This is a genomic window from Novosphingobium rhizovicinum, from assembly GCF_040813635.1.
Lineage (GTDB): Bacteria > Pseudomonadota > Alphaproteobacteria > Sphingomonadales > Sphingomonadaceae > Novosphingobium > Novosphingobium rhizovicinum.
Window position 1 is genome coordinate 56102 of the sequence record NZ_JBFNXR010000019.1, and the last position, 56194, is coordinate 112295.

Below are 56194 nucleotides of genomic sequence, written 5' to 3' on the forward strand. Positions count from 1 at the left end.
CAGCGCCACATCGTCCCTCGTGGGCGATTCGCCAGTGCCTTCAGCAATCGTTTCTACGTTTACCGAAGCAGGCAGGGTGGCCCAGGCAACGCCTCCAGCCAGCAACGCTGCAGCAGCGATACCGAGCCAAAGCTTGGTCAGGGAACCTTTGGCAATTGGCTGAAGCGGAACGCGGGTGATCTCGGTCATGTCTTCTTGGCCTCGTCAGCAAATCCGGTGCACAGATACGCGAAGGGCGCGGATCGGCCCGCGCCCTCATGGCTCAAGCAGGCAGAGCGTTCAAGCGACTAACCGCACCTAAGCCGCGATCAACCGCAAGGGCTCCGCCGCCCGAAAGGCAGCGTAAACCGCCCTACTTGACGCCGTCGCGCTCAAGCCGCTTGCGCTCCAGCTTGCGTGCGCGACGAACAGCAGCCGCCTTCTCACGTGCACGCTTCTCGGAGGGCTTCTCGTAGTGGCGACGCAGCTTCATCTCGCGGTACACGCCTTCGCGCTGGAGCTTCTTCTTAAGCGCGCGAAGAGCCTGATCAACATTGTTGTCGCGGACGAGAATCTGCATAAACCGACACACCTCAAAAAATACAAAAACGAGGCTGCCCCGCACCACCTTTCGACGGGACAACCTGCAAAGCCACAGAATACAAACGCAGCGGACGCCCCAAGGGATCCCACTGTAACGGCGCGCCCGCTACCAGAGACACCCCGGCTTGGCAAGCCGAAAGCCGGGCAGCGAGTACACGCCCACACTGTGTCTTGGGAATGATTTGGCTTGCGCGACGAGGCAGTCTATGGGCGCGGCGATGCCGATACCCTCCCAGCTTTCCTTTGTGAATGCCTCACTGCTCGTCGCGCTGGGCGGCGGAGTCGGCTGCTGGTTGCGCTTTCTCGTTGGACGGGCCTGGATCGCCGCTGCGGGGCCGGTGCGTGCAAGCGCATTTCCTTTCGCGACTCTCACCGTCAACGTCGTCGGCAGCATCGCCATGGGCCTGCTCGTCGGCTGGCTTGCACGCGCGAGCGGGCAGAGCGAAGCGACTCGCCTGCTTCTTGCCGTCGGCGTTCTGGGCGGCTTTACAACATTCTCCTCCTTCAGCCTCGAAGTCATATCGCTGTTCGAGCGGGGCCAGCCGGGTCTCGCCAGTTTTTACGCGATGGCATCGGTGGCTGCGGGACTAATTGGCCTTTGGCTTGGATTACTGCTGATGAGGAGCCCTGCATGAGCAGTGACAATGTACGCCAGTTCACCGTTGGCGCAGATGACGATGGGGTGAGACTGGACCGCTGGTTTAAGCGCCACCTTCCGCAAGTGGGGTTTGCCACGGTCTCTCGGTGGGCCCGAACGGGGCAGATCCGGGTTGATGGCAAGCGCGCCGATGTCGCCGACCGGCTGGTGGCCGGCCAGCTTCTGCGCGTCCCCCCTGGCGGCGAGCCGAAAGCGGGCGGGTCAGCGCCACGTCCACGGCGCCAGCTCACCGAAGAGGAGCTGGAGCTGGCCGACAGCATGGTGCTGACACAGGATCGCGCCGCTATTGTGCTCAACAAGCCTCCCGGCTTGGCCACGCAGGGCGGCAGCGGAACCACCAGGCATGTCGACGGCCTGCTCGACGCCTTCGCTCCGGAAGGACCGCGCCCTCGCCTTGTACATAGGTTGGACAAGGATACTTCAGGAGTGCTGCTAATCGCCCGCACGCCGGGTAGCGCGGCTTTCTTCTCCAGGCGATTCTCCGGCCGTTCGGCAAGAAAGATCTACTGGGCGCTCGTCGTCGGCGTGCCTTCGATCGACGATGGCATGATCGAGTTGCCTCTCGCCAAGCAGCCCGGCACCGGGGGCGAGAAGATGCACGTGGACGAAGCGGGCGGGCAATCTGCACGGACGCGGTACAGAGTCCTCGATCGCGCTGGTAACAGGGCCGCGTGGGTGGAGTTGCATCCCCTGACGGGCCGGACCCACCAGTTGCGCGTGCATATGGCTGCCATAGGCCATCCCATCGTGGGGGACGGCAAATATGGCGGCCAGGAAGCCTTCCTCAGCGGCTCGATCAGCCGCAAGATGCACTTGCACGCCCGGCGCCTGATCATCGATCACCCAGACGGCGCCCCGCTGGACGTCACCGCGCCTCTGCCTGAGCATTTCGCAATGGGCATGGAGCAGTTGGGCTTTAACGAGGCGGACGGTGCCGATCTGCCGGAACCGCCGCCGCAGGACACCCGCGAGGACAAGAAGCGGCTGGCCAAGGCCCATGCCAAGCAGGTCCGCAAGGAACGCCGGGGTGAGCGGCGCTCGCGCGGGGAGGGTTCGTCGTCCGGCTCACGGCCTGCCTCCCGCTCGGGCAAGCCAAGCGGGAAGACGGGGAGCAGACCCTCTACCAAGGCGAACACGTCTCGGGGGCCGGCCAGCTCAAAATCCGCTGCACGGCCAGGTCTTCGCAAGCCCAATGCAAAGCCGCAGCCTCCCAGAGGCCAGCCTCCAAGGGGGAAGCGTTGATGCGGACCCATCGCGCATGAAACTCGCCGTGTTCGACTGCGACGGCACGCTTGTGGACGGGCAGGCGAGCATTTGCGAGGCCATGGAGGCTGCATTCGCGGGGCAAGGGCTGACTGCGCCGGATAGACCGGCGATTCGGCGGGCCGTAGGCCTTTCCCTTCCACAAGCGATGCGCGTGCTCTTGCCCGATAGCGAAGAGAACGTGCATCTCGCCCTCACTGAAGGGTACAAGCACGCGTTCCGCACCGCGCGAAGCGACGGGCGCCTGTCGCAGCCGCTTTTCGAGGAGATCGAAACAGTCTTGCGCCAGCTGGCCGCTGCGGGTTGGACACTGGGCGTTGCGACCGGAATGTCGGCACGCGGGCTGTCGCACTGCCTGGCGGCGAATGCAGTCGACGATCTGTTCGTCACTCTCCAGACCGCAGACCACCATCCCTCCAAGCCGCACCCGGCCATGCTGGAAGCGGCGCTGTTCGAAGCAGGCGCGCGTCCGGAGGAAGCCGTGATGATCGGCGACACCGCCTACGACATGCAGATGGCCCGCGACGCCGGAGTGCGAGCCATTGGCGTCGACTGGGGATATCACCACCCTGACGAGCTTCGTGCAGCAGGTGCCGAGGTCGTCGTGGGAAGCCCGGCCGAACTGGCGCAAGTGCTCCTTACATGAACGAAGATCCGGCGCGGGCTCGCTTCTTCACGATTCAGGCAATACGCATCGCCGGCGTTGCATGCGTGGTGCTGGGCATGTTGATCGCGACGCGGCGCGCGTCGTTGTTCGGCTGGGGGCCGGTATGGTTCGGCTATCTGCTGATTGCCAACGGCCTCGTCGACGTCTTCGTCATCCCTACCCGTCTGGTACGGAAATGGAGAACTCCCAAGTGAAGCGCTTCTATAAGTCTGTCAGCGTCGCGCAGGATGATGGCGGCTGGCGCGTTCAGCTCGACGGGCGCGGGATCAAGACGGCGGGCGGCGCAGTGCAAAGCGTTCCTGCACGCAAGCTGGCAGACGCCTTGGCCGCAGAATGGGCGGCGCAAGGCGAGCAGATCGACCCTGCCTCTTTTCCCCTGCGTGACCTGACTGACTATGCGATCGACAGCATTGCCAGCGGGCGAGAAGATCCGGTGGAAGGACTGCTGCGTTATGCCGAGACAGATACTCTCTGCTACCGTGCCGATCCCGACGAGCCGCTGCATCGGCGGCAGATAGAAGTTTGGGAGCCCCTGCTCACGCAGGCAGAAGCGCGGTTCGATGTGCGATTCGTGCGGGCCTCGGGCATCGTACACAGGCCGCAGCCTGAAGCGACGCTGGAAACACTGCGCACGCAGCTCCAGGCGCTCGGCCCCTTTCACCTTGCCGCGATGCGCATGCTGGCAAGCCTCTCGGCCTCCCTCACCATTGCTCTGCTTGCCATCGAACCCGAGGCGGACATTCCTTCGCTATGGCATGCCGCCAATCTGGAAGAAGAATGGCAGGCTGAGCTTTGGGGCCGCGATGAAGAGGCCGAAGCGCGCCGCCAAGAGCGCTTCGACGCGTTCGCACTGGCGGCACGTTTCGTTGATCTGGTCCGCTCCGCCTGACCGTCTGCACGGCCCACGCTCCATTATCGACCGTTCTTCCGCACCGGACACACGCTTTCCGGTGCAGAGGGATGCTGGGTCGGTAGCTTGGCACGGCGGCTGCAAGCCACTGCTTTCGACTCCGAGGTTCAGGTCCGTTTCGGTCTCATGTGGAACCTCCACATGAACGCGCGTGTTGGCCTGATGGAACAACAGGGGTGCGGCTCTTGAGAGCATTTAGCCAGTTATTTTCAGGACTTGTGCCTTGGCAATGCAAGCTCCTCCTTGCCGCCCTATTCGGCGTGGCCGCAGTGGCCGCAGCGGCTTTGCTGTTCGACTCCCCCGTGCGGAGCGGCGGCCCCTTCGGCAGCTCGATACGTAGCCCGTTGGCCGTATTCGCCTCCCGCTCTCCGGGCAATCGTGCCGACGGAGCTCTGTTTCAGAGCAAGAGGCGGCTCGCACCGGCGCGGCACGCACAGCCTCAACGCCTGACCGTCATCCCGCGCGAGCGCGTGCTGTCCAACATTCGCAGGCGGCCAAGCGGTCCGCTGACGATCGCGCCCGCTGTTCCTCCGATTGCCGAGCAAGGGCTGCCTCTCGCCACTCCGCCTTTGCCGCCCATCGTTCCCGGACCGGCATTCCGCTCACCGGATAATCTGGGTGCTGGGCCTACACCATTCCTGCCCGGCGGCCCAATTTTTGGAGGACCGGTCGTCGACAGGCCTCCAGTTGACGGCGGCGGCCCGGGATCGGCTCCGCCAGCTGTGCCGGAGCCATCCACCTGGGTCCTGTTTGTAGCGAGCATCGGCTTCATCGGCATCGTACTTCGGCGGCGCCATCCGCGCCCTTCTTTAGCCGACGGCAGGGCCGGGTGACGGCGCAGCATTGAGGCGGGCTCCCGGTGCTCTTCACAATCCGCCGTATCTCGGTGCCAACTTTGCTGACCGCGGCTTTCGCTACCGCCATCTTCACATTCGAGCCAGCGGCTGCTCCCACGGATGATCGGCGCGCTGCGACGAGCCAGAATGGCATGCGCCTGCACTATCCGCCGCAACACCTTCCCATACTGACTCTGCCGAACGGCAACCGCCGGTCCATACGCAGCGTGCTCAACGTCACTCACGCCCAGCAGCACGGCGACTACGTCTGGAACGACACGGGTGTGCCGACTGGTCCGGTCTGGGTGCGTGCAGATCTCGCCCTTCAAACCTTGTCGGTGTTCCGCGGGGGTCACGAGATCGGCTCTGCGGTGATCCTCTACGGGGCTGATCGCAAGCCGACTCCTGAAGGCGTTTACCCGATCCTCGCAAAGGCGAAACACCACCGGTCCAATCTCTACGATGCCGACATGCCCTATATGCTGAGACTTACCGGGGACGGCATCGCCATACACGCAAGCAAGGTGCGTGCAGGCTCAGCAACCCATGGCTGCATCGGTGTACCGCTCGCGTTCGCGAAGAGGCTGTTCCGGGAGGTCGAACGCGGGGATCCGGTGGCGATTTTCGCTCCGTAGCCGCCGGCGGGAAGCACATCGCAGCGCAAAGTCTTACCGATGCATTTACCAAACTAGCAAACCGATCCGTGATTCCTAAGCGGCACAATGCTCCAGTCATTGCTGGAGCACGGAAGACGTGTCGCGGTTTACCAAGGTCCTGAGTTCGATAGCATTATTGGCAGGCGCTTCTGTCCTGCTCGGCGCGACGGACCTTCATGGCAATTTCGAAAGCAGAATGCTGGCTGCCCATAATCGCGAGCGCCAGCTTGTGGGTGTGGAACCGCTCGCGTGGGACCCGGCTCTTGCACGCTCGGCTCGCGATTGGGCTGACCACCTGAAGCGGACCGGCCGCTTTGAACATGCTCCTGAGCAGCCCTCAACCCCTGAAGGCGAGAACCTGTGGGCGGGCACGAAGGGATACTACTCGCTAGAGCAGATGGTCGATGGCTGGTCGCGGGAAAAACGCTATTTCAAGCTTGGCCTGTTCCCGTACAACAGCACGACAGGCCGCGTTGAAGATGTCGGGCACTACACACAGTTGATCTGGCGCAGAACGCGGCATGTAGGATGCGCCAGGATCACCGGTCCGGAAGAAGAACTGCTCGTGTGCCGCTACAGCGAAGCGGGAAACTATCTGGGTGAGAAGCCGTTCTGAACGGCCCGCGAGCCGTACCTTATTCGATCACCCAGCTTGCCACCTGATCCGCAACGTCGTTCGCCGCGCGCCCAATGGCTGCGGCGACTGGTGCAGGCTTGGGAGCCACCCCGGGGACGACCGCCTCAAAGCGCCGCGAAGTGATGGCACCGGCCCGCTCCTCACGCCGCATATCGATCCGAACAACCACGGATTGGCTCCGCGCGTCGTAACCCATGTCGAGCAGGCGGCTGGACAGAGTGGTCCGCCCCAGGACGTCGAAATCGCCTTCTTCGACCACGATGCGGTTCGTGCGGGCGCGCAGGGTTTCGGCAAGCAGGCGGCGAAACTGCCGCGCTGGCCGTTCTACCCAGCCAATGTCTTTCAGGTAAGCAATAGTCGCGGGGTCGACGCGAACGGGCACGCGCAGCATGTCCAGGCTGCGGTCGGCTTCCGGATCCAGCACGATGATCGCGTCCGCCATACTGCCGGAGGTCACCGGCCCGACCTGTTCGCGCGTATCCGCCGAGAGGCTGATGAGTTGATCCGGCGCCTTGCCGCCCAGATTGACGCAACCCGAGAGGCTCAAGGTGGCGATCGCGACCATGGTACCGAGGCGGATCTTAGACATCATGCGGCTGGCGTCCCTTGTATCGGCCGACTTCACGAACAGCGTCATGGCTCATAATCCGGCAGCTTCGGACCTTTGATCAGAGAGCCGGCTCCCTCCTGGTCGATTTTTTCGGTCACGTTGCGCAGCGCGCGCGTGGTCGCCCGCAAGTCACGAATGGCAGCCTCGGTCGCCGGAATGGTCGAGCTGGAAACCTGATCGAGTGCTGGCTGTGCGCTTTCCAGCGTTTTGTTGAGCTGCTCCATCGCCCCCTGGGCAGAAGCCAGGGTCTGGCGCAGCTGGACGGCCAGCGAGTTGCCTTCGCTGCCAAGCAGATCGTCCGCCTTGTGGGCCACGCCCTCGAAAGCGCGCAGCGTCAGGGTGGCTTGCGAAAGCGAGTTCTGCAGCTCGACCAGGGCGCCGCGGAACTCAGGCGTTGCGGCGGCAATGTCGCGCGTCATCTTGTTCGTGTTGGCCAGGATCCCGGTCAGCGAGCGACGGTTCTCTTCGTTCAGCAGCAGGTTGAGGTTTTCCGTCAGCGTGGCGAGCCGCTCCAGCAGCAGCGGCGCATTGGCCAGAATCTCGCCCAGCCCTCCCCGTTTGGTCGGGATGACGGGCACACCTTCTGGCCCCGGCTCCACGATCGGGGGAGCGCCTTTCACCGCGCCCTCTAGCTGAATGTCGGAAAGGCCGGTGAAGCTGCCCTGAATCGAGGCGGTGGTGCCCACCGTGATCGGCACTTTCTCGTCGACGCGAATGCGCACGCGGATGAAGCTGGGGTCCTGCGGCCACAGCTCGATCTGGCTGATCTGCCCGACGGGTACGCCTGCGTAGTCTACCCCGGACCCCTTCGCGAGCCCGTCGACGGACTGGCGGAAGAAAATGTCATACTCGTTCTGCGCACCCTGGTTCAGGCGCGCGATCCAGATGATGAACCCGGCCAGCAATGCGAGCAAAGCGAGGGTAATTGCACCGACCCAGACGTGGTTGGCCCTTGTCTCCATCGTCTCGTCCTATGCCCCCGGCTCTTGTGCTGCGCCAGCATTGTTTGGGGCGGCAGCCACTGCCGCCGGCTTCACTTGCCCCTGGTGACCCGCTCGGGCGGTTTCTGCGGCTCGGCCGCGCGGACCATTGAAGTACTCCTGGATCCACGGGTGATCGAGCGCCAGAAGTTCAGGGATCGTGCCGACAGCAATAACCTTCTTGTCTGCCAGCACCGCCACCCGGTCGCAAATCGCGTAAAGCGTATCCAGATCGTGCGTGATCAAAAAGACCGTAAGCCCCAGCGTCTCCTTGAGTTCCCGAGTCAGCTCATCGAACGCGGCCGCGCCGATCGGATCGAGCCCTGCAGTAGGCTCGTCGAGGAACAGCAGCTCAGGATCCAGCGCCAGAGCGCGGGCAAGACCCGCGCGCTTTCGCATTCCGCCGGAAAGCTCTGAGGGATATTTGAACGAAGCATCGTCAGGCAGTCCAGAGAGCCGAACCTTGAAGCGCGCCACCTCGCTCCGGAGCGATTCGCTCATGTTCGGGTAGAACTGCTTGAGCGGGACTTCCACGTTCTCCCCGACGGTCAGCGTCGAGAACAAAGCACCGCCCTGGAACAGCACGCCCCATCGCGAGCGGAGGTCAACCTCGTCTTCCTCCTGGTCCTCGCCCATCGAATGGCCCAGAACGCAGACGTCGCCCGCAGCAGGCTCCTGGAGCCCGATGATGGAGCGCATCAGCACCGACTTGCCCGTACCCGATCCGCCCACCACGCCCAGAATCTCTCCCTTGCGCACTTCGAGCGAGAGATCTTCGTGGATCACGTGATCGCCGAACGCGTTGCGCAGCCCCTTCACTACGATGGGGTACTGCGGGTCCGGGACAGTGCTCTGCGGCGAGGATGGCTCCTGGCTCATGCCCACCCGATCTCGGTGAAGAAGATCGCGAAGAAGGCGTCCAACACGATCACGGTGAAGATCGCAGTAACCACCGCCTGGGTCGTGCGCAGACCCACCTCCTCCGCACTGCCCTTCACCTGCATGCCCTGATAGCACCCGGCAAGGGAGACGATCAGAGCGAACACGGGCGCCTTGATGAGAGCGATCCACACGTCTGTGATCGGCACAACCTCCTGCGTTCGCTGCAGAAAGGTGAAGAACGGAATGTCGAGCGCGAAGTTCGAGATGAAGGCGCCCCCGATGATCGCGATCACCGCCGAGTAGAAGCCCAGCAGCGGCATCATCAGCACAGACGCGAAAACACGGGGAACGACCAGCGCTTCCATCGGCGAAACGCCGATCGTGCGCATGGCATCAACTTCCTCAGTCAGCTTCATGGTGCCGATCTGGGCCGCGAATGCAGAGCCGGATCGGCCTGCCACCATGATGGCGGTCATGAGAATGCCAAGCTCCCGCATCGAGAGCCGGCCCGTCAGGTTGATCGTGTAGATCTCCGCGCCGAACTGCGCGAGCTGTACCGCACCCTGCTGCGCAATGACGATGCCGATGAGGAAGCTCATCAGCCCGATGATCCACAGCGAGTTGATGCCGATATACTGCATGTGATGCACCATCGCCGTGCCGCGCAGGCGCGAGGGATGCCGCAGCACTGCCGCCATGCTGACGATCGTATCACCCAGAAAGTCGAGCATTCGAACGAAGCCCTCCCTCCAGGAAATGATAACGCCACCCACATCGCTGAATGTGCGGGTCATTATCCCCGGCGACTGCTCGATCTCCGCTTTTTCGCTTTCGAGCTCGCCAATGGCGGCGAAAAGGCGCCGCGTCTGGTCGCTCTGACCGACGATCTCCGCCTGGTGTTCCCGCGCGAAACGCTGGATCAGCCACGCGCCGGTCGTATCGATGTCGGAAACCCCGGACATGTCGATGCGCCGGAAGGTGCTGGCGTCCACTGCATCCAGCTTCGTATCGAGATTATCGAGCGAATGGATGCGCAAGGGGCCGCTCAGCGCCAGTGTGGGCACGCCGTCTTCCCGTGTCTCGGCAAGAGTAAAATCAGCCCGTTCCCGCATGCGCCCTCGTCATGGGGGATAATCCCCCGCGCGGCAAGGGGTTCCACGAGCGCGATAAAAGGCAACGAGGTGGCAAGCAGCCGTGCCCGCTTGCACGCGAACAGCCGCGCTGGCAAAGCGCGCGACATGACCGAGGATAGCGCAGCAACGATGCTCGACAAGACCTTTGATCCCGCAGCGATCGAGGCCAAGTGGTACCAGCACTGGGAGGGCAAGGGCCTGTTCCGCCCCGACCGCCCGGACGCGGCACCCTTTACCATCGTGAATCCGCCGCCGAACGTCACCGGCTCGCTCCATATCGGCCATGCGCTGGACAACACCCTGCAGGACGTGGTGATCCGCTATGAGCGCCTGCGCGGCAAGGACGCACTGTGGGTAGTCGGAACCGATCACGCCGGGATCGCGACGCAGATGGTCGTTGAGCGTCAGATGGAGGCTAAGGGCGACAAGCGCTCCAACTACACGCGCGAAGGCTTCATCGACAAGGTGTGGGAGTGGAAGGCAGAGAGCGGCGGCACGATCACCGGCCAGCTGCGGCGTCTCGGCTGTTCGATGGACTGGAGCCGCGAGCAGTTCACCATGGACCCGCATTTCACGCGCGCGGTTGTGAAGGTCTTCGTCGATCTCTACAATCAGGGCCTGATCTACCGCGACAAGCGACTGGTGAACTGGGACCCGCGGCTGAAGACCGCGATCTCCGACCTCGAGGTCGAAACGCGCGAGATCGACGGCAAGTTCTGGCACTTCAAGTACCCGCTCTCGGACGGCTCGGGCCACATCTCCGTTGCCACCACGCGCCCAGAGACAATGCTGGCCGACATGGCCGTGGCGGTGAATCCGAACGACGAGCGCTACAAGCATCTGCTGGAGCGCAAGGCAACGGTAACTCTGCCGATCACCGGACGTGAAATCCCCATCGTCGCCGATGAGCATGCCGACCCGGAGCTGGGCTCGGGTGCGGTGAAGATCACGCCGGGGCATGACTTCAACGACTTCGAAGTGGGCAAGCGCGCCGGGATCAAGGCGGCAGACATGCTCAACATGCTCGATGCCGAGGCCCATGTCTGCCAGACCGCCGACGCCTTGATCCCCGCCGAGCTGATCGGGCTTGACCGCTTCGATGCGCGCAAGCGCGTGGTCGAACTGGTGGACCAGGACGGCCTGCTCGAGAAGATCGAAGACCGCGTGATCCAGACACCCTACGGCGACCGCGGCGGCGTGGTCATCGAGCCGTGGCTGACGGATCAGTGGTACGTCGATGCGGAAACGCTCGCCAAGCCGCCGCTGGAGGCAGTGCGCTCCGGCGCGATCGAGATCGTGCCCAAAAGCTGGGAAAAGACCTTCTTCAACTGGATGGAAAACATCCAGCCGTGGTGCGTCTCACGCCAGCTGTGGTGGGGTCATCGCATTCCGGCGTGGTATGCCGACGATGGCTCCATCTTCGTCGCCGAGACAGAAGAGGAAGCCCGGGCGCAGGCTGGTAATAAGACACTGACCCGCGACGAGGACGTCCTCGACACCTGGTTCTCCAGCGCGCTCTGGCCCTTCGCCACGCTCGGGTGGCCGGACGCAGATGCCCCCCTGCTCGCCAAGCACTACCCCAACGACCTGCTGATCTCCGGCTTCGACATCCTGTTCTTCTGGGATGCGAGGATGGCGATGCAGGGCATTCATTTCATGAAGGAAGTGCCGTGGAAGCGGCTCTACCTGCATGGCCTGGTGCGCGCGGCGGACGGGCAGAAGATGTCCAAATCCAAGGGCAATGTGGTCGATCCACTCGGCCTGATCGATCAGTACGGGGCCGACGCGCTGCGCTTCTTCATGGCCGCCATGGAGAGTCAGGGCCGCGACGTGAAGATGGATGAAAAGCGCGTCGAGGGGTACCGCAACTTCGCCACGAAGCTGTGGAACGCGGCGCGTTTCTGCCAGTCCAACGGGATCACCGCGAGCACCTCGGTGGCCGCTCCCGCTGCCACGAGCGCCGTGAACCGCTGGATCATCGGCGAAGTCGTGGAGACTGTCGCCGCGCTCGACAAAGCCATGGCCGACTTGCGCTTCGACGCAGCGGCCAATGCGATCTATCACTTCGTCTGGAACCAGTTCTGTGACTGGTACATCGAACTGATCAAGGGCTCCTTCGATGACGAGACGAAAGCCGTGGCCGGCTGGGTGCTCGACCAGATCCTGGTCATGCTCCATCCGTTCATGCCCTTCGTGACGGAAGAACTCTGGTCGAAGATGGGCGAACGCCCCTACGAGCTGATCGTCGCCCAGTGGCCGCAGCCGAACCCGCAAGTTGATCGTCAGGCGAAGGCAGAGGTCGAGTGGCTGATCTCGCTGGTCGGCAACCTGCGTGCTGCAAAGGCGGAACTGGGCATCGCTCCGGGCGCCCGTCTCACCGCCTACATCGCTGAACCGTCAGACCAGACCAGCGCGATCATCAAACGCAACGGCGCCGCAATCGATCGCCTTGCCCGGCTCGATTCCATCCGCTTCGAGCCCGCACCTGCTGGCGCTGCCATGCAAGTCGGCGCAGGCGATGCCATGCTGGCGATCCCGCTCGAAGGCGTCATCGACATCGCCGCCGAGAAGGCCCGGCTGGAGAAGGCTCTCGCGGCTTCACAGAAGGAACGGGATTCTCTGGCCAAGCGGCTGCAAAACCCCGCCTTCGTCGAAAAGGCGAAGCCCGAAGCGGTTGAGAAGGCGCGTGCCGATCATGAGGCTCATTCGGCAGAAGCAGAGCGGCTGGCGGCGGCACTCAAGCGCCTGGGGTGAAACTCAGAACTTGGAATGCAGGCGGCCAGGCGACAAAAACCGTTTCCTACGCCGCCCGCATCTGCCATCTGCGCCAGCGTGATCCTTTGCGCCATCCTCTCTCGTAACGTTCCGCCGCGCGGCAGAAAGCAGGGGGTTGCCGTCCTTCTCCTGGACACCGGCAACTGCGGCAACCGAGCGGAGCAGCGGACGCGGTTGACAGTCTCATGCTGACGCTGGCTACCACCACGCCCGGCGAGCCGGAGATCTTTGCATCTCTTCAGGGCGAAGGGCCCTCTATCGGGCGGCCTTCCACCTTCCTGCGCCTCTCGCGCTGCAATCTGGCGTGTCAGTGGTGCGACACCGCGTACACCTGGCGGTTTACAGGCGATAACCGCCCGCACCGCGATGCGCTGACCTTCGAGCGGCAGGCCAATCAGATCGCCCTTGCCGAAGAGGATGTGGCCGCTCGCATCGCCGCCCTTCCTCCCGTCCGGCTGGTCATCACCGGCGGCGAACCGCTCCTTCAAGGCGCGGCACTCGCTCGCCTCTGTGCGTTGCTGCCGAACATGCATGTCGAGATAGAGACCAACGGTACTGTCGCGCCTCATCCTGCGCTGGACCCGCTGGTTCATCAGTACAATGTCAGTCCCAAGCTTGCGCACAGCGGCAATCCGGCTGAGCTTGCACTGCTTCCCGAGCGCCTGACAGGCTGGTCGGGAAACGCACGCGCCTTCTTCAAGTTCGTGGTAGCTACCGACGACGACCTGGCCGAAGTTCTGGGCCTGCAACAGCAATATGGAATGACGGGCGACCGCCTGTTCCTGATGGCGGAAGGCCGCTCCACCGCCGAGCTTCGTGCGCGACAGGCCTGGCTCGCAGATGCCTGTGTCAGCCACGGTCTGCGCTTCACGGATCGTTTGCACATCCACTTGTGGGGCGACACGAGAGGGACATGAACGAGGCGTCACCGATCCCTCTCGGCGAGAATGCGGCAGAGACCCAGCCGCTGCCCCAAACACCTCCGCCTCGGGCTCCGCGGGACATGCCCGAGACGCTGCGCGGAGACCTGACGCAAGGTCCGATCCTGCGCACCCTGCTGATGTTCTCCATCCCGATGCTGATCAGCAGCGTGCTGCAGACGCTCAACGGATCGATCAACGCAATCTGGGTTGGGCGCCTGCTCGGCGAGAGTGCTCTGGCCGCGACCGCGAACGCCAACATCATCATGTTCATGCTGTTCGCGCTCGTGATCGGCTTTGGCACGGCGACAACGGTGCGGGTCGGTCAGTTCTTCGGATCCCGCGACTTCGACACGGCACGGCAGAACTTCGGCACCGGTGTTGGCTTCTGCATCGTGCTCGGCATTGCCACTGCCGTGGTGGGCTGGCTGTTTGCTGCCGACATTCTCCGCCTGCTCGGGACGCCTGCGGCCAGTGCAGCCATGGCCCATGCCTACCTGCAGGTGGTCTTCATCACGATTCCCTTCGGCGTCGTTTCGATGATGGTCTCGATGGGGATGCGCGGCGCCGGTGATTCCAAGACACCGCTCTACGCGATGATCCTGACTGCTGCCGTGGATGTCGTCCTCAATCCGCTGCTCATCATGGGACTGGGACCGGTGCCGGCACTTGGCATCGCGGGATCGGCCATGGCGACGGCGTTCGCGAACATCGCGGGTCTCGGCTACCAGCTGTGGCGCATCTATTCGCAGGACCTGCCATTGCGTCTGCGCGGGGCGGAGTTCCGCTACCTCATCCCCGGCGGCGAAGCGCTCCGCTATGTGGTGACGAAGGGCATTCCGATGGGCGCGCAAATGCTGCTCGCCTCTTCAGCCGGACTTGTGATGATCGGTCTCGTGAATCGCGAGGGGTTGAACGCAGCCGCAGCGTACGGCGCCTCTCTGCAGCTTTGGAACTACCTGCAGATGCCGGCCTTCGCAGTGAGCTCGGCGGTCAGCGCCATGGTGGCGCAGGCAATCGGCGCAAACAAGCACAAGCGCGTCGGGGATGTCACCCGTGTCGGGCTCTACGCGACCGTCCTGATGTCGCTGGTTCTGGCCGCGCTGATCGTGCTTGCGGACAGGCCGCTGCTCGCCTTGTTCCTGGGCCCCGAAAGTCCGGCCATGCCAATCGCTCAGCACATCCAGCTCGTCTGCACCTGGTCGTTCGTCCTGATGTGCGTCAGCATGATCCTGTCAGGAACGATGCGCGCTTACGGCGTGGTCGTGGTGCCGATGGTGATCATGTTCGTGGCCCTCTACCCCGGACGCCTGGGCTTCTACGCTCTGGCCTATCCCTACATCGGCGGAGAAGCCGTCTGGTGGGCGTATCCTTTTGGCTCCGCCATTTCGGTGCTGCTGACCGTCCCTTATTATATGCGCGGCCGCTGGCGGCGGGGCCAAGCGGCGCCGCCACGGCAAGGTGCCCCGGCCGCCTGAAAGCAAGCAAGGGGCGATTAGCGCCCGGACCGCCAGCGCTGAACAACGCGATGAACCAGCGCCTCCTCTCCCTCGTTCTGGCACCACAGCGCGGCGAACGATGGATCGGACGACGCGGGGCGTTTAAATTCCTCCAGATCGTCGAAAGATACACGGACCGGGATCGAAACGCCCTCACCGCAGATCACGCACTCACGGTTGCGAAGGGCCGGTATGGCATCAAGGAAACCGCGCGCGCCTTCCGGCATGGCAGCACGGACAAACGCCTGATCTCGATCGTTGTTGAGGCGCATGGCGATGATCGTGCCGCACTGGGAGAGCACACCCTCTGCAAGATCGGACGGCCGCTGCGTGATGAGGCCCAGCGAAACGCCGTACTTGCGTCCCTCCTTGGCGATCCGCGAAAGGATGCGGCCCACCGAGGATCCGTCGGCGTTCCGCTCGTTCGGCACATACCTGTGCGCTTCTTCGCAAACGAGAAGAATGGGCTGCGTCCGCTCGTCGCGGGCCCACACGGCAAAGTCGAACACCAGCCGGCTAAGCACAGCGACGACGGTTGAGGTGATGTCCGAAGGCACGCCGGACACATCGATGATCGAGATCGGGCGGCCGTTGGAGGGGAAGCGGAACAGCTGGGCGACGAACTCAGCCATCGTGTCGCCCACCAGCATGCCGGAAAACATGAACTGGTAACGGGGATCCGCCCTGATCTCGTCGATCTTGTTCTTGATGCGCAGATAGCCCGCAGTGGTACGGCCCTTGTCGAGCTTGCCCATCTCAGCGTTGACGATCGCGGTCAGATCAGAAAGCAGGTACGGGATCGGGGCGTCGACTGTGACCTTCCCCAGCCCTTGCGAGAGACGATTGCGCGTGCGCGCCTCCAGCAGGCACTTGGCAAGGATCTCTGCATCTTCCTGCCGCTCATCGCCCCGCGCCGTCAGGAACACTTCGCAGTGCTCCTCGAAGTTCATGAGCCAGTAGGGCATCTGCATGTTGCTGACGTCCAGGGTGATGCCGTTGTTACGGAACGCTGCTCCGTACTCCCCGTGCGGGTCGATCATCACCACATGACCCTCCGGCGCCGCCTCACAGATCCGGTGAAGGATAAGAGCCGCTGCCGTTGACTTGCCTGTGCCGGTAGACCCGAGAAGCGCAAAGTGCTTGCCCAGCAACGCGTCGATGTAGAGGCCGGCCCGGATACCCTTCGTAGGAAAGACATCGCCGATCTGGATCGACGTTTGACCGGTGCCAGCGTAGACCTGCCGAAGATCATCGTCGGTGGCGGGATAGATCAGCGATCCGGGGATCGGATAGATCGTAACGCCTCGGCGGAAGGCACGAATGCCCCCAGTCTGCGGCTCCACGTTACCTTCGCCCAGGAAATCGATGACGGCGACGATCGCATCCGATGAGTTCGCGTCCTGCCTCTGGCTGCGAACCGTGGCCAGCAGCCAGGTATCTCCGGTGCGTATCTTAATCTGGGTTCCGACTTGGCCAGAAAGCGCCACCGACGGATCACTGTCGAGCGAGCATTCGGTAAGGCGGGGTACGTCGAGGACGATCTTCGAGCCCGCTCCGGCGATTTCGATCACCACGCCGATAGGCTCACGAGGATCACCGACACCGGAACCTCGTGCCGCAACATCGGAGATGTGGGCTGGCCGGGCACCTCCGAATTCAGCCATGTAAAATGTCATGTTCCGCTACCGAACGACCAAGAAAGTCCAATCCGTCTAGGTTGTTGGAGTTAACGCGCGCCTAAGCCGGCACAGCACATCGTCAGATGAGCGCGAAGAGCCTTCCCGCCAGCCACCCCATACCGACCGACACAAGGACGGCGAGCAGCCCATAGAACAAGCCATACTGCTCCGCGAAGTCGGCAATGGCGCGCTCAAGGCCGATCTTGCGCACCTCAACGGTGCTGCTTGCCGAAGCGACTACGCGACCGTCGGAAACGGCGAATGTCTCTGCAGTGTATACTCCGATGGGAACACTTGAAGGTAAGCCAATCCGGGCTTGGTAGAGGACCTGCTCGCTCACTTTGACTGAGCCCTCTTCCTGTCGGTAGAGGCCATTCTTCACGTTCAGGGCGACCAGCCCTTCCGAAAAGCGGGACTGCTCATCAGTTTCGATGGCTCCGATAGGCGAAAGCTGCAACCACTGCAGGCCCAGCTCATAGATTGCAGCGGTCTTGTCATCGACGATCTCGTCGATCGGTCGGGTCGACGCGATAGCGTAATAGGACGGCGCAGAACGGAATTCAGTGCTTTCGGCATTGATCCAGATGCCGGCGACCTTCTGCTTTTCGCGCACTACGATGGACTGTGTAGGCCCCTTCAGAACAACGATGATGTCGTATTCCTGTGCCGCACGGCTACCCTGCGGGTTGAGCACAGCGCCGAAAAGAAGCAACTCCGTTCCGGTAAAGCCCTGTCGCAGCAGCACTTCGTGCTGCGACACCTCAGGCACCAGAATCGGATCGCGCGCGGCGCCAAGGAAGAGCATCAGAAATAGGGCCAGCGCCGCTCTCACAGCGGCGCCACCGAGTAGATGTCCGCCGGCCTGAAGCCCAGCCCAACAGACATACGAAGCGCCACCAGAATGACGATCACCGCCAGCACCAGGCGCAGCTTCACCGGGCTGGCCTTCTGCGCAAACTGCGCCCCAATCTGCGCGCCTGTGACCGAACCGACCAGGAGCAGAGTAGCAAGCACGATGTCCACTGACTTCGTCGTGAGGGCATGCATCATGGTAGTGGCCATGGTCACGAACAGGATCTGGAACAGCGAAGTCCCAACCACTACGTTCGCACTCATGCCCAGGATGTAGAGCATCGCGGGGACGAGCACGAAACCGCCGCCGATCCCCATCAGCATCGTGAGAATCCCGGTGACGACCCCCAGCAGGAGTGGCGCCAGTGGCGAGATGTATAACCCGGACCTGTAAAACCGCCACCGCATCGGCAAACTGGCCACGAGCGGATGGTGCCGGCGCTTACGCGCGGGAAGCGGTGTCCCGCTTCTTTCAGCTCTGAGCGCCTGGATGCTCTCCCGGGCCATCAAGCCGCCGATGGAGCCCAGAAGGAGGACGTACAGTATGTTGATGACCGTATCGATCTGGCCCAGTTGGACGAGCACGTTGAACAGCACCGCGCCGATCGCTGTGCCCACCACGCCGCCTGCGACCATCACCGAACCGATTTGATAATCGACTCCGCCTCGCCTTGAGTGCGCAAAGGCTCCGGAAACGCTCGCCCCCGTCACCTGGCTGGCCGCCGAAGCTGCCGCGACCGTCGGCGGTATTCCATAGAAGATCATCAGCGGCGTCGTCAGGAATCCGCCGCCCACGCCAAACATGCCAGAGAGCACACCCGTGAGCGCACCAAGGCCCACGATGATCAACCCATTCACAGACAGGTTGGCTATCGGGAGGTAAACATCCATCGGCAAGCTTCGCTAGCTCACCCATGTGGCCGAGGAAAGCGCCAGAAGAAAAAGAGTGGATTATTAAAAGCCGGCGCCGACTGTCAGCGCCGGGCCCGATCCCGGTTCAGCATCCCCGGCAACCCGAAAGCGGTAATCCACTCCGATACGTCCGAACACCTGCGGCGCCAGCGGCATTGTCAGCACGGCAGCCGGCCCAGCATCCAGGCGAGCCGCGCCCTTCTGCGCACCGCCCCACGCTCCTGCGCCGACGCGCACCTCATAGCGACCAGCGCTGAAGACACGACGATCTACGCGCACCTGGCCGTCCGCGAAAGGCGTCGCATACCGACCGCCAACGTAACCGGCCTGACCATAGACCTCTGCCTGCAACCTGCCGGGCAAGGCAAGCGCCGGAAGCTCTGTCACCATCATAGCGGCCGGCTGCACTCTCCGAGAGCCCGCCTGATCGGTCAGGCGCCCCTCGACAGCGCCCACGATCGGAACACGGGTAAGCGGCCGGGCGGAGAGGCCAACGGCGAGCGATGTCTCGGTGCTTGCGCCAAGAGTTGATGTCGTCCGCAGATAGGCGGTGGGTCGGCGAGGATCTCGCGAACTGAGCCGGTAACGCAGTACGGCTCCTGCCTGGCTTGCCCCGTAAGTTGCGGGCAAGGCGCCATTGGGAAGCACAACACCGCCATCATCGCGCATCAGCGTCCAGGCATCGGCCGACCACCGGCTACGATCTAGAGTGAGCTTGCCCAGTCGGCCGCCGAGCAGAGCCGCGACTTCTCCGTATCTGCTGGAGCTTGGAATACGGCGTGACCCGCTCGGCAGGGCCGGGAGGGCTGCAGCGTACAAGCTGTCCTCGTTGCGGACAGGGGGCACGACGCCATCGGTCGGCAAGCCTGCAAAGAACCGCTCGTTGTCTGGAGACGGCTCCGCCAGGAGTGCTCGAGGATCTAGCCTCGTTGTTCGGGCGTCTACAAGGGTGCCGCGGGGCGCTCCGGCTGCACCGAGCCACTGCGAGCTGAGCCACCCCGGCGTATGGTACGCCATCTCCGGAACGTCAGGGTAGCCCGTTCCCGCATAAGATAGCGGACCAGGCGCTACAGAGTGCGCACCTCTCGCCGTTTGTGCGGCAGTCGCGGTTCCGACCGTGAGCACCACCTCCGGCAGGCTCACTCCTCCCCCTTCGCCGAGGCTTGTGATCCGCGCACCGGTCCAGCCTAGAAGCAGCGCCATCAGCACCACCAAAGGCTGTCCCCGTGCCCGCCGTCGACGTTCCTGGTTCATGAAGGCGCCCCTTGGGTTCGCAGCGTAGCAGGGTGGATGAGGTGTTCTGTCTTATCCCACACGACAGATGCGCCCCTGAGCGTCCTCACGTAGGCGAACAGGGCGCGGCGTCCGGCCATGATCGCGATAATGTTGGCAACAAAAATGCGCAGGACCGATCGAGCGCCTTCCCGCCAGCCATACTCACTCGTGGTGAAAGCGAAGCGCATAACCATCCGCCAGAACAGGCTGAACAGACACAGCATCAGCATCCAGCGCAGCGCTGGAGATGGTGGAGTCACAATGGTGCTCCACCCTCCGGCGCGTGAGGCAAGCAGCACTGCGGAAATGCATAGCCACAGATATGCTGAGGCAAAGACCAGCGCCATCAAAGGCCCCCGACGGTCGCGCAGCCGCATCCAGACGTCAGTCGGGCGACGTGACCAACCGAGCCGATCCCAACCCTGCAACGCAATGCCATGGATCCACCGCGTCTTCTGTCGCACGGCGGTCTCCAGCGTCGAAGGAAAATAGGCGCGGGTCGCGACAAGACTGCCGTCCGAGCCTCGCAGGCGCAGGAAGCGCGATCGCCCCCCATCATGCGAGAACAGCAGCCCGAGTTCATAATCCTCGGTCAGACACTCGGACGCAAACGGACCGTCTCCGCCCTCGCCTGCGCGTAGGCTTGCCAGCCATCCAAGACGTTCACGAGCAAAGCCACACCCCACTCCGGCGGCCGGGATCGGGACCTTTAACGCATCCCGGACGACGAGCGCTTTTGCGTGTGCCTCAGCAAACTCGTCCGAGTAGTGTCCTGCAATCCAGGGAGAGCGAGGCTGCGGCTCCCGCAATACCGGCAACTGCACGAACTCTGCGTGCGCCAGCCCGGCTTCGATCACGGCGATTTCGTCAGCATGCACCATATCTTCCGCGTCGTGCATGACGACGCCGCCAAAGCGAAACCCCTGCCGCTGCTCGTCTTCGCACATGGCACGATAGACGCGGTTCAGGCAGTCGGCCTTTGTGGTGGGACCCGGCCGATCATGGATAACAATGCGCAGCCTTGTGTCGCCACGCGCTGCATACATGGCAGCCGCGACCGTGCTTGGATCATTCCCGTAGCAGCCCACGTAGAGGCGCAGGTCCCGCTGCGGCCAGACACGCAGGGCATGGCCAACCATGTGCCCGATCACGGCCGCCTCTTTCCAGGCGGCCACGAAAACCGCGAGGGGCGCGCTTGGCTGGCCGCTGATTGCAGGTGAGATCCGTTGGGAGGGACGCACTCTGCGTACCAAACACAGGCCGAGCCAAATGGCGTCGACGAGCATTTCGTCCAGAGCCCCCAGAACGAACCAGAACACGGTGAAATAGAGCAGTTCCTGATGCAGGAACTGCAGCACCCCGAGCGAGACTGGAACAAGCTGTTCGGTCAATGATACGCACCCCCTGCGGTCCGTTACAGACCGGCGGGAGTGGGCGCCATTTACAATTCTGTAAGGAGAACTAACGCCTGTTAATCAACAAGTCGGGCGCCCGGCGCGTCTTTGACGTCACCAGGTCCCCTCGTTGGGCATGCTTGCCCAAGGTTCTTGAGCAGGCAGATGACCGTCCTGCAGAAGCTCCACCGAGATGCCATCGGGCGTACGGATGAAGGCCATGTGGCCGTCCCGAGGCGGACGGTTGATCGTCACGCCGGCATCCATAAGCCTCTGACAAGTCTCGTAAATGTTGTCCACGCGATATGCGAGATGGCCGAAGTTGCGCCCGCCGGTGTATTCCTGCGGGTCCCAGTTATGCGTCAATTCGACTTCTGCCACACCCTCCTGGCCCGGTGCGGCAAGGAAGATCAGGGTGAAGCGTCCTTGCTCATTGTCGAAGCGGCGGACTTCTTCCAGCCCGATAAGATTAAAAAAGCGGATCGTTGCCTCGGGATCGGTGACGCGGATCATGGTGTGTAGATAGCTGATCATGGATGTCTGCCTTGGTACGCCCGTACATGCGGGACTGCTCTGGCCCGCTCAAGTCTGTTACGCCGGGGAGCCTGTAAGCCGGGTTCTGTCTTGCCGACGGTATCCCATTCAGGACCGTATCGCCAAGGGCAGCCATTCCTCTTACGCGGTACATTGCTGCACCGCTCCAGCGACCAACCCGGGCTGCCTGGGTCCGAAACAAACCCGCCGATCTCCCAGCTTTCGCTGACGCCGGCCCGCAGCCCCTATTCGGTCTTGCTCCGGGTGGGGTTTGCCATGCCGCTTGCCGTTACCGGAAGCGCGGTGCGCTCTTGCCGCACCCTTTCACCCTTACCTAGTTCTCCGAAGAGCGTTCGGCGGTCTACTCTCTGTGGCACTTTCCCTAAGCTTCGGAGCCAAGGCCCCTCGCCCGGCGGGCGTTACCCGCCACCCTTGTTTCGTGGAGCCCGGACTTTCCTCGGCGTTGCAGATGCAACGACGCGGCTGCCCGGCTCCCCGACGCGCGGCTCACCTAGCACGACCGATGTCGCGGTCCAACAAAAGCTCAAACAGGATGCCGCCGATTTCGCCATCAATCTCGCCATCGATATACTCGGGGCGCCAGCGCCTTTGAAAAGCTGTCACAGCCGCCCTGCCGTCGGTGATATCGTAGCCGAACCTCTCCAGGGCGAGATAGAACGCGCCTGGATTGTCGTAAAACAGGTTCATCCTCGCCTTGGGCACTTCAAGAGCGAGGCCCAGTTGGCCCAGGCGCACCCAGTCGAAGTACTCGCCCGGGTCCTGTTTGCGCGCCGGCGCGACGTCCGAATGCCCAACGACGTTCGCGCGAGGGATGTCGTGCCGGTCAATAATATCAGCGAGCAACGGCAGCAGAGCGTCCATCTGCGGCTCCGGAAAGGGTCGGTAGCCGAATTCGTGTCCTGGATTGACAAGCTCGATCCCGATGCTGGCCGAGTTCACATCGGTGGTTCCGCTCCAATAGGACCTGCCTGCGTGCCAGGCGCGCTTCTCTTCCGGCACCAGATTGATGACGGTCCCATCCTCTTCGATAAGGTAATGCGCGGAGACCTGCGAGGAGGGATCACAAAGCCGCGCCAGTGCCTCTCCGCTGGTGCGCATGCCGGTGTAGTGCAGCACCACCATGGAAATGGGCAGCGCCCGATCGTTGCAGTTGGGTGATTGCACCACACGATTGACCAGCCAACGGTTCATCGTTCTGCCCCTCCCCGTCCTGCAGCCGGTACGGTATCCTGCGCGTCCTACGCCGTCTGCGGCAGCATCGCTCCAAGCACCAGCGCCTCGTCGCTCAAGACGAATTGCAGATGTCCGCCCACCGTCTCGGCAAGGGCAGCGAGCATCGCCGCCGGAGCGGTGCGGCTGGACAGCTCGGCAGAGGGCATGGCCCCTTCCAGTGCGCGCCCGATTTCGCGATCGAAAGCTATGCGCGGCCCTTCGGCACGCACTACGATCTCGCTGGCCCCTTCGCGCAACTCGGCCGCCAGCGACAGAGTGCCGCCGCGCGGCAGTGCCTCGATACCGATCAGGGCGAAGTTCAGAAGTGTCTTGATCGCGGTCTTGGGCATGGCTTCGCTGCCGAGTGCCCACTCGACGCTGATCCGCGGATTGTTGGCGATGAGAGCATCGACGAGCACACGCGCCTCATTCACCGGAACGAGCTCACCGAACCCGCCCGCAGCGCCGAACGCCAAACGGAAGAACTTCAGTTTGTCTGCCGATATGCGGGCGCTTTGCTCCAGAAGTTCGAAGCAGCGCTGCCGCATCTCCGGATCCTTCTCATCCGCAAGCAGCTCGAGTCCATTGCTCAAGGCGCCCACGGGACTCAGCATGTCGTGGCAGAGCCGCGAGCAAAGCAGGCTGGCAAGGTCGAGCGAGCTGGTCGTCATTGTCTCGTGCATCCGTCCTTCATTCGCCGCTCCGAGCAGTCCGGAGCGTCCGCGCGTCACTCGCCGATTGTCTGGCATTTCAGCCTAGCGTTCGACGACCTGACAGGAAAGCGAAGTAAAGCCATTCCCGCTATCGCGCCAGAAAGCAACCTCGTCGCCAGCAACGATGGCCCATATCCGCAAATCGCCGGTGGAATGTTCGCAGTCTGTGGCGGATGGCACCGGGTGGCCGGATGGGTGCGAGTGAAAGTAGCCGAGCACCTGCGGCCCGCCCGCCCGCGCGGCCTTGTGCGCTGCGAACAAAGCAAGGGGATCAATCTCAAACCGCGTTCGCGGCTCAGGGGAGACGTTCCGCGCGATCGCCACCGTTTTGATCCGCTGTCCGCTGCCGAGCAGCAGTCCGCAGCACTCGTCAGGTGCGGTTCTCGCGGCTTCCTTTCGCAGTGTGGCCATCACGCCACTTGTTACCTTGATGGTCATGCATAAATCGTATGCGTGAACGGGGGGAATGAAAACAAGATCGTCGGGGTCACGGGTCCGGAGACCGCGAGACTCGACAAGGCCCTTGCGGACGCGAGCGGCCTTTCTCGAGAACGCGTCAAAGCTCTGATGGCCGAGGGAATGGTGACGATTGGCGGCAAAGCCGCTCTTCAGCCTTCGCTCAAGATCGCACCTGGCACATCATTCACGATTTCGGTGCCCCAGGCGGCTCCAGCCGAGGCTGAGGCTCAGGAGATCCCCCTGACGGTGGTTCACGAGGATGATGATCTGATCGTTGTCGACAAGCCAGCGGGACTTGTCGTTCATCCGGCTGCGGGCAACTTGGATGGAACTCTCGTGAATGCGCTGCTCCACCACTGCCATGGCCAGCTTTCAGGTATCGGCGGCGTTGCCCGTCCAGGAATCGTACACCGGATCGACAAGGACACGTCAGGCCTTCTGGTGGTCGCGAAGAGCGATCGCGCGCATGAGGGGCTGGCACAGCAGTTCGCTGCGCACTCCATCGTAAGATCCTATCGCGCTGTCGTTTCAGGCATGCCGCGCCCGCGCGCCGGCCGCATCGAGGGTGCAATTGCCCGCTCGTCCGCAAACCGCAAGAAGATGGCAGTCGTGGCAGACGGACGCGGGAAGCACGCCGTAACCCATTACAACGTACTGGAAACCCTCAAGGCCGCGGCTTTGGTGGAGTGTCGCCTGGAGACGGGACGGACGCATCAGGTCCGCGTTCACATGTCGTCAATCGGGCATTCGCTATTAGGGGACCCAGCCTATGGACGCACACCATCCGCGCTGCGACCTCTCCTCGATCGGCTCGAATTCCACCGCCAGGCACTACATGCCGCGGAACTCGGTTTCGTCCACCCCGTTAAAGGAGAAACGGTCCACTTCGTCAGTGCCATACCAACGGACATGATGACACTGATCAAGGAATTGAGACACTGAAATCGGATATGTGTGCTATACTGAACATGTGGCCCCAAGCTAAGACGCCTACCTGGGTCTTTGACCGTGGGCCGACACAGAAAGGACGGAACACGTGAGTAAAAAGGAACGCAATCTTCCGGCCGTTCCCGCACTCGGGGGCGAGCAGAGCCTCAACCGCTATCTTTCCGAGATCAAGAAGTTCCCGGTGCTTGCGCCAGAGCAGGAATACATGCTCGCGAAGCGTTACAAGGAACATGAGGATCCCGAGGCGGCTGCGCAACTGGTGACCAGCCATCTTCGCCTCGTGGCGAAGATCGCGATGGGTTATCGCGGTTATGGCCTGCCCGTGTCCGAGCTGATCTCCGAGGGGAACATCGGCCTTATGCAGGGCGTCAAGAAATTCGAGCCCGACCGGGGCTTCCGCCTGGCCACATACGCGATGTGGTGGATCAAGGCCTCGATCCAGGAGTTCATCCTGCGCTCGTGGAGCCTGGTCAAGATGGGCACGACTGCCGCGCAGAAGAAGCTGTTCTTCAACTTGCGACGGATGAAGAAGAACCTCGACGCGTACGAGGACAGCGACCTGCACCCCGACGACGTCAAGTCGATCGCGACCACGCTTGGCGTGTCCGAGCAGGAAGTGGTCAACATGAACCGGCGGATGATGATGGGGGGCGACGCATCGCTCAACGTCTCGCTGCGTGAGGAAGGCGAAGGCCAGTGGATGGACATCCTGCAGGACGACAATCCGCTGCAGGATGAGATCGTTGCCAATGCCGAAGAGAAGACCGTGCGTCACGACCTGCTGGTCGAGGCGATGGACACGCTCAACGAGCGCGAGCGCGACATCCTGACCGAACGTCGCCTTACGGACGACCCGAAAACGCTCGAGGAATTGAGCCAGGTCTATCATGTCAGCCGCGAACGCGTGCGTCAGATCGAGGTTCGCGCCTTCGAAAAGCTGCAGAAAGCTGTGAACCGTATCGCGACCGATAAGCGGCTGCTCCCCGCAGTTGGCTGATCGAGCCGAAAGTCCCAGGACCATGGAGGGGCCGTCCGGAAGGGCGGCCCTTTCTTGTTGCGCCCGGAAGCGTTTCACAAAGCGAAGACGGTACGGGAACGTCAGGCACGCTGCTCGGTTGATTCCGAAACGTCGTCGAACACGCGTTCGGCACCTTTCGCAAACTCTTGCGTGGATACGATTATGCGCTTCAGCCCTGCCCTTTTTGCATGCACCCTCCTTGCCGCCTGCGGCAGCAACGAGGGGCCCACAGTGATCGACGGCAGCAGCCAGGAGGCTTACCAGGCAAGCCTCGCCGCAGCGAAGAAGGATGTAAGTCCGGCCGAGCGCCTCAAGCTTGAGGCCGCGATCCGTGAGCACCAGGCGCGCATGTTCGCCAAGGCCGACGATCGGCAGGAATATCAGCGGTTGGTCAGAGAAGGGATGGACGGCCTCACCGCACCCAGGATCGTCGCGCAGTTCGACAAGGACGTCGGTCGACTGAAGGGCGAAGCGGCCGATGCGGTGTTCGATGCCAAACGAGCGCTTGGAAAGCTGTGAACATCGATGTTTGTCGAAAAGCTATACGCCCCTCGCTCGGGGTAGATTTGCAAGCCGATCTGTCGATCGCCTGACCCGCTCGGGTACAAATTGAGGAAGGAAAGGAGCCGGCACTCGGCCGGCTCCTCTCTCATCAGAAGTGTGCGATCACACCGGCCATCGGCCGGATGCTATCGAAGTCGTACGTTTCTGCCTGCAGACGCAGACGGATGCCGCTGTTGGTGGTGATCCCGCCAAGACCGATATCCTTCGGCCCGACTTCCACGCCGACACCGTAGATCCAGTCCTTCTCGTCGGCGTAGGCGCGCTTGCCGTTCACCCACTGGTATCCAGCGGAAGCGAAGATCATGCCGCTGTCACCAGCGCGGGCACCCAGACGTCCGCGAACGCCGTATTCCCAGTCGATGTCGCCAAAGCCCTTCGTGGCGTTGCCTTCGACACCTGCAAAGACCGGGCCGAGCGGAACGTTTACGCCAGCGACGCCGCTGATGAGGCCGCCGTTCATCTCACCGCCACGCGGCGAACCGAACTCGCTGTCCCGGTCGAACTCGTGATAGCCGCCGAGTACGCCGACGTAGGGCTCAATGCCGAATGCGGGGGTGCCGTCAGGTGCCGTCTCCTGGGCAGCGGCGGCAGCCGGAACGCCCAATGCAATGGCCGCGGCGAGCAAAAACTTCTTCATCAAAATCTCCGAGGTATTCTGTCAGTTGCTGACCCTTGAGGCTGTCATAACAAAACAGCCCGGCCGAGAGTTTCGGCTCGGAGACCATTAATAAAAACTGTGGCACAACTGCATCACTTACGGCGGCTCGATGGAGCCCTACCCCGCTCGCGGAGCGGAAGGCCGGTTTGCGATCAGCTGCGTTCGCCAGTGACCTTGGCCGAGCCGAACATCCCCATCTTGCACTTGCCGGTGATGGCGTTGCCATCCACCTGCAGATCGTACTTTAGCGTGATCTTCATCGGCTGCTCCACTTTCACCTCAAACCTGGCGCGGCCATCCTCCCATGTGCCGCCCGCGAAATCCTGTCGGCCTTCAGGAGCCGAAAGGTAGCCCGAGAGTGCCTGCCCAGCGGTCTCGAAATGTGCCGTCATGGCCTGGGGGCCCATCGGTGTCTTGAGAACCATGTTCCATTCGCCATCGATGCCGGTGCTTGCCTGCTCCAGCGCTTCCGTGCCCCCGGGGAGCACCAAGGAGTCGGTCGGTGGAGGTTCTTGGAGGTGGGTATCCGGAGAAGCCGGATCTGCAGTGTATGCGTCGGTGGTGGCGGTGGCGGCCCGCTGTCTAGCAGTGCCGGAGACATCGCGCTGCTCGATCACGTCAAGGATGCGGGCGGGCGTTAGCGGAAGGACCAGTTCCTCGATCTCACCGAACGGGCTCAGCGCATCGGCGATGGCATTCACCAGCGTCGGCGGCCCGATGATAGCGCCACCTTCCCCTACGCCTCGCATGCCGCCAATCGTCTTCGAAGGCGTGTTGGCGTGGATGTACTCGAACACAGGGACGTCGGTGATCGCGGGCAGCAGGTAGTCCTTGAAAGTCGCAGCCGCTGGATTGCCTCTGGCGTCGTATGGCATGTCCTCCAGCAGCACCATCCCGATGGCCTGGGCAAGCCCGCCTGCAACCTGCCCTTCGACCACAGCCGGGTTGATCACGGTGCCGCAGTCCTCAGAGGCGATCCAGCGCAGAATTTTCACGAAGCCGGTGTCGGCGTCGACTTCAACCACACAGGCATGTGCTGCGCTGGTCATCGTCATAGGGGGAGGCTGGTAGCGGAACTGAACCTCCAGACCTGCTTCGAAATCAAGCGGCAGACGGTGCGGCTCGCCATAGGCGATGTTTGCAAGTTCGCCGATCGGGCGCGACATCTCGGGCGCACCGGCCACGTGCACCATGCCCTCTTCGATACTGACCGCATCTGCCGAGGCGTTATAAAGATGGGCCGCCAGCGCCTTCACCTTTTCTGCCAGCATCTCGGAAGCGCGAATAGCAGCTCCTCCGCCGATGACACCTTGGCGGCTGCCCGCAGCGCCCGGACCGAAGCCACCACGCGTGTTGTCGCCTTCATAGACGGTCACGTCCTCGTAGCGCACGCCCAGGCGATCCGCGATGCATTGCGCCATTGTGGTCGCCGTACCGTGCCCTTGCGAGTGCGTGGACATGGTTGCGGTGACTTTACCGGTTGGCTCGATCCGCACCTGAGCCAGTTCGCCCGTCATCGGCGCCATTGATCCCGCCGAGCCGGTGGGTTCGATGTAGGCAGCAATGCCGAGGCCCAGGTAGCGGCCCTGCTTGCGCGCCTCCGCCTGTTCGCGGCGGAAAGCCGGAATATCGAAATTGGCGACCAACTTCTCCAGACACTCGCCAGGCGTGATGTCGTCCACCGGGATGCCCATGCATGAAGTGGTCGGCTGGTCCGAAAGGTAGACGAGATTGCGCCGGCGGATTTCCACGGGATCGATGCCGATGCGCCGCGCCGCCTTGTCGAGCAGCGTCTCACGGATGAGAGACTCCATGGCCCAAGGGCCACGATAGGCGGCAAGGCCATTGGTGTTCGTATACCACCCCCGGCTAACGAAGCCGTAAGCCGGCATCTTGTATGCAGGCCAAAGGAACATGTGGACGGCGATGTTGTTGTCGGCGCCCTGCGGATAAGCGCCGTTGTTGCAGTCATAGACGCCATGGCTGGCCAGCATCCGCCCGTCGGCGCCGAAGCCTACCTGCAGCCGCATTTCCGCTTCGCGCGCCTGAGATGAGGCTGTCAGCGCCTCGTAGCGGTCCTCCGTCCACTTGAGCGGACGGCCGAACAGCATCGCCGCACAGATGACCGCGCATTCCTCCTTCCAGGGCGTGTTCTTCAGACCGAATGAGCCGCCTACGTCCTTGGCGATCACGCGGATTGCACCTTCGGGCAATCCAAGCGCAAGGCTGACCCACCGGGCGATATTATGAGGGCTCTGGCACGTGATGTAGAGCGTCAGCTCTTCCGGCCCCTCCCGGGTTGCCAGAATCGCACGGTTCTCCATCGGGGCCTGCGAGATCCGCTGGTGGATGACAGTCTGGCGGATGTTGTAGGCAGCGGCGCTCAGCGTTTCCGCAAGTTCATCCTCAGGTTCCTCATCTCCGATCTCAGCCGCGACGTTGCTGTCCGTGCCGGGATGGATCGGCTGCCCGGCCATGGCCTGCGCTATCGTGACAACCGGCTCGAGCTCTTCGTACTCAACGGTAATCAGCGCCGCGGCGTCTTCGGCGATCGCGCGCGTCTCCGCAATGACGAGCGCGACCGGATCGCCGACGTACTGCACGTACGTATCCGCTAGGGGCGTGACCGGCACCTCCGAGGGCGTGAAGAAGAAGCTCATCATCGTGATGGGCTGCCTCGCCAGATCCTTCGCGAGCATGACGGCGTGAACACCCGGGATCTCCTGGGCGGCACTGGTATCGATCGAGAGGATATTTCCCCGCGCCACCTGACTGCGCGCGAAAGCCACATGCAACGTGCCCGGCAGCAGCACATCGTCTGTGTACTGCCCGCGCCCCGTCAGCAGCCGCGCATCCTCCTTGCGGGGAACACGCTTCCCGATCCAACGGGTTGCACCAATGCCCGGAGCGCCTTCAGGGCGGACCGGAGTGTCGGCCTCGCTCATGCCGCCTCCCCTTCTGGCGTGATGTTTCCGGCGAGGACCTGCGCTGCCTTCCGAATGCCCTGATAGCCGGTGCAACGGCAGATATGGCCCGACATAGCGGCAATCAGTTGCTCTTCCGAAGGCTTGTCCCCACCGGAAGTCAGAGCAGCGAACGTCATGACCACACCCGGAGTGCAAAAGCCGCATTGCAGCCCATGAGCGTCACGCATCGCCTGCTGGACAGGATGGAGAGTGCCTTCGGGATCCGCCAGCCCCTCGACTGTCGTGACCTCGCAGCCGTCCGCCTGTACGGCGAGCATGAGGCAGGATCGAACTGCCCGTCCATCGACCACCACGGTGCAGGCACCGCAAACGCCGTGCTCACACCCAATGTGCACGCCGGTGTAACCAGCGTCCATCCGCAGGAAGTCACCAAGCGAAGTGCGCGCCTCGACAGTGCTGGACTGGCGACGACCGTTGACAGTTAACTGAATGGCGTGATCGCTCATGCGGGTTCCCTCAGAGCGAAAGCTTCGCTCAGCGTCTTTTTGAAGATCCGGCGCCCCACGGTGCGGCGGTACTCAGCGCTTGCATGATGGTCATCGAAAGGCGCTGTATCGGCGATGGCGGCATCCGCGAGCGCCTCCGAAGAGAGGCTGTCGAGTGGCTGGCCGATCAGAGCGCTCTCCAACTGGTGCATGGCGACGGGAGTGGGCCCCATTCCGAACCAAGCCAGTCCAGCGCGGACCACCCTGCCCTGCTCAACTACCGCGGCGCCCACCATGCCGACCAGGGCGAAGTCGCCGGGGCGCTGCGCAACTTCCCGAAACAGCACGTGATGCGCTTCCGGCCAGTCAGGATAGACGATCCCGGTGATCAGTTCGTCCGGCTCCAGCATGGTCATGTAAGGACCGATATAGAACTCTCGCGCAGGAACCCGGCGGCTGCCTCGAGCTGAGGCAATTTCGATGATCGCCCCCAGCGCGACTGCCGTGGCTGGCATCTCAGCCGCGGGCTCCCCCAATGCGATGGAGCCGCCAATGGTGCCGCGATTGCGTGTCTGATGATGGCCTACGTGGGCCAGCGCCCGGACAAGAGCGGGCAGCTGGGTGACGAGCACCTCGTCACCCAGCGCGTCCGCCTGCCGTGTCGCGGGCCCAATGCGCGTTCCATCTGCAGTCCGGCTAACGCCTGACAGACCTTCGACCTTGTTGATATCCACGAGAATGAACGGCTGGCTCATCCGCAGGTTGAGCAAGGGCATGAGCGTTTGGCCGCCTGCGATCACCGTGGCGCCACCCCCAGCCTCATCGAGGATCCGGCAGGCTTCCTCGATTGTCTTAGGTGCGACGTAATCGAACGGGGCCGGCTTCACGTGCGCCCTCCACGGCGCCCTGCCTCGTATCCTGCAGCCGCGGCAAGGATCACGAGGATCGAGACCATAAGCGCCACCACTCCATGATAGTAGTTGCGCCCCAGCATGAAGCCGGTGAGCACGGCCAGCACGAGCGCCACCACCCAACCCCATAGTGGCGCCGGGGCCGCTGGCTGAATGGGCGCATAGCCACCGCCGATGGGCGCTGCAGCAGTGCCGTTGATCGCCGCCTCGGACACCGGCATATCTACCCGGCCGGCATCCCCATTTCCGGGTGCCTGGGCCTTGTCGCTCGACGCACCCACCACCTCTCCGAACTTCGCGAAGAACTTGCCTGCCAGGTTCTTCGCAGTTGCGTCGATGATCGGTCCGCCCAATTGAGCCATCCGGCCACCAACCTCGGCATCCACCTCATAGGAGATCAAGGTGGCCCCGCCAGGAGCGTCTGACAGACGGACCTTGGCTCCCCCTTTTGCGGAGCCTGCGATCCCTGCATTGCCGGAGCCTGTAATCGTGTAGCCATTGGGCGGATCCAGGTCGGAAAGCTCCACCCGACCTTTAAAGCGCGCGCCGATGGGGCCGATCTTGACCTCTGCAACGGCGACGAAGCTGTTGTCGCCATCGCGTTCCAGACTTTGGCATCCCGGAATGCACTGCGCCAGCACCGCCGGATCGTTGAGCGCGTCCCAGACTTCGCGGCGCCCCGCAGCGATCGCCTGCTCGCCCGTCATACGCATCCAAACTTCTCCCCTTTCGCACGCGAGTTCGCGCGCATGCTTAACATGCCTGTCGTCCGGCACTCTGACGAGACTGCCACCCGGCGCACCGATCGTACGATCCAGTGTGGCTCATTTTTCGGCGTTTGCGAAGCCAAAATAAGACAATGGTCCGCCTTGCCGAAGGGCGGGAAGGCGCAAAGGAGGGGCATTGCTGTTCTGGCTCGGGTAACGCTAGGAAGGCGCATGCTGCGGATCATTGCGAAGGTTATCGTCTGGTTTCTGGTCATAAGCCTGGGGCTCACGCTGCTCTTCCGCTTCGTGCCTCCACCCGTGACGGTGACGATGCTGGCAGACGCCAACGGCATTACGAAGGATTGGACGCCACTCAGCAGGATCGACCGCAACATGGTCGCAGCCGTGATTGCCGCGGAAGACGGAAAATTCTGCACGCACGAGGGCTTCGATACCGAGGCAATCGAACAGGCAATGGCGCGCAATGCGCAGGGCGGACGAATTCGCGGCGGCTCCACCATCAGCCAGCAAACGGCCAAAAACGTGTTCCTATGGCAAGGGGAAGGTTGGAGCCGCTACCTTCGCAAGGGTCTGGAAGTCTGGTTCACCTTCCTGATCGAGACTCTCTGGGACAAGCGGCGCATCATAGAGGTTTACCTCAACGTCGCTGAGACCGGCATCGGAACGTACGGTGTGGAAGCGGGGGCGCAGCGGTATTACGGCAAATCGGCTGCGCGCCTGTCTCCGAACGAAGCCGCTCGCATGGCCGCCGCCTTGCCAAGCCCAAAGAAGCGGAGCGTCAAGAATCCCAGCGGTTTTACTCGTCGCTATGGCAACACGATCGCCGCTCGCCTGGGTGTGGTTAAGAGAAACGGCTACGACGCGTGCGTCTACGAGTAAATGTCAGGTCTGTCGGCAGGATCTGAAAGGGCCTCCGACAGGGCGTGCGGCGCCGTTTCAGAGCGGGTTGAGCTCAGCAACTGGTGGACGTGCCGTGCTCCACAGAACCCGTAAGGGTAGCCCCTCTGGCGCATGCAAAAAGGGAGGAGGCTTTCGCCTCCCCCCTCGTAGGTCATGCATTCTGACCGCTTCTGATCAGAAGCTGAACCGCGCACCGATGCGAATCGCGTAGAGCGACTGGTTGGCATAGATGGTGTCGCTCGGCGTCGCGTTCGGCAACGAATAGCGATACTGAGCGCAAGGCTGCGCCGTGTTCGCCGCGGCCGTGCCGGGCGTGCCGGTAGGGGTCGGCGCCGTCAAGCACGAGACCCGCGCCGCAACAGCATTGTACGGGAACTGGTACTCGCGGATCTGACCCCAGTTCTTGTTCAGCAGGTTCGTGAAGTTCTCAATATCCGCGAACAGCTGAATGCGTGAGCGCGACCAGCCCGGTACCGGGATCTCCTGCGCGACGTGCAGATCGATGCGCGTGAACCACCGCGAGTTGAATGCGTTACGCGGTGCGATCTGGCCACGATACTTCGCAAGACCCGACGATTCAAAGAATGCGTCCAACTGCGAAGCGGTGGCCGCTGAGTCATACGATACGCGTGGATCGTTGATGCCTGTCGGAACGTAGATCAGGTAGCGGCTCGTCGATCCAGTCGTGCCGAAGATCTGACTGCGGCGGCTGCTCGTATCCTGGAATGTGTAGCTGTACGGACGACCAATGCGCGTCTCACCGAACAAGGCGAAAGTCGTCTTGTAGTCGCCGAAGAAAGCATGATCGAACGTGAAGTCATACTTGAAGTTATGCCGAACTTCATCGTTCGACGTACCGTAGGCAGCACCGTTGGCCTCCAGAAAGGCACCGTTGGCATAGTTCGACCCTGCCGTCGACGAGGTTGCCGGCGTGGCATCCTTGATGTCCTGGTAGGTGTAGCTGGCCCCGACATTCAGACCAAAGTCGAAGTCCTTACGGACACGTGCAACGGCAACGTAGCTGCGGCCCTTCTTGGTGTTCGTCAGGATGATGTCATTGAACGTGTCGCTGAACGTGGTGAGCGACTGATAACGAACACGACCGTCCGGCGTGGTAAGCGCCGTTGGCACCGAGCGGGCATCGGTGAAATAGACTTGGTTGCGCACGGCCGAATAGAACAGATCGCCACCGAAGGTCCAGCCACGACCGATCTCGCTTTCGCCGAACGTCGGGGTCCAGTCTGCCGACAAGGTTGCACGCCATTGCGACGGGATCTTGAAGTTCGGATCCGTAGCATTGGTGCCCGATACCGACACACCGCCCACGAGCTGGTTGTTCACCGCTGTCGGGATCGTAGCGCCATTTACGTCGGTGAGCGCAGCCTGCGCCACATTTGCAGGTGCACCCACATATGTGCCGTCGTTCTGCTGCGTGATGTCGATCAGGTTCGAAAGAATACCCGTGTTCGAAAAGCTGTTCGACAGATAAACGTCCGGCGTACCGCCAGCGAAGATGCCCACGCCGCCCCGGATGTTGACGGTGCGAACCGGCTTGAAGTCGAACCCGAAGCGCGGCTGGAACACGCCACGGCCCGAAAGGAACGCGGTGTTCGGGTAGCCGATGCGGCTGAGGAAAGCAGGGTTAAGGGCCGGACGGCTGTCGCTTCCGTACAAGTCGTAGCGCGCACCGTAGCTGATCGAGAGCATATCGTTGATGCGCCAGTTGTCCTGCACACCAAACGTGTAGCTCATGTAGTTGAAGATACCGGAAGCATCATCGGGGTTCAGCGAAGGCACAGCGTTGATGTAGCCGAAGCGCTGGGCGTTACCGGCCTGGAAGTCCGCGATCGAATCGAAGTAGTAAGCGCCGCTTGTACCGGCCGCCGGGTTCGACGAGCTCAGGAACGCATTGAACACATCCACGTGCTGAATCTCGGTGAACACGCGCAGATCGTGATCGTTCATGGTCAGGCGAGCCTGCACCAATCCACCCCAAGTCTGGGTGTTGAGCGCATTCGTCTGGCGGGAAACGTCGGGTCCGAACGACACGCGCGCAGCACCGGGCGCGCAGTTCACCGATGCGCCTGCACCGGCCGCTCCAGGATTGTCGCGGTCCGAAGTAAGGGCAGTACAAACGCTCATCTGAGCGAAACCGCGGCCAAGCAGCGGATCCTGAATACGCTTGTAGTCCTTATAGAACCCGCGAATTTCAGTTGAGAACGTATCCGACCAGTCGGAGTTCAGCTGAGCCACGGCGGTCCACAGCTCGTTGCCTTGGATATAGGCGTTCGACGCGAGACCGAGCGCCGGAGAACTGGTGTTGGAACTGGTGTTGTTGATGTTGACGATCTCGTCCTTGGCGTAAGTGCCGGTGACCGACAGCCGCTGCGTATCCGAGATATTGAAGTCCAGCTTGCCAACCAGACGATCGTCCTTGTCGCCGTTGCTGTTGACGATGCCACCAGTGTCGTAGCCATACCGCGACTGGGCGATCGACGAAATCAGATCTATGTCAGACTGATTCAGGTTTGGAATAGCGGTACCGGCATTGTTCTGCGCCGAACCTTCAGGGATCGGACGAGCGGCGCGAATACGCTCACCGGCTATCATGAAGAACAGCTTGTCCTTGATGATCGGGCCGGACAATTCAGCACCGTAGTTCTCGATCTTGAAGTTCGGGAGGCTAACCCGACCGGTCGGCACGCCAGGGCCAGCCTTGGTGCGATCGCCTGTCAACTCATCCGACGAGTACGCGTAGAACCCGGTGCCTTGGAACGAGTTGGTGCCAGAGCGCAGAATGACGTTGACGATGCCGCCCTGGAAGTTGCCGTCTCGCACGTCGTACGGTGCAACGCGCGTCTGGAACTGACCGATGGAGTCGAGGGGGATCGGCGACCGGCGGCTTGGCAGACCATCGGGATTGAGGCCGAAGTTATCGGTGATCGGCACGCCATCAACCGTGAAGCGGTTGAAGCGCGCGTTCTGACCGGCAAAGGAGACGGCGCGGCCGCCACCAGGCGTATCGTCCAAGCGCGCAAAAGGATCGCGGCGCATGAGATCACGCACGTCGCGATTGATCGTCGCAATGTTAGCGATCTGCTCGGCGTCGAGGATTGTGGCAGGGCCGCGCGAGACGGAGCCCGCACCTTGGATCCGGCTGGCGGTCACAACGATCGCATTTGCGCCGGAGAGGTCCACCGGCAAGTTGTAGGTCTGGGCAACCACCGTCGAGACGTCAGTAACCTCAGCTTCCGGGAGACCCGGTGCAGTGACGCGCACGGTGTAGGGACCGCCAGGACGCAGGCCGCTCAGAAAGAAGCCGCCGGTCGCGCTGGTGGTTGCAGTGCTGCGCGCTCCGGTCGCGGTGTTCACGGCCTCTACGGTTGCTCCAGCAACTGGAGCTCCGTCGCTCGTGACGGTACCCGAAATGGCGGACGTGGTTTCCTGCGCCATCACAGGTGTGGCGAGAGCGCCCGTGAGCGACACCGCCGCAACGCTGGCGGCGAGCAGAACCCTTAAATGCATATACATTGTCCCCTGTCATGCCCGCCGATACCGATAGGCGGCACGTCATTTGGTAGAAGAGCAATCAGCTCCGATGTGGCCCCCAAAGCATCCTCAGCCCCACCGTTCCGGCATTGTCGCGAGCGTATAATCCATGTTCTGTGACCACATAGTGACACTTAACGCCGCCCTTACCCCGGCGAGTTCGAGCGACCTCTCGACCACGTAGTCCCACACCAGTGGTTGGCCGATTTCGTGTGGCGCTCCTTAGCCGAGCAAACGTGACAATGCATCGGGTGCTTGTTGTTTTCCGCTGCACCGCGGCAAAAATGTCACTGGCGCCAGGCACTTCATTCGCACTCGCAACATAGGCTCGCTGCGATGCTTGAAGTCGGGTGTGCCTGCGTGGCACACAGCGGCATGGGTTCGGGTCATCACAGCCATCACGGTCATCACCACCATCCGGTGCGCGGCAGCGGGAACATGGCGTTTGGCGTGGCTGTTGCTCTGAACCTGGCATTTGTCGTCGCGGAGACGGTCGCCGGACTGATCAGCGGATCCATAGCTTTGATTGCGGACGCCGGTCACAACCTTTCGGACGTCCTGTCGCTGCTGCTCGCCTGGGGAGCAAGTGCGCTGGCGAAGCGACCGCCGTCCGATCGCTTCACATACGGGATGAAGAGTTCCTCGATCCTCGCGGCCATTGCGAACGCAGCACTGCTGTGGGTCGCGATTGGAGCCATTCTGGTGGAGACGATCCGCCGGCTGGCCGATCCGGCTCCCGTCGCAAGTACCGCGATGATCGTGGTCGCCGCCACGGGCATACTGGTAAACGCCGCGTCTGCGCTTCTGTTTGCAGGCGGCCGTAAAGCCGACCTGAACCTGCGCGCGGCCTTCGTCCACCTCATGGCCGATGCAGCCGTTTCGGCAGCGGTGGTTGTGGCGGGAGTGCTGATTGCTTTCAGCGGCCTCGCCTGGATCGATCCGGTGACGTCGCTTCTGGTCACGGTTGTCATCGCATGGTCTGGATGGGGACTCATGCGTGACTCGCTCCGAATGGGGATGCTGGGTGTGCCCGAGGGCATCGACCTGGGCGAGGTGCGCCGCTTCCTGGAAGCTCTGCCGAACGTCGAGCACGTGCATGATCTGCACGTGTGGCCGATGAGCACAACAGAAACGGCACTCACCGCCCATCTCACCATGTCAGAAATGCCTGCTAATGACGCCTTCCTGCATGACCTCGCCCATGAACTTGAGCACAGGTTCAGAATTGGCCACCCGACCTTGCAGATTGAAAGAGGGCACCAAGTCTGCGCGCTACAACGCGACAGCGCGATCTAGGAAACGAACTCGTGCCGTGCGCCGAAAAAGTCACCCGGACGGATGGCGAATCCCGGGCTGACGCAGCCCTCCTGCGTTAGTCCAAGCTCAAGTTTCCGGTCGAAATGGTCTCGCGCCGCGCGCTCATCCGCGACTTTCCACACCAGCGCGTAGATGCCGTTTTGCTCAATCGCCAGAAAGGCGCCAAGCGGTCCCGTGCTTGTGTCATCCGGCTGTACGAATGCTACCTGCGTGTCCCCGACCCGCAGCAGGACGCGTCTGCCGGGTTGCGGCAGCGTGGTCCGCGCATCCTCAAGCAATTGCCCGTCGATCACCTCGGTGAAGAAATGCAGCACCGCTTCCATGTTACGCGTGACGCAGGCGATATGATCCAGGCCCGTGACCGTACAGGCATGGCCCGCAACGACAGCGGGGTTCCAGTTGCCGCGATCGTAAGGGTCGTTCGGCATCGGGAGTTCGCATACCTCTAGCAGCACACCCCCCGTCGACTCGGGCTTCACGAAGAAGAAGACTCCGTAGTCACCGGCAACGGTACAGCCAGCCTCCCGGAACGCCGCGCTGGCGGCCTTCCCGTCTGCGACCTTAAGCTCGAATGAGTGAAACGCCTGCCCGATCCTGGCTGTCATGCGGGCGAATGGCTTTGACAGATCGTCCGGATGGCGGGGTGCCATCGGTTCGACCATGTGATCGGTCACGTATAGCAGAGCTGCGTCCCGGTCCTCCGCCGGGAAGTAGTTTTCCGCAAACACGAGGCCGCCCAAGGCATCCTGATAGAGCAGGCGGCACTTGGTGATATCAGTCGTCGCGTGGATGGTGTGGATGATCCGCGAGACGCGGATGCGGCTGTCCGGCATGACACTCTCCCTGTTCATCGCAGGGTGCCGCCATAGCCTGCCACTTGCAAGATCCGAAACGCCGTCTTCCAAGGGGCTCGTCAGCGCGTGCCTCTCTGCCCGCAGCTTCGCGAGCAGAGAGGAATACGCAGTATCAGGCGGCGGCTTCGGCCTTATCGCCCTTATGAACGCGGATCGGCTCCTTGCGGCCCTCGACCACGTCCTTGTCGACGACCACTTCTGCGATGTTGCTCTCCGTCGGGAGGTCGAACATCGTGTCCAGCAGCATGCCTTCGACAATGGAACGAAGACCGCGAGCGCCGGTCTTCCGCTCGATTCCCTTCTGCGCAATCGCCTCAAGAGCCTCGTCCGTGAACGTCAGTTCCACGTCCTCAAGCTCGAACAGCTTGGCGTACTGCTTGACCAGTGCGTTCTTGGGCTCACGCAGGATCTTCACCAGAGCCACAACGTCGAGGTCCTCAAGCGTCGCGATCACCGGCAGACGGCCGACAAATTCAGGGATCAGACCAAACTTCAGAAGGTCCTCAGGCTCCGCCTTCTGGAGAAGCTCACCTACGCGGCGCTTGTCCGGGTCAGCAACGTGGGCTCCGAAACCGATCGAACGCTTCTGCAACCGGTCAGCGATGATCTTCTCAAGGCCGGCAAAGGCACCGCCGCAGATGAACAGGATGTTGGTCGTGTCCACTTGCAGGAATTCCTGCTGCGGATGCTTGCGACCGCCCTGCGGGGGAACCGACGCAGTGGTCCCTTCCATCAGCTTGAGCAGCGCCTGCTGCACACCCTCGCCCGAAACGTCCCGCGTGATCGACGGGTTCTCGGCCTTGCGGCTGATCTTATCGATCTCGTCGATGTAGACGATGCCGTGCTGTGCCTTCTCGACGTTGTAGTCGGAAGCCTGGAGCAGCTTGAGGATGATATTCTCAACGTCCTCACCGACGTAACCGGCTTCGGTCAGCGTCGTGGCGTCGGCCATCGTGAACGGCACGTCGAATGTCTTGGCCAGCGTCTGCGCGAGCAGCGTTTTGCCGCAACCTGTCGGCCCGACAAGCAGGATGTTCGACTTGGAAAGTTCCACGTCACCCGACTTGCCCGAGTGCTTCAGCCGCTTGTAATGGTTGTGCACCGCGACTGAGAGCACGCGCTTGGCACGCTCCTGACCGATAACATAATCGTTGAGAGTCTCGCAGATCTCCCGAGGCGACGGTACACCGCCGTCCTTCTTGCCCGCGATGCCAGCTTTGGTCTCCTCGCGGATGATGTCGTTGCACAGCTCGACACATTCATCACAGATGAAGACCGTCGGCCCGGCGATCAGCTTGCGCACCTCGTGCTGCGACTTGCCGCAGAAGCTGCAGTAAAGGGTGCTCTTGGCGTCAGATCCGCTCAATTTCGTCATTCTCGTTCTTGCTGCCCGGTTCGGGACGACTCGCCGACTCTACTCTGCAGTCGGCCCATATATCAATCCTAGCACGCGATCCTTGCGGCGAGGTGAAGGGCAATCCTGGGATCAACCCTTTGCCTCTTCAGCCTTTTCCGCATCGGGCCGGCTCTCGAACACCTTGTCGACAAGACCGAAGGCCAACGCCTCCTCTGCCTCAAGGAATGTATCGCGATCCATCGCCTTCTCGATCTCGTCCAGCGACTTGCCGGTGTACTTCACATAGAGATCGTTGAGGCGACGACGCATACGCAGGATCTCACGCGCCTGGATCTCGATATCCGACGCCATGCCCTGCGCTCCGCCGGAAGGCTGGTGCACCATGATACGCGCGTTGGGGAGCGCGATACGCATTCCCGGCTCACCCGCCGCGAGCAGGAAGCTGCCCATGGAGGCAGCCTGGCCGATGCACACGGTCGACACGCGAGGACGAATGTACTGCATGGTGTCGTGGATCGCCATCCCGGCGGTCACCACGCCACCAGGCGAATTGATGTACATCGAGATATCCTTCGAAGGATTCTCGCTCTCCAGGAACAGCAGCTGCGCCACAATCAGCGAGGCCATGTGATCCTCGATCGGCCCCGTGATGAACACGATGCGTTCGCGCAACAGGCGCGAATAGATGTCGAAGCTACGCTCGCCACGGCTGGTCTGCTCGACCACCATCGGCACGAGCGCGCCCGTTACAGGATCGGTAGTGAACTTACCCTGGGCGCCGGCTGCGCCGAACAAGTCGATCATGGAGGTCCTCTTCAATCTGGCAGGCCTATGTCGCGTGCCCGCCGCCGGAGTTCAAGGCGTGCTGAGGACTTTTCCGCCCTGCAGCTGCGATGAATGCGACGATATCAGTTGCGCAAGAAAGAAGCCTGCGCTTCCGCGCGCATTGCCGGCAGCATCTCGATCGCCGGCTTGGCGTACCAGTAGCCTTGCTGATAACGGACGCCCAACTCGCGCAGTGTCGCAGCTTCTTCCGCTGTTTCGATGCCTTCCGCGATAAGGAGGGTATCAAGCTCAGCGCACATCCCGACGAGCCCTCGCACGATGCTCTGGCGCCGGCGGTCGCGATCAATGTCGCGAATCAGAGCCATATCGAGCTTGATCTCATCAGGCACGAAGCGGGCAAACAGATCGAGGCCTGAATGCCCGGCACCGAAGTCGTCGATTGCGACCGCGAAGCCGATCCGCTTGTATGTCTCGATAATTCCCGCGACATGGTCGGGTGAGCCCATCTCCTCGTTCTCGGTGAACTCGAAGATCAGTCGATCCAGAGGCATTCCGACGCTTTGCGCAGTGGCCAGCGTCAACTGGATGCAGGCAAGCGGTGAATAGACTGCGTTGGGAAGGAAGTTGATGGAGAGGCGAGCGCCGCCTTTCATGAGGCCGGCCTGCATCGCGACTTCAATAGCCTTGACCCTGCACGCCTGATCGAAGGCATAGCGGTTCGCTTCGTTGACCTGGGCCAGGACCTGACCGGCACCCGAACCATCCACTCCCCGCACCAGCGCCTCGTATGCGAATGGCTCGCCCGTGAGAGTATCGACGATAGGCTGGAATGCCATCGTGAACGGGACTTCGAAGCTCTCGCCATCCCGGCAACCGCTACAGAGGCGCTCCATCTTCATACCGCCCTGTTAGAAGCGCACACCTAAGATATCATAAATGATACTCTATACCTCTCACCTTCAGGCGAGCACCGTCGTGTTTGCACAACGATGCTCGCCTGCTGGTTCCTAGTACATCAATCTTCCGTCTTCGCTGCGGCCTTCTTGGCAGAAGACTTCTTCGCAGGCTTGGCGTCAGCCGCATCCTCGTCGTCGGATTTCTTCTTTGCGGCCGCCTTCTTGGCAGGCTTGGCTTCGGCGCTTTCGTCGGCAGCCTTTGCCTTCTTCGCAGGAGCCTTCTTCGGCTCGTCGTCAGAAGTCGTCTCGCCTTCCTCGTCGCTCTTCTTGGCAGCCTTCTTAGCCGCGGCCTTCTTCGGCTTCGACTCTTTGGAGCCGTCGGAGTTACCGTCGGCATCTGCTTCGATGGCAGCCTGCAACTCTTCGCGGGTCACTTCACGCTCGGTGACTTCGGCCTTCTCGATGAGGAAGTCGACGACCTTGTCCTCATAAAGCGGGGCACGCAGCTGAGCGGCGGCCATAGGGTCGTTGCGAACATAGTCGACGAAGCGCTGGCGGTCTTCGGGACGATACTGCTGCGCTGCCTGCTGGAGAAGCATCTGCATCTCCTGGCCGGTCACCTCGACGCCGTTAGCCTGGCCGATTTCGGAAAGCAGCAAACCAAGCCGCACGCGGCGCTCGGCGATCTTGCGGTAATCGTCCTTCTCGGCCTCGATTTCCGCGCGCGCCGCTTCCGGGTCTTCCTCGTGGCCCGCTTCGTGCTGAAGCTGCTGCCAGATCTGCTCGAACTCTGCCTCGACCATGGTGGGCGGAACGTCGAAATCGTGACCAGCGGCAAGCTGATCAAGTAGCTGGCGCTTCATCTGCGTACGAGTAAGACCCGCAGTCTCCTGCTCCAGCTGCCCCTTCATCAGGTTGCGCAGCTGCTCCAGGCCTTCGAGCCCGAGCTGCTTGGCAAACTCGTCGTCCACTACGGTTTCGCCGGGCACCTTCACTTCATGCACGGTGATGTCGAAGGTCGCGTCCTTGCCCTTCAGGTTTTCCGCCGGATAGTCCGCCGGGAACGTCACGGTGATGGTGCGCTCCTCACCGGCCTTCGCGCCGATGAGCTGCTCCTCAAAGCCCGGAATCAAACGGCCGGAGCCGATCACGATCGCCTGCTGTTCGGCCTTGCCGCCCTCGAACTCAACACCATCGAGCTTGCCGACGAAATCGCAGATGACCTGGTCGCCATCTTCCGCAGCACGGCCCTCAGCGGCTTCGTAGCTCTTCTGCTGGCTTGCGATGCGGTTTACCGCTTCATCAACGGCATCTTCACTGACCGGCACGTTCAGCTTCTCAAGCTTCAGACCGTCCAGCGAAGGCGCCTCGATCTTGGGGAGCACCTCCAGGCTCACCGACAGTTCGGCGTCCTTGCCCTCTTCGTAGCCCTCGCCAAGCGAGACATCAGGCTGCATCGCCGGGCGCAACGCATGGTCAGCGACGAGCTTGTCCATCGCGTCGCGAATCGAATTCTGCAGCGCGTCCTGATGCAGCGCGGGACCATGCATCTTCTTGATGAGATTTGCGGGCACTTTGCCAGGGCGAAAGCCCGGCATGCGGACCTGCGGCGCCATGCGCTGAACCTCGCCCTCGACACGGGCGCTGATGTCCTTTGCAGGGATGGTCACCGTGTAGGCGCGCTTCAGCCCCTCATTGGTGGTTTCGACGATCTGCATGTCCTTGAAGCCTTCCTATGCGATACTCGTCGTCCGGCTTCCCCCTCCGACGGCGGAAACTGGTGCGGGCGAAGGGACTCGAACCCCCACATCTTGCGATACTGGAACCTAAATCCAGCGCGTCTACCAATTCCGCCACGCCCGCGAATGAAGCCTGAACGCCGGCCTGATGGCCGTGACCTGAAACTCAAGGGACGTGCCCTTATAATCCCAAGGCGCAAAGGGCAAGCGCTGCGGCACTCTGCAACCCTGACGTTGACGGAACGTTCCTCTAAATTGAGCCCTCCACGCCCGAGAAAGGAACTCCGATGGCCACGCAGCCCGGCGCCCCTCCGCCAGACATAGATCAGCCCATCAGCCCACCAGAAAGGCCGGGCGCCCCCTCTGAGCCCGGGCAGCCGGGCACCCCTCAGGCACCGGATGAACTACCCGCCGAAACGCCCGACTACGATAACCCCGACCCCGGCCCGGTGGAGGCACCGCCTCCACTCTGATCGGGTGATTCGGAGCGCAACTCAACGGCCAACCAGCGCCCGGAGCCGAAGCAGGACCGTCGCCCACACGGTATCCTGCGAACCGTGTGATGCAGATGCGGCTGCTGGCCGAAGCCCGGGGCATTCCAGGCACATGGCCTGCATTCCGCGCCCCGACAGAAGCGTCTCTGCTCGCGCCAAGACACCGGCCAACTGTTCGCGCTGACGTTGGGCGGCGAGCGCTACGATGTCGCCCCTACCGGAACTCGCGCCAAGTTGAGCGGGGCGGCTCATCTCCGCCAGCAGCGCATTCAGCGAGTTATCGCTGCGCCCGATGTGCTTTACATGCCACGCGCCGTTGCCGAGTTTGGCTTCACGCGCCGCGTAGGCAAGGGCTGCGTCGAGGTCGCCGAAGCCATCCACCAGCCCAAGCTCCCGCGCACGGGCGCCAGTCCAGACGCGCCCCTGCGCAACGGCGTCCACCTGCTGCGGGGTCATCTCACGAGCAGCACCGACGATGGCTAGGAACTTGGAGTAAACATCTTCGATGCCGAGCTGTACCATTTGCTCCAGTTCGGGCGTCAGTCCGCCCAGAAGATCCGGCTGCCCGGACAACGGCGTGGTCCGTACGCCAGCCGAGTTGACCCCGATCTCGGCAAGCGCGCGCTCAAACGTCGGCAGGATGCCGAAGACCCCGATCGAGCCGGTAATCGTTGCCGGATCGGCGAAGACATGCTGCGCTGGTGTTGAAACCCAATAACCGCCACTCGCCGCGAGGTTGGCCATGGAAGCCACGACGGGAATGCCTTTTTCGCGATAGCGCGCGATCGATCTTCTTATCCGCTCCGACGCAAGTACCGAGCCGCCGGGCGAATCGATACGGACCACCAGTGCCTTCAGATCGCTGTCCAGCGCATCGTCCAGAGCCTTGGCGATGCGATCGCCTCCGGCGGTACCCGGCCCTGCTTCTCCGTCCACAATGTCGCCGGCGACAGTAATGACGCCAATCGCCGCCCCCTGCCTGCTTTCAGGATTGGCAGCGAGGTATGTGGCCAGTTGAGTGCCGATCAGTTCGCCAGAGGATTTGTCGCCCCCTTTGGCACCCGAGAGCTGAGCCACGCGTGCGGCAAAGTCCGTGGGCGTACCGACGCGGTCAACCAGACCCGCGGCCTGTGAAGCCTTCGCAAAGTCCCCACCCGCGCCTCTGAGCCAATTGACGGGACTGGCCGCGACGACCGCGTAGTTGGCCTTGGGCCGCGCCTTCTGCACGTCGGCCTGCCAAGCAAGCCAGAGTCCGGCATAAAGCTCCGCCGAAGCCTCGATCGACTCAGGCGATGGGCCGGTGCGGGTAAAGGGCTCTACAAAGGTCTTGTAAGTGCCGACGCGGAAGACGTGCGTGTTCACCTTCAACTTGTCGAGCAGCGTCGCGAAATAGAGGTTGTGCCCGCCTGGACCGGTCACGAGCGCGCCGCCCATCGGGTTCACCCACGCCTCACTGGCATGGGCGGCAAGTTGCGTGCTGTCATCGACGTACGCGTCTGCATACGTGAGCACCGGCTTGCCAGCCGCCCGAACAGAATCCATCGCCGCACCGACGCTGCGCAAATGAACGAAACCGGCACCGGTAAACCGCGACAGATCCATCGCGACCAGCTTGATCTTGTCGTCGCGCGCAGCAAGTCGAAGCGCCCGCTCGACGTCCCTTGCGCGCACCTCCTGCGGCAAGGCAACGCTGCTGGTTTGCGCCAGCAACAGATCCACCGTGTCGAACTGCGCCGTCTCCTCGACGATCGCACCGTCGATCCGCATGATCAGCGCACCTTCCGCGACCGCTCCGGGTGCCGGGCGGAACGACAGCACGGCGTACAGAAAACCGAAGAACGTGAGCAGGAACAGGAGCGCCAGAGCGTCCTTGACCCCGACGAGCAACTTCCAGACCTTGCGGGCGAATTCCATTCAAACCTGCCTTTCCAGCATTCATTAGCCGGAGGCGCCGCTCCTTGAAAGGCGCGGCCGCCCCATCTCGTATCGGTTTCGGGGACAGAAAAGCACTGGGGCTTGAGCAGCGCGCGCAGCTTGCCTATGGCATCGTCTTCAATGACATCGCCAGCATTCACTTATCCGGCAGGCTCCGCGGCCTTCCCGCACCGTGGCCTCGTCGGCATAGCCGGCCTCGCTCCGCACGAGATCCTCTACTTGCTCGATGAAGCGGAGCAGTGGGTAGAGATGAACCGCCAAGCGCAGAAGCACCGCAACCTGCTCGCCGGGCTGACCATCATCAACGCCTTTTTCGAGAATTCGACTCGCACCCTGCTGAGTTTCGAAATTGCGGGGAAGCGGCTCGGCGCGGACGTCGTCAACATGGCGGTTGCAACCTCCAGCGTGAAGAAGGGTGAGACGCTGATCGACACTGCGATGACGCTGAACGCGATGCATGCCGATGCGATCGTGATTCGGCACAGCAGTTCCGGCGCAGTGCAGTTGATTGCCGACAAAGTCGATTGTCCGGTCCTCAATGCCGGGGACGGGCAGCACGAGCACCCGACGCAGGCTTTGCTCGACGCGCTGACGATCCGCCATGCCAAGCGCAATTTCAACGGTCTGGTCGTGGTTATCTGCGGTGATATCCTGCACAGCCGGGTCGCGCGCTCAAACATCCTGTGCCTCACTTCGCTGGGCGCTGAGGTCCGGGTCTGCGCGCCTCCGGCTCTGATGCCGGAAGCCATCGAAATGATGAATGTTGCGGTCTACCATGATTTCGACGCAGCGCTCAAAGGCGCCGATGTGGTGATGATGCTGCGCCTGCAGCTCGAGCGCATGCAGGGCCAATTCATCCCCTCGCCGCGAGAGTATCGCCACCTGTACGGACTGACACTGGAGCGGCTTGCAACGGCACAGGCCGATGCACTGGTCATGCACCCTGGTCCGATGAACCGGGGTATCGAGATCGACAGCAACGTCGCCGATCTTGTCGGTCGTTCGCAGATCACCACTCAGGTTGAAATGGGCGTCGCCCTGCGCATGGCGTGCCTGGATGTCCTGACGCGCCGAGCGCGCCGTGTGGAGGGTTGGGCATGAGCATTGCTACCCCGCTCTGCGTGCGGAACGGCCGCCTCGTTCTGCCGGACGGCGAGATCATCCCTGGTTCCGTGCGCTGCGAAGGCGACCGCATCGTTGCGGTTGGGCCCGAAGTCGGCCCACAGGAAGGGGACCGGGTCCATGACGCGGGTGGTCACCTCATCGCCCCCGGCCTTGTGGATTACGGCGTATTCGCGATCGACAAGCCAGCGTTTCACTTCGGCGGGATCACGCGTGCGGCGCTGATGCCCGACCAGAACCCGCCTCTCGATGTGTCAGCCCGCGTACGCTTCGCGGCACAGTCCGGTAAGCCCGACCTGTGGGTTCATCCTCTGGCCGCCGCTACGCGCGAACTCGAGGGGCAGTTGCTGGCCGAGATCGCCCTCATGCGCGAAGCGGGCGCAAGGGGCGTTGCAACGGGCCGGCGCTGGATAACCGATTCCGGCACCATGCTGCGACTGTGCCAGTACGCAGCGATGCTGGGCATGAAGGTGTGCACCCACGCGGAGGACGCGGGGCTGGTCGGCACCGCGGTTGCAACCGCAGGCGAGATGGCGACGCGGCTAGGCTTGCCGGCCGCTCCGGCCCAGGCTGAGGTGCTCGCCATATCGCGCGACCTCGCCATCGCCGAGATGGCTGGCGCCGCTATCCACTTCCGCACGGTGACGACTGCGGCCGGGCTTTCGCTTGTTCGCCAGGCGAAAGAGCTTGGACGCTCCGTTACCGCCGGAGTCACGCCTGCCTACTTCATGCTATCGGACCTTGCCGTTGCGGAGTTCCGCACGTTCGCTCACCTCTCGCCGCCACTCCGTTCAGAAGCGGATCGGAAGGCTGTGATCGCCGCAATCGCGGACGGCACGATAGACGTGATTTCTTCGGGGCACGATCCCCGCGGCCCGGAAGACAAGCGCCTGCCCTTTGCCGATTCGGCACCGGGCATGGCGGGTGCCGAGACCTTGCTTCCCCTTACGCTGACGCTGGTTCGAGACGGCGTCATCTCGATGAGTCGCGCCTTCGATCTGATCGCCGCCAACCCTGCGAAACTGTTGAACGTAGACGCGGGCCAGCTCAAGGCCGGTGCGGAAGCCGACATTGCGATCATTGATCCCGAACGGCCTTGGATCGTCGATTCGGAGAAGATGGCGGCGAGTGCCGGAAATACACCCTTCGATCGCCAGCCCGTGCAAGGCAGGGTGCTCGCGCTTTTCAAGGGTGGCGCGAAAGTCGGTTGATCCAAAAGGGTGCGCCTCCGCCGTGAGGCGGAGGCGCTGAGTGCTTCACATGGGGAGGTGAAGTTCGTTGATTGGATGATCCCTGGGGACTAACGGGTGGCCAAGCGCTCCTGAGCTGCTTTCAAGGGCGATGCGCCAGGAAGCTTGCGGCTGTCTACATACGCAAAGCAGCCCCTGCCCTGCCCCCGCACAGCCAGGCACTTCGCACGCGCTTCACCTGCTTCGAACCCGGCAGCGGCAACGCGCCAGAAGCGGCGGCCATTCACGACCGCCTCGGTGATGCGCAACGTGCGTTCTTTCAGGCTTGGATCCTTGCGGACGAACAGGTTCCAGGCACGGTGAGCACCCTCCTCGCTGGAGAACGAGCCAAGCTGGACTGCGTAATCGCCGGGAGTGCTCACGACGCTCGCCTTTTGGCTGTTGCGCTGAGTGGTTCCGGATGCAGACTTTTGAGCCACCGGCGTCGCTACCTGGCGCTTTGCGACCGATGCGATCGCGGCGCTTTGCACTACCGGCTGTGAAACGAAATGGGTGTCTGGCTCTACGACAGCAAGCGTGCTCGGCGCCGCGGCGACACGGTCATCAGCGGCAAGTTCCACTTCGGCAGGCACCTGAGAGGGGATGGCTCTCGAAGCGTTCGACATCGGAGGCAACTCGCGCGTTGCGGGGGTTTCTGCCGCTGCCAGAGCCGGAACCTGGCCTGCGCTGGAGAGTGCAAGCTGGACCGGCTGTCCCGGATCGCTGCGCAAGGGCGCACCGAGCAGTGCCGCAACCCGTGATTGCTGCGAGCCCACGCTGGCCTGAAGAGCCCACTCGCTGAGCCGAGCGTCCAGTTGATCGGCGGGTACATCTTGCGAGGCGATGATCCGAGCCTCGCGGAGCTGCCCGCCAAGCGCATAGGCATAGGCAAGGTTTTGCCGGGTCGTCGCGGTATTCTCACCACTGCGGACAACATCGCCCAGCAGGGTCACCGCGTTTCCAGGCTGACCGGCGAGTGCCAAGGCCAAGGCGAAATCACTCACCGGAATCGATTCGCGCCACTGCTCCAGAAGCGCGACGGCCTCGTTGTTTCGGCCACTGCCGATGTACGAGAGCGCCATACCGAGGGCGGTCGCGGGGGAAGTATCACCCAGCGACACCGCATCTTCGAAGGACGCGCTTGCTGAAACGAAGCGTCCTGCGGAAAGGTAGCTCTGCGCAAGTTTTACGCGCCTGTCGGCCTCTCGCGGCACTGCCAATGCCTCGCGTTCCGCAGCGGCAACCTGGGCCTCCAGCTTGCTGCTGGCCTGCGCTTCGTTCGCCTCCACCGCTTTGGAACGCGCTTTCGCGTAAGCAAAACCGGGCGCGGCCATGCAGCCGGTAGCAACTGCCACGGCAAGAGCCGTACGCATGGCGGCGCGTCCCCGCACGCTCCTGTTGAACTTAGCTTGCATCCCAAGGGGTCCTTCTGGTCAATCTGCTTCGATCATCGATGACCGATGATGGGGCGCCGAACGCATGTGCTGGCCGGGCGCCATGAGTGAATGGTGTGGGGCCGCCGGCCGGCATGGCACTCGACGCGAGAGAGAGCATGTGGCCAAGCTCAACCATGTCAGGAGCCAGCCACGCGGCGACCGAAGCCGCCCGCTGCGCGACCGGCACCTGCTGCTGCTGCGGGGCTAGCCGAAGGCGCAAAAATGGTCCGGCGGAAGTTTCTCTCCAGCCGGTCGGAAATGTAACTCCACAAAGCCGACACCTCGATGGAGGAGCGGCCTGTCGGGTCAGCTTCCATGACCGTGCGCCCGTCGATCATAGACGCAGCGAAGTCAGTCCTCTGGTGCAGCGTGACGGGAGCAACGGTGCCGTGCCGCGAAAGCGCGACCGCGGCTTCCGCCGTGATCCGGGCCCTGGGTGTCGCTGCATTAACAACAAAGATCAGCGGCTTACCTGCTCGCTCACACAAATCCACCGTAGCGCCCACTGCGCGCAGGTCATGGGGACTGGGCCGGGTAGGAATGACGATCAGTTCAGAAAGAGAGATCACGCTATGGATCGCCATGGTTATCGCAGGTGGCGTATCGATGACCGCCAGACGGAAGCCTCGCTCCCGCAGCACCTGTAAATCCGCGGCCAGACGCGAGACGATGGTCTGTGCAAATGCAGGCATCTCCGCCTGACGTTCGTTCCACCAGTCTGTCAGCGACGCCTGCGGGTCGATATCGAGCAGAACGACGGGACCAGCACCCGCGCGCTGAGCCTGCACGGCAAGATGGCCGGAGAGCGTAGTCTTGCCCGATCCGCCTTTCTGCGATGCCAGTGCCAGTACCCGCAAGTGAACGCCCCTGTCGTCTACGACGCATTTGAGTTTCCTCGTCGTGGCAATCGCAGAACGTTCCTAACTTACAGTTAAGCCTGCTCGTAACGTTCGCTCCAGGCCGGGTACTTTCCCGCATAAAGACTTTGCTAAACGGTTGTTCACTATGTCACCTGTTGCCAGTGGCCGCAGAGGCGGTCTGCGCGGGCGCGAACGGCGTTTCTAAGTGCACGAAAGGATCGGGGCAGTGTTCTATTCAGTTCGAGGCATGATGGCGTCCATCATGGCCGCCGCAGTACTGGCAGGCACTCCCGGAGCGGCTGTCGCGGACGTTAAACAGGGAGTCGATGCCTGGGCCGCCGGAGACTTCGAAGCGGCCGTTCGCGAATGGCAAGGCCCCGCCGCAGCAGGCGATCCGGACGCACAGTTCAACCTGGCACAGGCGCACAAACTGGGGCGCGGCGTCCCACGCGACCTGGCGAAAGCAGAGGCCTTGTACGCCGCCGCCGCTGCGCGCGGCCATCTTCAAGCAAGCGACTCGTATGGCCTCCTGCTTTTTCAGCGCGGTGAACGGGAAAAGGCCATGCCTTACATTCGCTCCGCGGCAGGGAGGGGGGACGCTCGTGCGCAGTACATCCACGGCCTCGCGTTGTTCAACGGCGACGGAGTGGAGAAGGACTGGGTACGCGCCTATGCCTACGTGAGTCTTGCTCAGCAGGCCGGACTGCCTCAGGCCACAACTGCCCTGTCGCAGATGGATCAGCACATCCCGATGGCAGAGCGGCAAAAGGCCGTCTCCCTTGCCGGCCAGATCGCGGCAGAGACAGAGGCCAACCGGGCACGCCAGCTTGCCGCCTTCGACTTGGGCAGCCCCTCTGCCGGTGTTGCCGCGAATCCTCCGCCCACGCAGGCTCGCACGCCTTCGGTTGCTGCCGTGGAGCGCGCCGCAACAGATGCGGAGCGCGCTGCCGGCGCAGCGAACCGCACCAGCCCAAGAATTGCCGCTATTGCTCCGACCGACGAAGCTGCTGTGCCCCCATCTCATCGAACGAACCCCGCCGAGACGAGTGCGCAAACACCTGCTCAGAGGTCTAGGACAGAGCAGCACCAGCCGGCGAAACCTGCCGTTGAGCGAGCCGGACCTTGGCGCGTTCAGCTTGGCGCATTTGGCGTCCGAAGCAATGCCGACGCACTTTGGGAGCGTGCCAAAGGGCGGCCAGAACTGGCTGGGCATCCGAAGAAACTCGTCACCTCGGGAAAGCTGACGAAGCTGCAGGCCGTCGGCTTCGCCAGCGAATCGGCTGCCACTGCCGCTTGCGGGAAGTTGAAGCGCGCCGGATTCGCCTGCCTCGCCACTCGGGACTGAGCCTGCTACAGCGAGGCAGCCCATGCGCGTCGCCTCGCTCGATCTCATCCGCGGCGTCGCGGTTCTCGGTATTCTGGCCATCAACGTCGCCGGTTTCGCCGGTCCGTCGATTGGTGCGCTGACCCCCAATCTTCCCACGCCGACTGATGCCGCCGGCGAAGCCGCCTTCGCATTCGGATTTGTCGTCTTTCAAGGCAAGATGCGGGCGCTGTTCGCTATCCTCTTCGGAGCGAGCATGGCCTTGTACCTTGATCGGGCGGAATCCTGCGGACGTGACGGGGAGCGCCAACAGGCCATCCGCTTGGCTTGGCTGATGCTCTTCGGCGTGCTGCATTATGTACTCTTGTGGTGGGGCGACATCCTCTTCGCCTATGCTGTCTGCGGGCTGGTCCTGCTGCTGTTTCACCGACTGCCTTCCCGCCTTCTCGCGGCGAGCGCGCTGACCCTGTTCCTTGTCCTGCATCTGCAGGGGCTTCTGCTCTCACTCCCCCTGGCAGCCGTGGAAGAAGCCGTGAGGCTCGGGCAGTCGGGCCCACAGGAAGCTGCGGTTTACGCCCGTTATCGTGATCGGATCGACGTTGCGGCTGCACGAGAGTGGCAACAGTACACCGGCGGTTTTCTGCACATCCTTGCGACCAAGCTTCGAGACCATCCTTTCTGGCTTCTGCAGGGTGTCCGCGACGGGTTCGGAGAGTACCTCCCCCTGATGATCTTGGGGCTGCTCCTTCAGCGCACTGGCTTCTTTTCGGGCGCATGGCCGTCGCGGCGATTACTTGCGGCCGGTCTCGCGCCGCTATTCGTTGGCCTCACCGCAAGCCTGATGGCGCTTGCATGGCTTTGGCCACGGCATTTCCCGGTCGCAGCGATGGATGCGGCGCTGCGCTATGGCCTTGCGTTGCCCAACGCTTTGACGGCATTCGGCTATGCCGCGCTCCTCGTGCTACTCACACCCCACCTCACCAGCACTTCCTTCGGGCGGCGTCTCGCCTGCGCAGGAAGGATGGCGTTTTCGAACTATCTCGGCTCGAGTCTCCTGATGACTGGCATCTTCTACGGCTGGGGCCTCGGCTTGTTCGGTCGCATCGGGCCACTGGAGCAGTGGGCATTCGTCCTGCTTGGGTGGGCTATGATCCTGATCTGGAGCGCGCGCTGGCTGACCTTCTGGAAGCAAGGACCGCTGGAATGGCTATGGCGGTCCCTTACCCAGGGAGCGCTGCTCGCTAATCGTCGTTGAAACTTGCTATTGCGATCCATTCGCAGGCTATTATATTGCGATTCGAGAGGAAATCGCATGTACGTCTGCATCTGCAACGCCATCAGAGAATGCGAACTGCGCCAAGCGGCGCGGGCCTCGTCCGGTGATGCCGAGGCGCTCTACATTCAGATCGGTCGCCCTCCCCAATGCGGGCAGTGCATCGACGAAGCTGAGGAGATCATCGCGGAAGAGCGTGTCTCTGACCGGCTGCCAGTGCCCCGTCCTTCAAAGGATTCGTACCGGCCACTTCACACCTGACGGAACAATTCTGCGCGTTGCGGCCTTCCCCCTCGTAGGCCATAGGGCACCTTTGGCTGCAAAGGAGGCTACGCCATGCAGGGCGACCGGCAGGTCATCGACTTTCTCAACAAGGCGCTGCTCAACGAGCTAACGGCGATCAACCAGTACTGGCTGCACTATCGCATGCTGGACCACTGGGGCGTCCATAAGCTTGCCGAGTATGAACGACACGAATCGATCGATGAGATGAAGCACGCCGACATCCTGTCGGAGCGCATTCTCTTCTTGGACGGCCTGCCGAATTTCCAGGCGCTGGGCAAACTGCGCATTGGCGAAGGGGTGAAGGAAGTTCTCGAGTGCGACCTCGCGCTTGAGCACGACGCTATCCCGCTGCTCAAGGAAGCGATCGCACACTGCGAAGCGGTGCGCGACTACATCAGCCGCGAGATCTTTGAGCGCATCCTCGAAAATGAGGAAGAACACGTCGACTTCCTGGAGAAGCAGTTCGACCTCATCAAGCTGATGGGCATCGAGAACTACGTGCAGCTCAACAGCAAGCCCGCCGGCGAAAACAGCTGAGCGAAGACTGAGCTGGGGACGGCCGAAGCCGCCCCCAGCCGGCACTCACTTCGAACGATAGCGATCGAACCAGTCGAGGATCGCGGAAGCCTTTGCCGCTGACTGCGATGGGCGGGCGGTCAGTCCACCATGGCTTGCACCAGGCACCTTCACCATCGCCGTAGGCACACCGCGGATCTGCAGCGCTGCGTAATACTGCTCTGCCTCACTAACGGGTGTGCGGTAGTCCTCGCTGCCGACAACGACCAAGGTCGGCGTCTTGACGTTGCCCACCAGGCTCAAGGGTGAACGGCTCCAGTAGGACATCGGGTCTTCCCAGGGCTTCTTGTCGAACCAGTAGCGCGACGTGAATGTCGTCGCGTCCATGGTCAACGCTTCGCTAATCCAGTTGATCACGGGCTTCTGCGTTGCCGCCGCCTTGAAGCGGTCAGTCTTGCCGACGATCCAGGCGGTAAGCACGCCTCCGCCCGATCCGCCGGTGACAAACAAATTATCCGGATCGGCCACGCCCTCGGCGATGGCAGCATCGACCGAGGCGATAAGATCGTCATAGTCCGTTCCCGGATAGGCACGGTCGATCAGATTGGCGAACTCCTCCCCATAAGACGTGCTGCCGCGGGGGTTTGTGTACAGCACCGCATAACCGCGAGCTGCGTAGAGTTGCACGTCGGTGGCGAACGAGGGGCCATAGGCTGTATTGGGGCCCCCGTGTATCTCCAGGATCAGCGGCACGCGCTGGCCAGCTTGCCAGCCGGGAGGCACGGCGAGCCAGGCATCCACGGGACGGCCGTCAGGTGCTGTCACCGCAAGCTTGCGAACCGATGCCAGTGTCTTTGCCTGGAGCCAGTTCCCATTGAGATCGGTCAGTCTGCGGCCGTCCACCCACACGTCAGCAGGCGCTGTGGTGGTCCCTGCCGTATAGGCGACCTTCCCACTCTTGGAGACGCTGAAGTCGCCTCCTGTGTAAGGGCGGTCGTAGTGCGTACCTGCGGTCAATCCATCGGCCACCATTCGCACCGACCCGTCGAGCCCGATGCGTGCCACCCGCTTCTTCCCGTGATCGTCGTAGGTGACGTAAAGTTGCGAGTTGCCGCCCCACACGACGGTTTCGATCGACTGATCAAGCCCGGCGGTCAGCGAGCGCGCACCGCTGCCGTCCGCATTCATTACGTAAAGCTCAGTGTTCTCGTAGCTCCGATTCACGTCGTCGAACCCGAGATAGGCAATACGCTTGCCATCGGGCGAGAACACCCCGCCCTGGTCGGGCCCCTCGCGCGTGGTCAGCGCCGTTATCGCTCCGCTGGCCAAATCGACGCTGTAGACTTCCGTGTTGTTCAGTTCCCGCTCCCAGTCGGGCCGCCGGTTCGCGGAGAACACAATGCGCTTCCCGTCCGGGCTCCACGACAAGGGACCACCATCATCCCAGTTGCCGAACGTGACCTGCCGCGGCGCCCCACCGTCTGCCGAGGCCACGAACACATGGTCGAAGCCGGGCTGTGCATACCCGCCACCATCTGATCGATAGTTTACCCGATCGATCACCTGCAGACCTTCGGCCCACTTGGCTCCCTCCGGCTTCTCCGGAGCCTTGCCAAGCTTCATACCCTCGCCCGCGACGCGCATCGTATAGGCAATGGACTTGCCGTCGGGCGACCAGGAGATGCTTCCGGGGCTCTCCGGCATACGCGTGACCTCAACGCTCCGGCCGGTGTCGAGCCACAGCACGTGGATCTGCGGGGCACCTTCTCCATCGGAGGAGACATAGGCGATACGCTTGCCGTCTGGCGACCAGCGCGGGGAGCGGTGCGCGCCGTTTCCGGTAACCAGCGGGGTCTGACGCCCGGACGCGATATCGATCAGCCAGATCGATGGGACTTCCTTGTCCGTCATGATGTCGCCCGACATCCGCACGTAAGCGACCCGTGTGCCATCAGGGCTGATCTGCGGGTCGGTCGCTCCCGCCAGCCTGAACAGATCCTCGCCTGTGAACGTGCGGGTGGGTC

Annotated in this window: 53 protein-coding genes, 1 tRNA gene and 1 other RNA gene (2 of these 55 cut by a window edge); 23 read left to right on the forward strand and 32 right to left on the reverse strand. The window is 62.6% G+C overall.

Going from position 1 to position 56194, the window contains the following annotated elements; genetic code table 11:
* Window positions 1-189 carry the 5' end (the start) of an FKBP-type peptidyl-prolyl cis-trans isomerase gene (locus ABUH87_RS03090; RefSeq protein ID WP_367769333.1) on the reverse strand. It extends 333 nt beyond the left edge of the window, so only the first 189 of its 522 coding nucleotides appear in the window; its start codon is at window positions 187-189; the stop codon falls past the left edge of the window.
* Window positions 190-352: 163 nt separating this feature from the next.
* On the reverse strand, window positions 353-559 hold the full coding sequence (rpsU, locus tag ABUH87_RS03095) for a 30S ribosomal protein S21 (protein ID WP_217398364.1): 207 nt from the start codon (window positions 557-559) through the stop codon (window positions 353-355).
* Window positions 560-800: 241 nt separating this feature from the next.
* Between rpsU and crcB the strand changes: the two genes are divergently transcribed.
* The 8 genes from crcB to ABUH87_RS03135 all read left to right on the forward strand — a co-directional run bounded on the left by crcB (window position 801) and on the right by ABUH87_RS03135 (window position 6188).
* On the forward strand, window positions 801-1217 hold the full coding sequence (gene crcB / locus ABUH87_RS03100) for a fluoride efflux transporter CrcB (RefSeq protein WP_367769337.1): 417 nt from the start codon (window positions 801-803) through the stop codon (window positions 1215-1217).
* Window positions 1214-2482: an RluA family pseudouridine synthase gene (locus ABUH87_RS03105; protein ID WP_367769340.1), complete on the forward strand. Its 1269-nt coding sequence runs from the start codon at window positions 1214-1216 to the stop codon at window positions 2480-2482. Before crcB ends, ABUH87_RS03105 begins: the two co-directional genes overlap by 4 nt.
* 16 nt (window positions 2483-2498) lie before the next feature.
* A complete protein-coding gene (locus ABUH87_RS03110; protein WP_367769342.1) occupies window positions 2499-3149 on the forward strand; it encodes an HAD-IA family hydrolase in 651 nt (216 codons plus the stop codon).
* Window positions 3146-3364, forward strand: coding sequence for a hypothetical protein (locus ABUH87_RS03115; protein WP_367769345.1), 219 nt, complete (start codon window positions 3146-3148; stop codon window positions 3362-3364). The genes ABUH87_RS03110 and ABUH87_RS03115 overlap by 4 nt, the downstream gene beginning before the upstream one ends.
* Window positions 3361-4059: an ATP12 family chaperone protein gene (locus ABUH87_RS03120; RefSeq protein ID WP_367769348.1), complete on the forward strand. Its 699-nt coding sequence runs from the start codon at window positions 3361-3363 to the stop codon at window positions 4057-4059. The genes ABUH87_RS03115 and ABUH87_RS03120 overlap by 4 nt, the downstream gene beginning before the upstream one ends.
* Before the next feature lie 290 nt (window positions 4060-4349).
* Complete coding sequence (locus ABUH87_RS03125; protein ID WP_367769351.1) at window positions 4350-4913, forward strand: PEP-CTERM sorting domain-containing protein; 564 nt, start codon at window positions 4350-4352, stop codon at window positions 4911-4913.
* Between the two features lie 26 nt (window positions 4914-4939).
* Complete coding sequence (locus tag ABUH87_RS03130) at window positions 4940-5551, forward strand: L,D-transpeptidase family protein (protein WP_367769354.1); 612 nt, start codon at window positions 4940-4942, stop codon at window positions 5549-5551.
* A gap of 118 nt (window positions 5552-5669) precedes the next feature.
* Window positions 5670-6188, forward strand: coding sequence for a CAP domain-containing protein (locus ABUH87_RS03135; RefSeq protein ID WP_367769356.1), 519 nt, complete (start codon window positions 5670-5672; stop codon window positions 6186-6188).
* 19 nt (window positions 6189-6207) lie between these two features.
* Here ABUH87_RS03135 and ABUH87_RS03140 read toward each other — a convergent pair whose 3' ends face one another.
* The 4 genes from ABUH87_RS03140 to ABUH87_RS03155 are packed head-to-tail and all read right to left on the reverse strand — an operon-like array spanning window position 6208 to window position 9793.
* Entirely contained in the window at window positions 6208-6801 is a 594-nt protein-coding gene (locus ABUH87_RS03140; protein WP_367769359.1) for an ABC-type transport auxiliary lipoprotein family protein, read from the reverse strand.
* A gap of 41 nt (window positions 6802-6842) precedes the next feature.
* The gene (locus tag ABUH87_RS03145) at window positions 6843-7781 is read right to left on the reverse strand and encodes an MlaD family protein (protein ID WP_367769362.1); all 939 of its coding nucleotides are present in this window, start codon (window positions 7779-7781) and stop codon (window positions 6843-6845) included.
* 9 nt (window positions 7782-7790) lie between these two features.
* The gene (locus tag ABUH87_RS03150; protein ID WP_367769365.1) at window positions 7791-8678 is read right to left on the reverse strand and encodes an ABC transporter ATP-binding protein; all 888 of its coding nucleotides are present in this window, start codon (window positions 8676-8678) and stop codon (window positions 7791-7793) included.
* A complete protein-coding gene (locus ABUH87_RS03155) occupies window positions 8675-9793 on the reverse strand; it encodes an ABC transporter permease (protein ID WP_367769368.1) in 1119 nt (372 codons plus the stop codon). Before ABUH87_RS03155 ends, ABUH87_RS03150 begins: the two co-directional genes overlap by 4 nt.
* Before the next feature lie 126 nt (window positions 9794-9919).
* On the opposite strand from ABUH87_RS03155, the gene ABUH87_RS03160 reads away from it, so the two are divergent.
* From ABUH87_RS03160 to ABUH87_RS03170, 3 genes are all read left to right on the forward strand, one after another.
* Window positions 9920-12568 carry a valine--tRNA ligase gene (locus tag ABUH87_RS03160; protein WP_367769371.1) on the forward strand — a complete coding sequence of 883 codons (2649 nt, stop codon included), beginning with the start codon at window positions 9920-9922 and terminating at the stop codon, window positions 12566-12568.
* Window positions 12569-12774: 206 nt separating this feature from the next.
* The gene (locus tag ABUH87_RS03165; protein ID WP_367769374.1) at window positions 12775-13506 is read left to right on the forward strand and encodes a 7-carboxy-7-deazaguanine synthase QueE; all 732 of its coding nucleotides are present in this window, start codon (window positions 12775-12777) and stop codon (window positions 13504-13506) included.
* Window positions 13503-14987 (forward strand): MATE family efflux transporter, encoded by a 1485-nt coding sequence (locus ABUH87_RS03170; RefSeq protein ID WP_367769377.1) that lies wholly within the window; start codon window positions 13503-13505, stop codon window positions 14985-14987. Before ABUH87_RS03165 ends, ABUH87_RS03170 begins: the two co-directional genes overlap by 4 nt.
* 17 nt (window positions 14988-15004) lie before the next feature.
* Here the strand turns inward: ABUH87_RS03170 and ABUH87_RS03175 are convergent, their stop codons facing one another.
* The 10 genes from ABUH87_RS03175 to ABUH87_RS03220 form a co-directional block, all read right to left on the reverse strand.
* Window positions 15005-16672 (reverse strand): ATP-binding protein, encoded by a 1668-nt coding sequence (locus tag ABUH87_RS03175; protein WP_367769380.1) that lies wholly within the window; start codon window positions 16670-16672, stop codon window positions 15005-15007.
* A gap of 94 nt (window positions 16673-16766) precedes the next feature.
* Complete coding sequence (locus tag ABUH87_RS03180) at window positions 16767-17492, reverse strand: TIGR02186 family protein (protein WP_367770308.1); 726 nt, start codon at window positions 17490-17492, stop codon at window positions 16767-16769.
* Window positions 17493-17515: 23 nt separating this feature from the next.
* Window positions 17516-18430 carry a sulfite exporter TauE/SafE family protein gene (locus ABUH87_RS03185; RefSeq protein ID WP_367769383.1) on the reverse strand — a complete coding sequence of 305 codons (915 nt, stop codon included), beginning with the start codon at window positions 18428-18430 and terminating at the stop codon, window positions 17516-17518.
* A 63-nt stretch (window positions 18431-18493) separates the two neighbouring features.
* Window positions 18494-19705, reverse strand: coding sequence for a hypothetical protein (locus ABUH87_RS03190; protein WP_367769387.1), 1212 nt, complete (start codon window positions 19703-19705; stop codon window positions 18494-18496).
* On the reverse strand, window positions 19702-21117 hold the full coding sequence (locus ABUH87_RS03195) for a glycosyl transferase family protein (RefSeq protein ID WP_367769390.1): 1416 nt from the start codon (window positions 21115-21117) through the stop codon (window positions 19702-19704). Before ABUH87_RS03195 ends, ABUH87_RS03190 begins: the two co-directional genes overlap by 4 nt.
* Window positions 21118-21234: 117 nt before the next feature.
* On the reverse strand, window positions 21235-21654 hold the full coding sequence (locus tag ABUH87_RS03200; protein ID WP_367769394.1) for a VOC family protein: 420 nt from the start codon (window positions 21652-21654) through the stop codon (window positions 21235-21237).
* Window positions 21655-21712: 58 nt separating this feature from the next.
* Window positions 21713-22153, reverse strand: an RNA gene (gene rnpB / locus ABUH87_RS03205) — RNase P RNA component class A.
* 8 nt (window positions 22154-22161) lie between these two features.
* A complete protein-coding gene (locus ABUH87_RS03210; RefSeq protein WP_367769397.1) occupies window positions 22162-22866 on the reverse strand; it encodes an N-acetylmuramoyl-L-alanine amidase in 705 nt (234 codons plus the stop codon).
* Window positions 22867-22913: 47 nt separating this feature from the next.
* A complete protein-coding gene (locus tag ABUH87_RS03215) occupies window positions 22914-23558 on the reverse strand; it encodes a histidine phosphotransferase family protein (RefSeq protein ID WP_367770311.1) in 645 nt (214 codons plus the stop codon).
* 84 nt (window positions 23559-23642) lie between these two features.
* The gene (locus ABUH87_RS03220) at window positions 23643-24038 is read right to left on the reverse strand and encodes a M67 family metallopeptidase (protein WP_367769400.1); all 396 of its coding nucleotides are present in this window, start codon (window positions 24036-24038) and stop codon (window positions 23643-23645) included.
* Between the two features lie 15 nt (window positions 24039-24053).
* Here ABUH87_RS03220 and ABUH87_RS03225 point away from each other — a divergent pair, with 15 nt between their 5' ends.
* The 3 genes from ABUH87_RS03225 (at window position 24054) to ABUH87_RS03235 (ending at window position 26544) form a co-directional block, all read left to right on the forward strand.
* Window positions 24054-25001: an RluA family pseudouridine synthase gene (locus tag ABUH87_RS03225; RefSeq protein WP_367769403.1), complete on the forward strand. Its 948-nt coding sequence runs from the start codon at window positions 24054-24056 to the stop codon at window positions 24999-25001.
* A 94-nt stretch (window positions 25002-25095) separates the two neighbouring features.
* Window positions 25096-26004 carry an RNA polymerase sigma factor RpoH gene (gene rpoH, locus ABUH87_RS03230; RefSeq protein WP_367769406.1) on the forward strand — a complete coding sequence of 303 codons (909 nt, stop codon included), beginning with the start codon at window positions 25096-25098 and terminating at the stop codon, window positions 26002-26004.
* Window positions 26005-26187: 183 nt separating this feature from the next.
* Window positions 26188-26544 (forward strand): hypothetical protein, encoded by a 357-nt coding sequence (locus ABUH87_RS03235; protein ID WP_367769409.1) that lies wholly within the window; start codon window positions 26188-26190, stop codon window positions 26542-26544.
* A gap of 133 nt (window positions 26545-26677) precedes the next feature.
* Here the strand turns inward: ABUH87_RS03235 and ABUH87_RS03240 are convergent, their stop codons facing one another.
* The 5 genes from ABUH87_RS03240 to ABUH87_RS03260 form a co-directional block, all read right to left on the reverse strand.
* On the reverse strand, window positions 26678-27226 hold the full coding sequence (locus ABUH87_RS03240) for an opacity protein (RefSeq protein ID WP_367769412.1): 549 nt from the start codon (window positions 27224-27226) through the stop codon (window positions 26678-26680).
* Between the two features lie 173 nt (window positions 27227-27399).
* On the reverse strand, window positions 27400-30192 hold the full coding sequence (locus ABUH87_RS03245) for a xanthine dehydrogenase family protein molybdopterin-binding subunit (RefSeq protein ID WP_367769415.1): 2793 nt from the start codon (window positions 30190-30192) through the stop codon (window positions 27400-27402).
* On the reverse strand, window positions 30189-30680 hold the full coding sequence (locus ABUH87_RS03250; RefSeq protein ID WP_367769418.1) for a (2Fe-2S)-binding protein: 492 nt from the start codon (window positions 30678-30680) through the stop codon (window positions 30189-30191). The genes ABUH87_RS03245 and ABUH87_RS03250 overlap by 4 nt, the downstream gene beginning before the upstream one ends.
* Complete coding sequence (locus ABUH87_RS03255; RefSeq protein ID WP_367769421.1) at window positions 30677-31546, reverse strand: FAD binding domain-containing protein; 870 nt, start codon at window positions 31544-31546, stop codon at window positions 30677-30679. The genes ABUH87_RS03250 and ABUH87_RS03255 overlap by 4 nt, the downstream gene beginning before the upstream one ends.
* Window positions 31543-32283, reverse strand: coding sequence for an SRPBCC family protein (locus ABUH87_RS03260; protein WP_367769424.1), 741 nt, complete (start codon window positions 32281-32283; stop codon window positions 31543-31545). The genes ABUH87_RS03255 and ABUH87_RS03260 overlap by 4 nt, the downstream gene beginning before the upstream one ends.
* A 225-nt stretch (window positions 32284-32508) precedes the next feature.
* Here ABUH87_RS03260 and mtgA point away from each other — a divergent pair, with 225 nt between their 5' ends.
* Window positions 32509-33177 (forward strand): monofunctional biosynthetic peptidoglycan transglycosylase, encoded by a 669-nt coding sequence (mtgA, locus tag ABUH87_RS03265; protein WP_367769427.1) that lies wholly within the window; start codon window positions 32509-32511, stop codon window positions 33175-33177.
* Window positions 33178-33372: 195 nt separating this feature from the next.
* Here the strand turns inward: mtgA and ABUH87_RS03270 are convergent, their stop codons facing one another.
* On the reverse strand, window positions 33373-36723 hold the full coding sequence (locus ABUH87_RS03270; protein WP_367769430.1) for a TonB-dependent receptor: 3351 nt from the start codon (window positions 36721-36723) through the stop codon (window positions 33373-33375).
* Window positions 36724-37083: 360 nt separating this feature from the next.
* Between ABUH87_RS03270 and ABUH87_RS03275 the strand changes: the two genes are divergently transcribed.
* Window positions 37084-38043, forward strand: coding sequence for a cation diffusion facilitator family transporter (locus tag ABUH87_RS03275; RefSeq protein ID WP_419956655.1), 960 nt, complete (start codon window positions 37084-37086; stop codon window positions 38041-38043).
* Here ABUH87_RS03275 and ABUH87_RS03280 read toward each other — a convergent pair.
* From ABUH87_RS03280 to ABUH87_RS03305, 6 genes are all read right to left on the reverse strand, one after another.
* Window positions 38040-38897: a VOC family protein gene (locus ABUH87_RS03280; RefSeq protein WP_367769433.1), complete on the reverse strand. Its 858-nt coding sequence runs from the start codon at window positions 38895-38897 to the stop codon at window positions 38040-38042. The two genes, ABUH87_RS03275 and ABUH87_RS03280, sit on opposite strands and share 4 nt — an antisense overlap.
* 133 nt (window positions 38898-39030) lie before the next feature.
* Window positions 39031-40293: an ATP-dependent Clp protease ATP-binding subunit ClpX gene (gene clpX / locus ABUH87_RS03285; RefSeq protein WP_367769440.1), complete on the reverse strand. Its 1263-nt coding sequence runs from the start codon at window positions 40291-40293 to the stop codon at window positions 39031-39033.
* 111 nt (window positions 40294-40404) lie between these two features.
* Window positions 40405-41079 carry an ATP-dependent Clp endopeptidase proteolytic subunit ClpP gene (clpP, locus tag ABUH87_RS03290; protein WP_367769443.1) on the reverse strand — a complete coding sequence of 225 codons (675 nt, stop codon included), beginning with the start codon at window positions 41077-41079 and terminating at the stop codon, window positions 40405-40407.
* Window positions 41080-41183: 104 nt separating this feature from the next.
* The gene (locus tag ABUH87_RS03295; protein WP_367769446.1) at window positions 41184-41954 is read right to left on the reverse strand and encodes an EAL domain-containing protein; all 771 of its coding nucleotides are present in this window, start codon (window positions 41952-41954) and stop codon (window positions 41184-41186) included.
* Between the two features lie 122 nt (window positions 41955-42076).
* Window positions 42077-43675 (reverse strand): trigger factor, encoded by a 1599-nt coding sequence (gene tig / locus ABUH87_RS03300; RefSeq protein WP_367769449.1) that lies wholly within the window; start codon window positions 43673-43675, stop codon window positions 42077-42079.
* Window positions 43676-43735: 60 nt separating this feature from the next.
* Window positions 43736-43820, reverse strand: a tRNA-Leu gene (locus ABUH87_RS03305).
* Between the two features lie 163 nt (window positions 43821-43983).
* On the opposite strand from ABUH87_RS03305, the gene ABUH87_RS03310 reads away from it, so the two are divergent.
* The gene (locus ABUH87_RS03310) at window positions 43984-44169 is read left to right on the forward strand and encodes a hypothetical protein (protein WP_367769452.1); all 186 of its coding nucleotides are present in this window, start codon (window positions 43984-43986) and stop codon (window positions 44167-44169) included.
* Window positions 44170-44190: 21 nt separating this feature from the next.
* Here the strand turns inward: ABUH87_RS03310 and sppA are convergent, their stop codons facing one another.
* A complete protein-coding gene (sppA, locus tag ABUH87_RS03315) occupies window positions 44191-46104 on the reverse strand; it encodes a signal peptide peptidase SppA (RefSeq protein WP_367769458.1) in 1914 nt (637 codons plus the stop codon).
* Window positions 46105-46245: 141 nt separating this feature from the next.
* On the opposite strand from sppA, the gene ABUH87_RS03320 reads away from it, so the two are divergent.
* Window positions 46246-47226 (forward strand): aspartate carbamoyltransferase catalytic subunit, encoded by a 981-nt coding sequence (locus ABUH87_RS03320; protein ID WP_367769461.1) that lies wholly within the window; start codon window positions 46246-46248, stop codon window positions 47224-47226.
* Window positions 47223-48458, forward strand: a complete 1236-nt coding sequence (locus tag ABUH87_RS03325; RefSeq protein ID WP_367769463.1) for a dihydroorotase — start codon at window positions 47223-47225, stop codon at window positions 48456-48458. The genes ABUH87_RS03320 and ABUH87_RS03325 overlap by 4 nt, the downstream gene beginning before the upstream one ends.
* An 89-nt stretch (window positions 48459-48547) precedes the next feature.
* Here ABUH87_RS03325 and ABUH87_RS03330 read toward each other — a convergent pair whose 3' ends face one another.
* On the reverse strand, window positions 48548-49891 hold the full coding sequence (locus ABUH87_RS03330) for a tetratricopeptide repeat protein (protein ID WP_367769466.1): 1344 nt from the start codon (window positions 49889-49891) through the stop codon (window positions 48548-48550).
* Between the two features lie 158 nt (window positions 49892-50049).
* Window positions 50050-50769, reverse strand: coding sequence for an AAA family ATPase (locus ABUH87_RS03335; RefSeq protein ID WP_367769469.1), 720 nt, complete (start codon window positions 50767-50769; stop codon window positions 50050-50052).
* Between the two features lie 229 nt (window positions 50770-50998).
* Here ABUH87_RS03335 and ABUH87_RS03340 point away from each other — a divergent pair, with 229 nt between their 5' ends.
* The 4 genes from ABUH87_RS03340 to bfr all read left to right on the forward strand — a co-directional run bounded on the left by ABUH87_RS03340 (window position 50999) and on the right by bfr (window position 54191).
* Complete coding sequence (locus tag ABUH87_RS03340) at window positions 50999-52117, forward strand: SPOR domain-containing protein (RefSeq protein WP_367769475.1); 1119 nt, start codon at window positions 50999-51001, stop codon at window positions 52115-52117.
* A gap of 22 nt (window positions 52118-52139) precedes the next feature.
* A complete protein-coding gene (locus tag ABUH87_RS03345; protein ID WP_367769478.1) occupies window positions 52140-53351 on the forward strand; it encodes a DUF418 domain-containing protein in 1212 nt (403 codons plus the stop codon).
* Window positions 53352-53408: 57 nt separating this feature from the next.
* Complete coding sequence (locus tag ABUH87_RS03350; RefSeq protein ID WP_367769482.1) at window positions 53409-53630, forward strand: (2Fe-2S)-binding protein; 222 nt, start codon at window positions 53409-53411, stop codon at window positions 53628-53630.
* A gap of 75 nt (window positions 53631-53705) precedes the next feature.
* Entirely contained in the window at window positions 53706-54191 is a 486-nt protein-coding gene (gene bfr / locus ABUH87_RS03355) for a bacterioferritin (protein WP_367769485.1), read from the forward strand.
* Between the two features lie 45 nt (window positions 54192-54236).
* Here bfr and ABUH87_RS03360 read toward each other — a convergent pair whose 3' ends face one another.
* Window positions 54237-56194: the 3' portion of a prolyl oligopeptidase family serine peptidase gene (locus ABUH87_RS03360; RefSeq protein ID WP_419956663.1), read on the reverse strand. Its footprint extends 118 nt past the window's final position; the window shows 1958 of its 2076 coding nt (coding positions 119-2076); its start codon lies beyond the right edge, outside the window — the gene reads right to left on this strand; its stop codon occupies window positions 54237-54239.

Excerpts from the sequence above, each read along its gene's own strand:
- rpsU (WP_217398364.1), bottom strand. The coding sequence starts at position 559 with ATGCAGATTCTCGTCCGCGACAACAATGTTGATCAGGCTCTTCGCGCG.
- crcB (WP_367769337.1), top strand. The coding sequence starts at position 801 with ATGCCGATACCCTCCCAGCTTTCCTTTGTGAATGCCTCACTGCTCGTC.
- ABUH87_RS03105 (WP_367769340.1), top strand. The coding sequence starts at position 1,214 with ATGAGCAGTGACAATGTACGCCAGTTCACCGTTGGCGCAGATGACGAT.
- ABUH87_RS03110 (WP_367769342.1), top strand. The coding sequence starts at position 2,499 with ATGAAACTCGCCGTGTTCGACTGCGACGGCACGCTTGTGGACGGGCAG.
- ABUH87_RS03115 (WP_367769345.1), top strand. The coding sequence starts at position 3,146 with ATGAACGAAGATCCGGCGCGGGCTCGCTTCTTCACGATTCAGGCAATA.
- ABUH87_RS03140 (WP_367769359.1), bottom strand. The coding sequence starts at position 6,801 with ATGATGTCTAAGATCCGCCTCGGTACCATGGTCGCGATCGCCACCTTG.
- ABUH87_RS03145 (WP_367769362.1), bottom strand. The coding sequence starts at position 7,781 with ATGGAGACAAGGGCCAACCACGTCTGGGTCGGTGCAATTACCCTCGCT.
- ABUH87_RS03150 (WP_367769365.1), bottom strand. The coding sequence starts at position 8,678 with ATGAGCCAGGAGCCATCCTCGCCGCAGAGCACTGTCCCGGACCCGCAG.
- ABUH87_RS03155 (WP_367769368.1), bottom strand. The coding sequence starts at position 9,793 with ATGCGGGAACGGGCTGATTTTACTCTTGCCGAGACACGGGAAGACGGC.
- ABUH87_RS03160 (WP_367769371.1), top strand. The coding sequence starts at position 9,920 with ATGACCGAGGATAGCGCAGCAACGATGCTCGACAAGACCTTTGATCCC.
- ABUH87_RS03165 (WP_367769374.1), top strand. The coding sequence starts at position 12,775 with ATGCTGACGCTGGCTACCACCACGCCCGGCGAGCCGGAGATCTTTGCA.
- ABUH87_RS03170 (WP_367769377.1), top strand. The coding sequence starts at position 13,503 with ATGAACGAGGCGTCACCGATCCCTCTCGGCGAGAATGCGGCAGAGACC.
- ABUH87_RS03175 (WP_367769380.1), bottom strand. The coding sequence starts at position 16,672 with ATGGCTGAATTCGGAGGTGCCCGGCCAGCCCACATCTCCGATGTTGCG.
- ABUH87_RS03180 (WP_367770308.1), bottom strand. The coding sequence starts at position 17,492 with ATGCTCTTCCTTGGCGCCGCGCGCGATCCGATTCTGGTGCCTGAGGTG.
- ABUH87_RS03185 (WP_367769383.1), bottom strand. The coding sequence starts at position 18,430 with ATGGATGTTTACCTCCCGATAGCCAACCTGTCTGTGAATGGGTTGATC.
- ABUH87_RS03190 (WP_367769387.1), bottom strand. The coding sequence starts at position 19,705 with ATGAACCAGGAACGTCGACGGCGGGCACGGGGACAGCCTTTGGTGGTG.
- ABUH87_RS03200 (WP_367769394.1), bottom strand. The coding sequence starts at position 21,654 with ATGATCAGCTATCTACACACCATGATCCGCGTCACCGATCCCGAGGCA.
- ABUH87_RS03210 (WP_367769397.1), bottom strand. The coding sequence starts at position 22,866 with ATGAACCGTTGGCTGGTCAATCGTGTGGTGCAATCACCCAACTGCAAC.
- ABUH87_RS03215 (WP_367770311.1), bottom strand. The coding sequence starts at position 23,558 with ATGACGACCAGCTCGCTCGACCTTGCCAGCCTGCTTTGCTCGCGGCTC.
- ABUH87_RS03220 (WP_367769400.1), bottom strand. The coding sequence starts at position 24,038 with ATGACCATCAAGGTAACAAGTGGCGTGATGGCCACACTGCGAAAGGAA.
- ABUH87_RS03235 (WP_367769409.1), top strand. The coding sequence starts at position 26,188 with ATGCGCTTCAGCCCTGCCCTTTTTGCATGCACCCTCCTTGCCGCCTGC.
- ABUH87_RS03240 (WP_367769412.1), bottom strand. The coding sequence starts at position 27,226 with ATGAAGAAGTTTTTGCTCGCCGCGGCCATTGCATTGGGCGTTCCGGCT.
- ABUH87_RS03245 (WP_367769415.1), bottom strand. The coding sequence starts at position 30,192 with ATGAGCGAGGCCGACACTCCGGTCCGCCCTGAAGGCGCTCCGGGCATT.
- ABUH87_RS03250 (WP_367769418.1), bottom strand. The coding sequence starts at position 30,680 with ATGAGCGATCACGCCATTCAGTTAACTGTCAACGGTCGTCGCCAGTCC.
- ABUH87_RS03260 (WP_367769424.1), bottom strand. The coding sequence starts at position 32,283 with ATGCGTATGACGGGCGAGCAGGCGATCGCTGCGGGGCGCCGCGAAGTC.
- mtgA (WP_367769427.1), top strand. The coding sequence starts at position 32,509 with ATGCTGCGGATCATTGCGAAGGTTATCGTCTGGTTTCTGGTCATAAGC.
- ABUH87_RS03270 (WP_367769430.1), bottom strand. The coding sequence starts at position 36,723 with ATGCATTTAAGGGTTCTGCTCGCCGCCAGCGTTGCGGCGGTGTCGCTC.
- ABUH87_RS03275 (WP_419956655.1), top strand. The coding sequence starts at position 37,084 with ATGCTTGAAGTCGGGTGTGCCTGCGTGGCACACAGCGGCATGGGTTCG.
- ABUH87_RS03280 (WP_367769433.1), bottom strand. The coding sequence starts at position 38,897 with ATGCCGGACAGCCGCATCCGCGTCTCGCGGATCATCCACACCATCCAC.
- clpX (WP_367769440.1), bottom strand. The coding sequence starts at position 40,293 with ATGACGAAATTGAGCGGATCTGACGCCAAGAGCACCCTTTACTGCAGC.
- clpP (WP_367769443.1), bottom strand. The coding sequence starts at position 41,079 with ATGATCGACTTGTTCGGCGCAGCCGGCGCCCAGGGTAAGTTCACTACC.
- ABUH87_RS03295 (WP_367769446.1), bottom strand. The coding sequence starts at position 41,954 with ATGGAGCGCCTCTGTAGCGGTTGCCGGGATGGCGAGAGCTTCGAAGTC.
- tig (WP_367769449.1), bottom strand. The coding sequence starts at position 43,675 with ATGCAGATCGTCGAAACCACCAATGAGGGGCTGAAGCGCGCCTACACG.
- ABUH87_RS03310 (WP_367769452.1), top strand. The coding sequence starts at position 43,984 with ATGGCCACGCAGCCCGGCGCCCCTCCGCCAGACATAGATCAGCCCATC.
- sppA (WP_367769458.1), bottom strand. The coding sequence starts at position 46,104 with ATGGAATTCGCCCGCAAGGTCTGGAAGTTGCTCGTCGGGGTCAAGGAC.
- ABUH87_RS03320 (WP_367769461.1), top strand. The coding sequence starts at position 46,246 with ATGACATCGCCAGCATTCACTTATCCGGCAGGCTCCGCGGCCTTCCCG.
- ABUH87_RS03325 (WP_367769463.1), top strand. The coding sequence starts at position 47,223 with ATGAGCATTGCTACCCCGCTCTGCGTGCGGAACGGCCGCCTCGTTCTG.
- ABUH87_RS03330 (WP_367769466.1), bottom strand. The coding sequence starts at position 49,891 with ATGCAAGCTAAGTTCAACAGGAGCGTGCGGGGACGCGCCGCCATGCGT.
- ABUH87_RS03345 (WP_367769478.1), top strand. The coding sequence starts at position 52,140 with ATGCGCGTCGCCTCGCTCGATCTCATCCGCGGCGTCGCGGTTCTCGGT.
- ABUH87_RS03350 (WP_367769482.1), top strand. The coding sequence starts at position 53,409 with ATGTACGTCTGCATCTGCAACGCCATCAGAGAATGCGAACTGCGCCAA.
- bfr (WP_367769485.1), top strand. The coding sequence starts at position 53,706 with ATGCAGGGCGACCGGCAGGTCATCGACTTTCTCAACAAGGCGCTGCTC.